46 protein-coding genes and 2 pseudogenes are annotated in these 57,671 nt (G+C 61.3%); 19 read left to right on the plus strand and 29 right to left on the minus strand.

Annotated elements, in window-relative coordinates:
• Together L867_RS0119660 and L867_RS25830 are read left to right on the plus strand one after the other, a co-directional pair.
• Nucleotides 1-633: electron transfer flavoprotein subunit beta/FixA family protein (locus L867_RS0119660; RefSeq protein WP_028737056.1), on the plus strand; the 633-nt coding region annotated here is incomplete at its 5' end.
• A 27-nt stretch (nt 634-660) separates the two neighbouring features.
• Nucleotides 661-1,587 (plus strand): annotated as a pseudogene (locus L867_RS25830) (electron transfer flavoprotein subunit alpha/FixB family protein); the annotation flags it as partial.
• Nucleotides 1,588-2,332: 745 nt separating this feature from the next.
• On the opposite strand, the gene L867_RS0119670 reads toward L867_RS25830, so the two are convergent.
• The 9 genes from L867_RS0119670 to L867_RS0119710 form a co-directional block, all read right to left on the minus strand.
• On the minus strand, nt 2,333-3,235 hold the full coding sequence (locus L867_RS0119670; RefSeq protein WP_028738449.1) for a LysR substrate-binding domain-containing protein: 903 nt from the start codon (nt 3,233-3,235) through the stop codon (nt 2,333-2,335).
• Nucleotides 3,236-3,298: 63 nt separating this feature from the next.
• Entirely contained in the window at nt 3,299-4,504 is a 1,206-nt protein-coding gene (locus L867_RS0119675) for an NAD(P)/FAD-dependent oxidoreductase (protein ID WP_028738450.1), read from the minus strand.
• The gene (locus L867_RS0119680; RefSeq protein WP_028738451.1) at nt 4,501-5,319 is read right to left on the minus strand and encodes an NAD-dependent epimerase/dehydratase family protein; all 819 of its coding nucleotides are present in this window, start codon (nt 5,317-5,319) and stop codon (nt 4,501-4,503) included. Before L867_RS0119680 ends, L867_RS0119675 begins: the two co-directional genes overlap by 4 nt.
• 11 nt (nt 5,320-5,330) lie before the next feature.
• The gene (locus tag L867_RS0119685; protein ID WP_028738452.1) at nt 5,331-6,536 is read right to left on the minus strand and encodes a pyridoxal phosphate-dependent aminotransferase; all 1,206 of its coding nucleotides are present in this window, start codon (nt 6,534-6,536) and stop codon (nt 5,331-5,333) included.
• Entirely contained in the window at nt 6,533-8,152 is a 1,620-nt protein-coding gene (locus L867_RS0119690; RefSeq protein WP_028738453.1) for a hydantoinase B/oxoprolinase family protein, read from the minus strand. Before L867_RS0119690 ends, L867_RS0119685 begins: the two co-directional genes overlap by 4 nt.
• A 2-nt stretch (nt 8,153-8,154) precedes the next feature.
• Nucleotides 8,155-10,233, minus strand: a complete 2,079-nt coding sequence (locus L867_RS0119695; protein ID WP_028738454.1) for a hydantoinase/oxoprolinase family protein — start codon at nt 10,231-10,233, stop codon at nt 8,155-8,157.
• Nucleotides 10,230-11,906 carry a thiamine pyrophosphate-dependent enzyme gene (locus L867_RS0119700; protein WP_028738455.1) on the minus strand — a complete coding sequence of 559 codons (1,677 nt, stop codon included), beginning with the start codon at nt 11,904-11,906 and terminating at the stop codon, nt 10,230-10,232. Before L867_RS0119700 ends, L867_RS0119695 begins: the two co-directional genes overlap by 4 nt.
• Nucleotides 11,896-12,507 (minus strand): SDR family oxidoreductase, encoded by a 612-nt coding sequence (locus L867_RS26585; RefSeq protein ID WP_084638653.1) that lies wholly within the window; start codon nt 12,505-12,507, stop codon nt 11,896-11,898. Before L867_RS26585 ends, L867_RS0119700 begins: the two co-directional genes overlap by 11 nt.
• Nucleotides 12,508-12,833: 326 nt before the next feature.
• Complete coding sequence (locus tag L867_RS0119710) at nt 12,834-14,708, minus strand: sigma-54-dependent Fis family transcriptional regulator (protein ID WP_028738456.1); 1,875 nt, start codon at nt 14,706-14,708, stop codon at nt 12,834-12,836.
• A gap of 290 nt (nt 14,709-14,998) precedes the next feature.
• Here L867_RS0119710 and L867_RS0119715 point away from each other — a divergent pair, with 290 nt between their 5' ends.
• The 6 genes from L867_RS0119715 (at nt 14,999) to L867_RS0119740 (ending at nt 21,644) form a co-directional block, all read left to right on the plus strand.
• On the plus strand, nt 14,999-16,042 hold the full coding sequence (locus tag L867_RS0119715; RefSeq protein ID WP_028738457.1) for an NAD(P)-dependent alcohol dehydrogenase: 1,044 nt from the start codon (nt 14,999-15,001) through the stop codon (nt 16,040-16,042).
• Nucleotides 16,043-16,092: 50 nt separating this feature from the next.
• Nucleotides 16,093-17,622, plus strand: a complete 1,530-nt coding sequence (locus tag L867_RS0119720) for an extracellular solute-binding protein (protein ID WP_028738458.1) — start codon at nt 16,093-16,095, stop codon at nt 17,620-17,622.
• A gap of 119 nt (nt 17,623-17,741) precedes the next feature.
• Nucleotides 17,742-18,617: a carbohydrate ABC transporter permease gene (locus tag L867_RS0119725; RefSeq protein ID WP_028738459.1), complete on the plus strand. Its 876-nt coding sequence runs from the start codon at nt 17,742-17,744 to the stop codon at nt 18,615-18,617.
• 3 nt (nt 18,618-18,620) lie between these two features.
• Nucleotides 18,621-19,466: a carbohydrate ABC transporter permease gene (locus L867_RS0119730; protein WP_028738460.1), complete on the plus strand. Its 846-nt coding sequence runs from the start codon at nt 18,621-18,623 to the stop codon at nt 19,464-19,466.
• A gap of 8 nt (nt 19,467-19,474) precedes the next feature.
• A complete protein-coding gene (locus L867_RS0119735; protein ID WP_028738461.1) occupies nt 19,475-20,563 on the plus strand; it encodes an ABC transporter ATP-binding protein in 1,089 nt (362 codons plus the stop codon).
• 4 nt (nt 20,564-20,567) lie between these two features.
• Complete coding sequence (locus tag L867_RS0119740; protein ID WP_028738462.1) at nt 20,568-21,644, plus strand: ABC transporter ATP-binding protein; 1,077 nt, start codon at nt 20,568-20,570, stop codon at nt 21,642-21,644.
• Between the two features lie 413 nt (nt 21,645-22,057).
• Here L867_RS0119740 and L867_RS0119745 read toward each other — a convergent pair whose 3' ends face one another.
• Entirely contained in the window at nt 22,058-22,930 is an 873-nt protein-coding gene (locus L867_RS0119745; RefSeq protein WP_028738463.1) for an AraC family transcriptional regulator, read from the minus strand.
• Nucleotides 22,931-23,583: 653 nt separating this feature from the next.
• Between L867_RS0119745 and L867_RS0119755 the strand changes: the two genes are divergently transcribed.
• The 3 genes from L867_RS0119755 to L867_RS28225 all read left to right on the plus strand — a co-directional run bounded on the left by L867_RS0119755 (nt 23,584) and on the right by L867_RS28225 (nt 25,015).
• Complete coding sequence (locus tag L867_RS0119755) at nt 23,584-23,931, plus strand: YybH family protein (protein ID WP_051439117.1); 348 nt, start codon at nt 23,584-23,586, stop codon at nt 23,929-23,931.
• A 273-nt stretch (nt 23,932-24,204) separates the two neighbouring features.
• Nucleotides 24,205-24,825, plus strand: coding sequence for a carbon-nitrogen hydrolase family protein (locus L867_RS25845; RefSeq protein WP_210163655.1), 621 nt, complete (start codon nt 24,205-24,207; stop codon nt 24,823-24,825).
• On the plus strand, nt 24,725-25,015 hold the full coding sequence (locus tag L867_RS28225; RefSeq protein WP_408605997.1) for a hypothetical protein: 291 nt from the start codon (nt 24,725-24,727) through the stop codon (nt 25,013-25,015). Before L867_RS25845 ends, L867_RS28225 begins: the two co-directional genes overlap by 101 nt.
• A gap of 31 nt (nt 25,016-25,046) precedes the next feature.
• Here the strand turns inward: L867_RS28225 and L867_RS0119770 are convergent, their stop codons facing one another.
• The 4 genes from L867_RS0119770 to L867_RS0119785 form a co-directional block, all read right to left on the minus strand.
• The gene (locus L867_RS0119770) at nt 25,047-25,502 is read right to left on the minus strand and encodes an RrF2 family transcriptional regulator (RefSeq protein WP_028738466.1); all 456 of its coding nucleotides are present in this window, start codon (nt 25,500-25,502) and stop codon (nt 25,047-25,049) included.
• A gap of 465 nt (nt 25,503-25,967) precedes the next feature.
• Entirely contained in the window at nt 25,968-26,450 is a 483-nt protein-coding gene (locus L867_RS0119775) for a nuclear transport factor 2 family protein (protein ID WP_028738467.1), read from the minus strand.
• Nucleotides 26,451-26,626: 176 nt separating this feature from the next.
• Complete coding sequence (locus L867_RS0119780; RefSeq protein ID WP_028738468.1) at nt 26,627-27,460, minus strand: oxidoreductase; 834 nt, start codon at nt 27,458-27,460, stop codon at nt 26,627-26,629.
• Nucleotides 27,461-27,502: 42 nt separating this feature from the next.
• The gene (locus L867_RS0119785) at nt 27,503-28,498 is read right to left on the minus strand and encodes a zinc-dependent alcohol dehydrogenase family protein (RefSeq protein WP_028738469.1); all 996 of its coding nucleotides are present in this window, start codon (nt 28,496-28,498) and stop codon (nt 27,503-27,505) included.
• A gap of 113 nt (nt 28,499-28,611) precedes the next feature.
• Here L867_RS0119785 and L867_RS25850 point away from each other — a divergent pair.
• Nucleotides 28,612-29,045: pseudogene (locus L867_RS25850) on the plus strand (LysR family transcriptional regulator); the annotation flags it as partial.
• Between the two features lie 89 nt (nt 29,046-29,134).
• Here L867_RS25850 and L867_RS0119795 read toward each other — a convergent pair.
• From L867_RS0119795 to L867_RS0119820, 6 genes are all read right to left on the minus strand, one after another.
• Nucleotides 29,135-30,025 carry a LysR family transcriptional regulator gene (locus tag L867_RS0119795; protein ID WP_028738470.1) on the minus strand — a complete coding sequence of 297 codons (891 nt, stop codon included), beginning with the start codon at nt 30,023-30,025 and terminating at the stop codon, nt 29,135-29,137.
• Between the two features lie 140 nt (nt 30,026-30,165).
• Nucleotides 30,166-30,474, minus strand: a complete 309-nt coding sequence (locus L867_RS0119800; RefSeq protein ID WP_232363978.1) for a hypothetical protein — start codon at nt 30,472-30,474, stop codon at nt 30,166-30,168.
• 29 nt (nt 30,475-30,503) lie between these two features.
• A complete protein-coding gene (locus L867_RS0119805; protein ID WP_028738472.1) occupies nt 30,504-30,968 on the minus strand; it encodes a nuclear transport factor 2 family protein in 465 nt (154 codons plus the stop codon).
• A 69-nt stretch (nt 30,969-31,037) separates the two neighbouring features.
• Complete coding sequence (locus L867_RS0119810) at nt 31,038-31,586, minus strand: carboxymuconolactone decarboxylase family protein (RefSeq protein WP_028738473.1); 549 nt, start codon at nt 31,584-31,586, stop codon at nt 31,038-31,040.
• Nucleotides 31,587-31,714: 128 nt separating this feature from the next.
• Nucleotides 31,715-33,781, minus strand: a complete 2,067-nt coding sequence (locus tag L867_RS0119815) for an FAD-binding oxidoreductase (RefSeq protein WP_028738474.1) — start codon at nt 33,779-33,781, stop codon at nt 31,715-31,717.
• Between the two features lie 60 nt (nt 33,782-33,841).
• Nucleotides 33,842-34,456, minus strand: coding sequence for a glutathione S-transferase family protein (locus L867_RS0119820; RefSeq protein ID WP_028738475.1), 615 nt, complete (start codon nt 34,454-34,456; stop codon nt 33,842-33,844).
• A gap of 294 nt (nt 34,457-34,750) precedes the next feature.
• Here L867_RS0119820 and L867_RS0119825 point away from each other — a divergent pair, with 294 nt between their 5' ends.
• The gene (locus L867_RS0119825; protein ID WP_028738476.1) at nt 34,751-35,494 is read left to right on the plus strand and encodes an SDR family NAD(P)-dependent oxidoreductase; all 744 of its coding nucleotides are present in this window, start codon (nt 34,751-34,753) and stop codon (nt 35,492-35,494) included.
• 396 nt (nt 35,495-35,890) lie between these two features.
• Here L867_RS0119825 and tehA read toward each other — a convergent pair whose 3' ends face one another.
• Entirely contained in the window at nt 35,891-36,922 is a 1,032-nt protein-coding gene (gene tehA, locus L867_RS0119835; RefSeq protein WP_028738477.1) for a dicarboxylate transporter/tellurite-resistance protein TehA, read from the minus strand.
• A 364-nt stretch (nt 36,923-37,286) separates the two neighbouring features.
• Here tehA and L867_RS0119840 point away from each other — a divergent pair, with 364 nt between their 5' ends.
• Nucleotides 37,287-38,246, plus strand: a complete 960-nt coding sequence (locus tag L867_RS0119840; RefSeq protein ID WP_028738478.1) for an MBL fold metallo-hydrolase — start codon at nt 37,287-37,289, stop codon at nt 38,244-38,246.
• A 172-nt stretch (nt 38,247-38,418) separates the two neighbouring features.
• A complete protein-coding gene (locus tag L867_RS25860) occupies nt 38,419-41,319 on the plus strand; it encodes an ATP-binding protein (protein WP_169734106.1) in 2,901 nt (966 codons plus the stop codon).
• Here the strand turns inward: L867_RS25860 and L867_RS27135 are convergent.
• From L867_RS27135 to L867_RS25865, 3 genes are all read right to left on the minus strand, one after another.
• Nucleotides 41,267-41,989, minus strand: coding sequence for an alpha/beta fold hydrolase (locus tag L867_RS27135; RefSeq protein WP_084638655.1), 723 nt, complete (start codon nt 41,987-41,989; stop codon nt 41,267-41,269). The two genes, L867_RS25860 and L867_RS27135, sit on opposite strands and share 53 nt — an antisense overlap.
• A gap of 173 nt (nt 41,990-42,162) precedes the next feature.
• The gene (locus tag L867_RS0119855; RefSeq protein WP_028738480.1) at nt 42,163-42,633 is read right to left on the minus strand and encodes a nuclear transport factor 2 family protein; all 471 of its coding nucleotides are present in this window, start codon (nt 42,631-42,633) and stop codon (nt 42,163-42,165) included.
• 68 nt (nt 42,634-42,701) lie between these two features.
• Nucleotides 42,702-44,135, minus strand: coding sequence for an aldehyde dehydrogenase family protein (locus L867_RS25865; protein ID WP_051439119.1), 1,434 nt, complete (start codon nt 44,133-44,135; stop codon nt 42,702-42,704).
• Nucleotides 44,136-44,706: 571 nt separating this feature from the next.
• Between L867_RS25865 and L867_RS0119870 the strand changes: the two genes are divergently transcribed.
• Entirely contained in the window at nt 44,707-45,537 is an 831-nt protein-coding gene (locus tag L867_RS0119870) for an alpha/beta fold hydrolase (protein WP_028738481.1), read from the plus strand.
• 471 nt (nt 45,538-46,008) lie between these two features.
• On the opposite strand, the gene L867_RS27140 is transcribed toward L867_RS0119870, so the two are convergent.
• The 4 genes from L867_RS27140 to L867_RS0119890 all read right to left on the minus strand — a co-directional run bounded on the left by L867_RS27140 (nt 46,009) and on the right by L867_RS0119890 (nt 52,463).
• The gene (locus tag L867_RS27140) at nt 46,009-46,665 is read right to left on the minus strand and encodes a helix-turn-helix domain-containing protein (protein ID WP_169734107.1); all 657 of its coding nucleotides are present in this window, start codon (nt 46,663-46,665) and stop codon (nt 46,009-46,011) included.
• A gap of 586 nt (nt 46,666-47,251) precedes the next feature.
• The gene (locus tag L867_RS0119880; protein WP_028738482.1) at nt 47,252-48,577 is read right to left on the minus strand and encodes an MFS transporter; all 1,326 of its coding nucleotides are present in this window, start codon (nt 48,575-48,577) and stop codon (nt 47,252-47,254) included.
• A gap of 158 nt (nt 48,578-48,735) precedes the next feature.
• A complete protein-coding gene (locus L867_RS25875) occupies nt 48,736-51,576 on the minus strand; it encodes an ATP-binding protein (protein WP_037174023.1) in 2,841 nt (946 codons plus the stop codon).
• A gap of 161 nt (nt 51,577-51,737) precedes the next feature.
• Nucleotides 51,738-52,463, minus strand: a complete 726-nt coding sequence (locus tag L867_RS0119890) for an SDR family NAD(P)-dependent oxidoreductase (protein ID WP_232363979.1) — start codon at nt 52,461-52,463, stop codon at nt 51,738-51,740.
• Nucleotides 52,464-52,706: 243 nt separating this feature from the next.
• Between L867_RS0119890 and L867_RS26595 the strand changes: the two genes are divergently transcribed.
• The 3 genes from L867_RS26595 to L867_RS0119905 all read left to right on the plus strand — a co-directional run bounded on the left by L867_RS26595 (nt 52,707) and on the right by L867_RS0119905 (nt 56,419).
• Nucleotides 52,707-53,417, plus strand: coding sequence for a helix-turn-helix domain-containing protein (locus tag L867_RS26595; protein WP_051439123.1), 711 nt, complete (start codon nt 52,707-52,709; stop codon nt 53,415-53,417).
• Nucleotides 53,418-53,811: 394 nt separating this feature from the next.
• A complete protein-coding gene (locus tag L867_RS0119900; RefSeq protein WP_028738484.1) occupies nt 53,812-54,261 on the plus strand; it encodes a (2Fe-2S)-binding protein in 450 nt (149 codons plus the stop codon).
• Nucleotides 54,262-54,271: 10 nt separating this feature from the next.
• Nucleotides 54,272-56,419 (plus strand): xanthine dehydrogenase family protein molybdopterin-binding subunit, encoded by a 2,148-nt coding sequence (locus L867_RS0119905; protein WP_028738485.1) that lies wholly within the window; start codon nt 54,272-54,274, stop codon nt 56,417-56,419.
• 358 nt (nt 56,420-56,777) lie between these two features.
• Here the strand turns inward: L867_RS0119905 and L867_RS0119910 are convergent, their stop codons facing one another.
• Entirely contained in the window at nt 56,778-57,023 is a 246-nt protein-coding gene (locus L867_RS0119910) for a hypothetical protein (protein ID WP_028738486.1), read from the minus strand.
• Nucleotides 57,024-57,671 lie beyond the last annotated feature (648 nt).

Below are 57,671 nucleotides of genomic sequence, written 5' to 3' on the forward strand. Positions count from 1 at the left end.
GAAATCGCCGTCGAAGAGGCGCTTCGCCTCAAGGAAGCCGGCAAGGCATCGGAAGTCGTGGTCGTCTCGATCGGCCCGGCCAAGGCCGAAGAAACGCTCCGCACCGCACTCGCCATGGGCGCCGACCGTGCCGTTTTGGTCGAGACCGATGACGCCGTCGAGCCGCTCGCCGTCGCCAAGCTGCTGAAGGGCGTCATCGACGCCGAACAGCCCGGTCTGGTGATCACCGGCAAGCAGGCGATCGACGACGATTCGAACCAGACCGGCCAGATGCTGTCCGCGCTGCTCGGCTGGGCACAGGGCACCTTCGCCTCGAAGGTCGAGATCGGCGACGGCAAGGCATCCGTCACCCGCGAAGTCGACGGTGGCCTGCAAACCATCGAGGTCAATCTGCCGGCGGTCATCACCACCGACCTGCGCCTCAACGAGCCGCGCTACGCTTCGCTGCCGAACATCATGAAGGCGAAGAAGAAGCCGCTCGACAAGAAGACGCCCGCCGACTTCGGCGTCGACACCACGGCGCGCCTGAAGGTGCTGAAGACCGAAGAACCGAGCGGCCGCAAGGCAGGCATCAAGGTCAAGTCGGTCGCCGAGCTGGTCGACAAGCTGAAGAACGAAGCCGGCGTGCTGTAATCGGACCGGGATAGGAGACATAGAAACATGGCCATTCTTCTTCTGGCAGAACACGACAACGCAACCCTGTCCGACCAGACCGCCAAGGCGCTGACGGCGGCCGCAAAGATCGGCGGCGATGTTCATGTGCTGGTCGCCGGTGCCGGTGCCAAGGCTGCGGCCGATGCCGCCGCCAAGCTCTCGGGCGTATCCAAGGTGCTGCTCGCCGACGATGCGAGCCTTGCCAACAACCTCGCAGAACCGCTCGCCGCCCTGATCGTCTCGTTGGCCGGCGCTTACGATACCATCATCGCGCCCGCCACCTCCTCGGCCAAGAACGTCATGCCGCGCGTCGCCGCCCTGCTCGACGTCATGCAGGTGTCGGAAATCGTCGAGGTCGTCTCGGCCGATACCTTCAAGCGTCCGATCTATGCCGGCAACGCCATCCAGACCGTGCAGTCAAGCGACGCCACGAAGGTGATCACCGTACGGACCGCCTCGTTCGCGGCTGCCGGCGAAGGCGGCTCGGCTGCCGTCGAGACCGTTGGCGCTGCTGCCAATCCGGGCGTCTCGTCCTTCGTCAACGACGCGCTGTCGAGCTCCGACCGTCCGGAACTGACCTCGGCCAAGATCATCATCTCGGGCGGCCGTGCGCTCGGCTCCGCCGAGAAGTTCAAGGAAGTCATCCTGCCGGTGGCCGACAAGCTCGGTGCCGCCGTCGGCGCATCGCGCGCTGCAGTCGACGCCGGCTACGCGCCGAACGACTGGCAGGTCGGCCAGACCGGCAAGGTGGTTGCGCCGCAGCTCTACATCGCCTGCGGCATCTCCGGCGCCATTCAGCACCTCGCCGGCATGAAGGATTCGAAGGTCATCGTCGCGATCAACAAGGACGAAGAGGCACCGATCTTCCAGGTCGCCGACTACGGCCTGGTCGCCGACCTCTTCGAAGCCCTGCCGGAACTGGTTCGCGTTCTTTCACGTACCCTCGGTAACGTTTGCCCAACATCGCAATCCATAATTGCTTCAGCGAATAGGACATGACATGTCGTGAAACAGCTGATTCACGATTGCGCTGCCCGCTCTTGGCGAAAAGAACTGGCGGCGATTGCAGAACTTGTCAAAACCCGTGCAAAGGAAGCCATCGTCCGGTTTTCAACCGCTATCGGGAAATGTCTACGAGTAGGCGGCTAAGACCGCGCTGATGCTAAAGCAAGCGGGTATTCGGTGTCACGTTAATGCAGATACTTTTGGTGTTTGCTCGGGAGCCGCTGATCGAGGAAACACAGACATGAAAATGCCTTGGCAAATCAGTATCGATCACGCCAAACATCTGGAGACGGAGCATAGTTCACCCGCTCAACCAGCCGTTGGAACGGGTCCGAAATCCGATGTCAGAAGATCTTCCTCGAAGTGGGGCATCCTTTGCTGGCTTCACCGCCTATTTCTGAGAACTTGATCCAGCAACGCAAGGCCGGCTGGGTTTCCAAAAGCGTGAGCGACTAGTCTGATGTTGGACGCGACACCGTGCTCCTTGCAGCAGGCACCTCGTGATAAGATATAGGGGATGCCGTCCCACACGAGGCGGATGATCTCGTTCATCATCTCCTGCAACCCGAGAATGTAGATGCAGTTCGAGGGCAATTCGCTCAGACATCGCGTTTGTGATCAACTATGGACCGTGCTTTTGATCCGAGTCCCGGAGATGCCCCAATCCACCGCTTCACCATTGCTCGGCGGCAATCCAGTCACAAAACGCTGAGATAATCTTCACCCTCTTATGGGCTTTGGGAACAACAAGATAGAATCCGGGAACATCTTTCTTGTCCATCGTACCGAGGAGATCGACACCCAGCGGCGCGACGAGCGTGCCCGCCTTGATATCGGCTAGCGCATCGAGCTTCGATACGAGCCCGACGCCGATGCCGGAAATCGCACCCCTGCGCATCGTCGCGGCATCCTGGAATTCGATCTCGCCGGCCATTTCCAGCGAAGGCAGGCCGAGATGCGCCAGAACCTTGCGCCAGAGATCGCGCGCCATGACGGGATGGAGAAGGGTCATGCGACCGAGGTCGGTGGGCGAAAAGATCTGCTTGGCCAGCTCCGGCGAACAGCAGATGATTTTGGGGTCGTGCATCAGCAGCTTGACGTCATATTCCTTCCAGTTGCCGAACCCCCACTGGATGGAGACATCCACCTCATCGGCCGCGAAGTCCCGGACATTCACCATCGTCGTCAGGCGAATGTCGGCACCGGGCATGAGCTGTCGAAAGCGCTCGAGCCGCTCCATCAGATAACGCGTGGCGAAATACGGGCTGACATTGATGTTGATGCGGTTCCGGTAGGTCGAGTTGGTAACCCGGCGGATACCTTCGGTAAATTCATCGAACCCCGCCTGGATGAAATGCGAGAGGATGATGGCATGTTCCGTCGGCTCGATGACACGCGCTTTGCGCTCGAACAACGGGACGTGCAACGTATCCTCCAGCAGCTTGATCTGCTGGCTGATCGCCTGTGGCGTGACGAGGAGTTCGTCCGCCGCGCTGCGGAACGATCCCTGACGCATGACGGCCCAGAATGCGCGCAGCGCATTGAGAGGGGGAAGCCGCGTATGTTGTCCAGCCAAGTCACCCTCCGGCAGGCGATGGAAATTGCAGACCGGCCCTGCCCGTGGGTGGGCCGACTGCGGTTATATCACAGCTTTTTCGAGGAAAGGGCGATTCTCCAGAACCCGCTCGTAGCCGACTTCCGTCAAGTCCAATGTGCGATATTCGCCGTAGATGATCAGCTCGGATACGCCCCGTCCCGTTGCGGGTCCCTGCTGCAGGCCATGCCCGGAAAAGCCGTTGGCGAAAATGAAATTGCGCACTGTCGGATGGCGGCCGACAATCAGATTGTGGTCGAGGACATTGAAGTCGTAGTGACCCGCCCACTGGTTTACCACCTTGATCGCCTCGAACTGGGGCGAGCGTTCGGCAAGCGCCGGCCAGATGATCTCTTCGAACTCTTCGTAACGCGGTTCGAAATCGTCCCAATCGGCGGCCGGATCCTCGACGGGCGGGCAACCCGTCAGAAAGAACCGTCCTTCCGGTCTGCAGAACACGCCGGATGGATCGATCATCAGCGGAAGCCGGCCCTGATTCACCCTGGCGGTGCCCTCGGGCGTGTCGGCACAGTCGAAGACGAACAGGGTCCGTTTGCGGGGCTCCACCGGAATATCGAGACCGGCCATTCGGGCGGTGAGCGCAGCGCGAGGCCCGGATGCGTTGACAATCGTGCCGGCCTTGACGACGGCGCCGGACTTCAACGTCACCGACGTTACAATGTCCGCATCGCGGCCGATCGCCACGGCTTCATCCGTGACGTACTCGACGCCAAGCGAGCGGGCCTTGTTCTTGAAACCGTACATCAGGCCGGTATTGTTGAACCAGCCTTCACCTGAGCGACCATAGGAAGCCAGTTCAATATCCGCCACGTTAAGATGCGGGAAGGCGTTCGCCAGTTCGTCGCGGTTCCAGAGGACGACATCCGCCCCGCAAGAAATCTGCGCCTCGTGGTTTTCCTTCAGGATCTGGACCTGTTCAGGCGTATTGGCGAGGAAAAGATAGCCCCCCGAATGAAAGGCGAGATCCGGCTTGTCGTCGCCAACCTGCATCATGTCGCCGAAATTGCGAATGACCTCGGAGCCATACTGGCTGATCTTCACATTGATCGGGTTGGAGAACTGCGTGCGGATCGACGATGACGACAGCGATGTCGCCGCCTTCAGGTAAGTCGGGTCGCGTTCGATGACGAGCACCGAGCCATCGAAGTCCGGATTGGCTGCGAGATAATAGGCGACCGCGGAACCGATGACCGCGCCGCCGACGATAACGACGTCATACTGGTCTTTCATTTCGATGCCTCGTCATTGGGATGGCCGATATCGACGAACCAGCCGCCGAGGAAAACGCTGGACGGCGCCTTGGGATCGGCAGCCGGCTTTTCCGCCTCGACCTTGGCACGGAAACCTTCTGTGTTGTCCTGCGGCAGATAGCCGAGATTGCCGGCTCTGGAATTGTCGACCGGCTTCACAGCATTGTCGGAGAGCCCGAAGCTGATGGTGTGGCCGACATGCGGCGCCGTCAGGCTGGCGGTGACGAGGCGAACGCAATCGTCAAAGGACAGCCAGGACCATAGCATGCGGCGATCGGCCGGTTCGGGGAAGGAGGAAAAGATGCGCAGGCAAACGCTTTCCAGCCCGAACTTGTCCCAATAAAAGCGACTCAATGCCTCCACGAAGCATTTGGACACGCCATAGAGGCTGTCGGGTCGCACCGGCGCATTGGTATCGATATGGGCGTCCAGCGTGTGATAACCGATCGCATGCACCGAGGACGCATAGACAACGCGCTTGACGCCATGTTTCCGGGCGGCCTCGTAGATATGGTAGCTGCCGCGGATATTGGCATCGAGGACCTCTTCCCAAGGGCGTTCCAGCGGCACGCCGCCGAAATGCACGATGGCATCCACGCCCTCGACCGCCTTCATCACGGCGGCTTCGTCGGCGAGATCGAAGATCATCGCCTCCTCGTTCGGCTGACGATTCTTAATCTCACCGATATCGGCAAGCCGCAGCAGGTCGGCCAGCGGCGCAAGACCACGACGCAGTTCCGTGCCAAGACGACCGGCTGCGCCGGTGATCAGAATGGTGTTGTAGGGTTTTGACATTCTTCTTCCAATCAGAATTCAAGTTTGGAAACGGCCGTGCCGATCCGTTTCACCGCCTCGGCCAGAACCTCATCGGAGGTCGCGGTGGATATGCGGAAGAACGGCGACAGGCCGTAAGCCGTGCCCGGAACCGCCGCCACATGCCCTTCGTCGAGAAGGTATTTCGCAACCGCGACATCGTCCTGCAGCGTCTCGCCGGCCTGCGTCTTCGCGCCGATCAGTGCGGCGCAACCGATATAGGCGTAAAAGGCACCCTCTGGAGGATCGAGGCTCAGCGCACTGATCTTCGCAATGCCCTCGACCACGAGATCACGACGGCGCTCGAACGCCGCGCAAAATTCCGCGACACAATCCTGCGGCCCTTCCAGCGCCGCCTTGGCCGCGATCTGCGCCGGGGCGGAGACGGAGGTGCAAGACTGACTCTGGATCGTCGCCATCGCCTTGATCAGGCCTTTCGGGCCGGCGGAGTAACCAACGCGCCAGCCGGTCATGGCATAGGCTTTGGACATCCCGTTGACGATCAGCGAACGATCGCGCAGTTCCGGGCAGGCCGCACCGAAGGAGACGAACGCACGTCCATTGAAGATGATGTGCTCGTAGATCTCGTCCGACAGGATCATCACTTTCGGATACCTCGCGAGCACCGCACCGAGCGCTTTCAATTGCGCCTCGGTGTAGACCGCGCCTGAGGGATTGCCGGGCATATTGAGAAACAGCCAGCGGGTCTTTTCCGTCAGCACGGCTCCCAGCACCTCCGGCGTCAGGCGAAAGCCGCTTTCAGCCGGGCAAGCCGGCGTCACCGGCACGCCGCCGAAAAGCTTCACCATTTCGGGATAGGAGACGAAATAAGGCGCAGGCAGGATTGCCTCGTCGCCCTCCTCCAGTGTTGCCATCAGCGCGTTGAAGATGATCTGCTTGGCGCCATTGGCCACCGCGATCTCGTCAATGACGTAGTCCAGGCCGTTCTCGCGTTTGAGCTTGGAAACGATCGCCTTGCGCAAGTCCACCGTGCCGAGCGACGCAGTATAGAGCATACGCTCCTTGCGCGCGGCCTCGAAGGCAGCCTCGGTGATATGGGCGGGCGCCGGGAAATCGGGCTCGCCAAGACCGAGGTCGATCACATCCACGCCGGTTGCAGCCAAGTCCTTTGCCGCTTGCGAGACGGCCATGGAGGCTGACGGTTTGACGGCGGAAAGCCGACTGGCGATGTGGCTCATGGCTTCTTCTCCGTCACATATCCCTTGGACAGGTCTTCGGCCCTGGCTTCGTCCGAGCGCTCCGCTGGGTTCCCGAAGCCGCCGCCGCCCGGCAGTTCCAGCACCAGTCGGCGGCCCGCCGGCACATGCTGCCAGCCCTTCGGCCGCAGTTTCGTTCCGTCATCCAGTTTCGCCGAACCGGCTGCGCCGTCTTCGCCGCCGTCACGGCCGCGCGGCGGAGTCGCGGTGCGGTCGAACATCGCGGAAAAATCGAACTCATGGCCTTCGGCGGGCGCAATCTCGATGATCTGGCCGAGGCCGCCGCGATATTTCCCGGCACCACCGGAATCGGGCCGCAGTTCCTTGCGCCAGACGACGATCGGACCGGTATGCTCGGTGGCCTCGATCGGCATGGTATGGACACCCGAAGGGAAGGCCGTCGAAGACAGGCCGTCGATACCGGGGCGCGCGCCCATGCCGCCGGAATTGAACATCAGCACCTCGGCGCGCCGACCCGAAGTGCCGGCAATCGGGCGTGCGGAAATATGGATGTTCCAGAGGGCGGCAGCGCCTTCTGCAAGGATCTCGCCGGGCAACGCCTTGGCAAGCGCCCCAAGCACCAGATCCGGCACCATATGGCCGATCACATGGCGCACCGAGACCGGCGCCGGCCGTTCGGCATTGAGGATGTTGACCGGCGAGGAGACTTTGAAGACGGCGAGAGAGGCCGCATTGTTTGGAATATCCGGCGCCACAACGCATTTCAGGGCGTAACAGGCATAGGCCTTTGTGTAGATCAACGGGACATTGATGCCCCAGCGGCTCATTGCATCCGTGCCGGCAAAATCGACATTGACACCGGTGTCGGTGATCGAAACCTCGGCCGCCAGCCTGATCGGCACATCGTAGCCGTCTGTCAGCATCTCGTTCGTCCATGCGCCCTTCGGCAAACCGGCGATGCGTTCCATCGTGGCCGCATGGGTGCGCGAGAGGATGAACTCGCCGAGTGTATCCAGATTGCGGTAGCCGACCTCGTTCAGCATCTCGATCAGACGCTTGTGACCCACATCGTTGCAGGCAGCGAGCGAATAGAAGTCACCAATCACCTGGTTTGGCTCGCGCACATTGAGGCGCAGGATCTTTAGCAAATCCTTGTTCACCACGCCGCGCTCGGCGAACTTCATGATCGGGATCTGGATGCCTTCCTCATAGACGGACTTGCCATCCGCCCCGAAGCCGCGTCCACCGACGTCGACCACATGCGCCGTGCAGGCGAAGAAGCCGATCAGTTCTTCGCCATTGAAGGACGGCGAGACCATGGTGATATCGTGCAGATGGCCGGTGCCCTTCCACGGATCGTTGGTGACATAGGTATCACCCGGATACATCTCCTCGCGCGGTATCTCATTGATGAAATGCAGCACCGCCTCGGCCATGGTGTTGACGTGGCCGGGCGTCCCGGTAACGGCCTGCGCCAGCATCTCGCCCTTGGCACTGTAGACGCCGGCCGAAAGGTCGCCGGCCTCGCGAACGGAGGTGGAAAACGCGGTGCGCAGCAACGTCAGCGCCTGTTCTTCGACGACCGAGATCAGGCGGTTCCACATGACCTGCATGCGAATTTCATTGATATCGCTCATGATCAGAGACCCTTGCGCACGAGAAGAATGGTGCCGTCGATCTGGATGACGGCATCGAATGGCGACGTGACGATGGTGGAGGTTTCCCGCTCGACGATGACGGCAGGTCCCGTCACGCGCGCACCCGGCGACAGCGTATCGCGCGGCACGATCGCGGTTTCCAGCGTCTTGCCGGAGGCGGGGTCGAAGACCGCCCGCGTGACAGGCACGGGTACCGCGCTACCATCCGTTTGAAGGGTGAAGCGCTCACCCTCGGGACGAACGTCCTGGGCCTTGACCGACCAGGTGACGAACTCGATTTCCGGGCCCTCGACCGCGCGGCCGAAGAACTGGGCGTAACGCTCCTTGAAAGTGGCTTCAATCATGGCGGTGTCCGCCGCGGTGAAAGCGCGGTCCGGCAATGTTACCGGGATTTCCCACCCTTGACCGGCATAGCGCATAAAAGCTGTGATCTCGCGGATGATCGCGCCGTCCGTACCGACCCGGACGAAACCTTCGGCAGTCTTCTTCAGACCGTCGAGCATGGCGTTGACCGCATCGGCATCGAAGCTGGAGAGGCGCATGATCTTGGAGGCAAGCGCCTCATAGCCGAACGGGGCCTTCAGGAAGCCGATGGCCGAACCAACGCCCGCCCCTTGCGGAATAAGGCATTGATCGAGGTTCAGCTTCTCGCACAGCCGTGCAGCATGCAGAGGTGCGGCGCCGCCGAATGCGATCATGATGTTGTCGGAGATGTTCTTTCCGTTTTCGACAGCGTGAACGCGGGCCGCATTGGCCATGTTCTCATCGACAACCTCGACGATGCCGAAGGCGGCCGCTTCGGTCGCAAGCTTCAGCCTGTCGCCGACATCCCGCGTAATTGCCGCGCTTGCATTCTGAACGGAAAGCTTGATCTTTCCGCCGGCAAAATTATCGGGATCGAGCTTGCCGAGCACGAGATCCGCATCGGTAATGGCCGGCCGCTCGCCGCCGCGCTGGTAGCAGGCAGGTCCCGGCTCGGAGGCTGCCGATTCCGGGCCGGCCTGAATACGGCCCATGGCATCGACCCAGGCGATCGATCCGCCGCCCGCGCCGATCTCGATCATCTCGATCACCGGAATGGAGATCGGCATGCCCGACCCCTTGCAGAACCGGTAGGTGCGGGCGACTTCAAACGTGCGCGCTGTCTGCGGCTGGTAATCCTCGATCAGGCAGATCTTCGCCGTGGTGCCGCCCATGTCGTAGGAGACGACGCGGTTGAGGCTGAAGCGGCGGGCGATATCAGCGGCGAAGATCGCCCCGCCCGCAGGACCGGATTCGACCAAACGAACCGGGAATTCCGATGCCGTCTCCACCGAGATCAGCCCACCGCCCGAATGGATCATGAAGACCGGGCATTGCGCGCCCATTTTCTTCAACCGCACTTGCAGGCGCGATAGATAGTCAGCCATTTGCGGGCGTACATAGGCATTGGCGCAGACCGTATTGAAACGTTCGAACTCGCGCATCTGCGGCGAGACTTCCGAGGAAATGGAGATCGGAATCGACAGTTTCTTCGACAGGATTTCGCGGGCGCGCTCCTCATGCGCCGGGTTCATGTAGGAGTGGATGAAACCGATGGCCACCGCCCCGAAGCCACGCTCCGCAATGACATCCGCCAAGGCTTCGAGTGCGGCTTCGTCAAGCGCCTGCAACTCCCTGCCCTGCGCATCAATGCGACCCTTGACCGGGAAACGGTCCTCGCGCGGGATCAGCGGCTTCGGCAAAACGAGGCTCAGATCATATTGCTCGAAACGGTTCTCCGTGCGCATTTCGATGACGTCGCGGAAGCCTTCCGTGGTAATGAGCGCTGTGCGGGCGCCTCGGCGCTCGATCAGCGCGTTGGTTGCAAGCGTCGTTCCATGGATAACGATGTCGATGTCGCCAGGCGCAATGCCCGCATCCTTGATGACGATATCGATGCCATCGAGGATTGCCTGTTCCGGCGCCGAATAATTGGTCAGAACCTTTGTCGAGAAGAGCTTTCCACTGATATCGAGCGCGATATCGGTAAAGGTCCCGCCGATATCGGCACCAAGGCGGATGTCTTGACCCTGCGTCATGCGGTTTCCTTTGCAGATAGAGCAACCTTGCGCATCTGGCTCAGTGTTTGGCGAGGCGTCAACGCCTCAGGTGAAATGTCGAGATCGAGAAGCGCGCCGGTTTTCGATGCTCTGGCGCGCTCGAACGCGGCCGCGAAATCGTTCGTCGATGCTACCCGCTCGGCATGGAAACCGTAGGCTTTCGCTAGCGTCACGAAATCCGGGTTGATCATCGTCGTGCCGGAAACCCGTTCCGGGTAATGCCGCTCCTGATGGGCGCGGATGGTGCCGTAGATGCCGTTGTTGAGCAGCAGGATGATCGGTTGCGCCCCATGCTGGAGGGCGGTCGCCAGTTCCTGACAATTCATCTGGAAATCGCCGTCCCCGGCAAAGCAGACGACGGTGCGCTCTGGATGTGCCACTTTCGCAGCAACGGCCGCCGGAACGCCGTAGCCCATCGCACCGGATTGTGGGGCGAGCAGGCGCGCTTTTGGTCCGAACTTGAAGAACTTGTTGGGCCATACGGTGAAGTTGCCGGCGCCGTTGGTCAGGATCACATCTTCCGGCAGGATGCCGTTCAAGAGAGCCGAAACCTTACCCATGTCGACCGGGGACGGCAGGTCGGGAAGGACAAAACCCTTTTCATAGGCCGTTCGCCCCTTGGCCCGCCATTCCGCCCAGGCACCCTTGACGGGTTCAAGGGCGCCAAGTGCCTCTGCAAAGGCGTTCGGACCGGCGTGAATTCCGAGTGCGGGCCGATAGACCTTGCCTATTTCCAGATCAGAACCGTGAACGTGAATGATCTGCTGGCGGGGCTGCGGCATGTCGAACAGCGTGTAACCGTCGGTCGAATTTTCCCCGAAGCGGTTGTTGACCGCCAGAACGACATCGGCCTCGCGCAGCAGTTCCTTGACCGAAGCGACCATGCCGACCCCCGCTTCACCGCAGAAGGTGGGAGAAGCGTTGTCGTACTGATCCTGATAACGAAACACGGACACGACCGGAATGTCGGACGCCTCGGCAAAACGCTGAATGGCCGCCGTCGAACCGTCCGTCCAGTTGCAGCCACCGTAGAGAATAACGGGACGCTTTGCTCCTACCAGCATTCCACGCAGGCGTTGCATGGCCGACGCCGACGGCGCGGGCTCAGCGATCTCGACCGGAGCGGACAGCGGCGCTGCGTTCGTCATAGACGTCAGCATGTCCTCGGGAAGAGCGATAACGATAGGGCCCGGACGGCCGGAAAGCGCCAACGTCCAGGCACGCGAGAGAATTTCCGGGATGCGCTCGACCTGATCGATCTCGCCCGCCCACTTGGCCATCGTACCGAACACGGCCTTGTAGTCCACTTCCTGGAAGGCTTCCCGCCCCTTCATGTCGGTTCCGACCTGGCCGACGAAAAGAATCATCGGTGCAGAATCCTGCATGGCTGTGTGTACGCCGATGGAGGCGTTGGTCGCACCAGGACCCCGGGTAACGAAACAGATGCCTGGCTGACCGGTCAGCTTGCCGTAGGCCGCCGCCATGAACGCGGCACCGCCTTCGTTGCGGCATAGAACATAGTCGAGGCGTCCTCCGGTGTCGTACAGCGCATCGAGCACCGCGAGATAGCTTTCGCCCGGCACGCCGAAGCTCTTCGTCGCTCCCAGCGCCAAGAGGCAATCGACGAGCAGCTGCCCTCCATTACGTTCCATATCCATGTTCCTGTCGTTCGATGGTATGAGATTGAAAACCGGATGCCGATAGCAGCGAGAGGACCTGCAAACCCAGATGCCGGAAAGGCGGCTTTCCCGAAGAGAGACGGTGGACGAAAACCCCGCTGCTCCGGACCTCGTCAGCAAGAGCGCGCGCAAAGCCGTCGATCGCACCTGCGGCGGCCCGCTCGATCGCACTTTTCGCGTCCGCATCGTCAAGGGAGAGCATCACGAAGGCCCCGCGGCCCCGTTCGATCATCGAAGGCAGGATGGCACGGGTGACATGCAGCGTAGCCGACAGGTTCACTTCGAGAGCCATATCGATATCGGCTTCGGCCAGTCCCAGAAATCTGGTCTCCTCGGGCCAGCGGAGCGCTGCATGGATAAGGACATCTGGTTCCAGCCCTTCCGCAACGGCGCGCACATATTCGCGATCCGTCAAATCCATCGCCAGAGGCACGATTCCGTGTTCGCCGCGCATCTCATCGAGCGCAATGCGATCACGACCAAGCGCGTGCACTTCCCAGCCTTCTTTTGCAAGCATCGTGGCGATCGCGCGTCCGGGAGCTCGCGTCGCCCCCGTGATAAGTGCTTTCGTCATTGCACGATCCCCATGAGGCACGTGGGAGCATGCACGCGGAAGCCATCGGCTTAAACGAAGAAATTGACACGCTTAGACAAGTTCTTCTTGTCCCGGCTGGCTATCCGAAGCGCCTCTCCGAAAGCCAGCCTCGGTCGAGGGCCCGTGTGGCGGCTATCGAGAATGCGAGCGCAAAGGAATGTGAACTTGCTCTTGATAGGATTCGAACCATAAACCCGTCCCTCAAGTTTACTAAGCGATTGAAACTGCGATCATTTGGTGCACGCAGGTAGTTGGCGCGGAATAAGCATAATTATGGAACCGTGCCGCGCTGATTTCCCCTGCCCTTATGGGTTTCTGGCGTATTTGTAGACGGTGTTGCGTGAGACGCCGAGCGTCCGTGCCGTTAGGCTGATGTTGTTTCCGTTGCTGCGCAGCATCTCGGTGACTTCCCGACCGATCTTGGTGCGCAGGGAATGGGTCTGGCGGCCGACGCCTGCTCCTGGGTGGCCGAGCAAATCGAGAACATCGGAAGATGCAATCCTGTTTCCGTCTGCGGCCATCACCAGTTGCAGCAGGGCGGAGCGCAGTTCACGCATGTTTCCGCGCCAGTCGAATGCCGCCATCAGCGTCGCAGCGGCGGGATCGATCTGCGTGCCGGGCGAAATCTCCGCCAGCATGCTGTCGAGCACAGTGCCGAAATCGGTTCGGTCGCGCAGCGCCGGCAGTTCCAGACGAATGACGCCAAGGCGATAGAACAGATCCTCACGAAAGCGCTTGGTGGCGATCGCCTCCTCAAGGTCGACATTGGTGGCAGCGACGATCTGCGTATCGACCTTGCGCACCTGATGGCCGCCGACCGGGCGGACTTCGGAACTGTCGAGGAAGCGCAACAGCGCGACCTGGCTTGATAGCGGCATGTCGCCGATCTCGTCGAGGAAAAGTGTGCCACGATCGGCGGCGACGGCCAGCCCCTCGGCGCCCGTGCGCTGGGCTCCGGTGAAGGCGCCGCCGACATAGCCGAAGAGTTCGGCCTCCAGCAGATGCTCGGGCAGCGCGCCGCAGTTGACGGCGATGAAGCTCCCCTGCCGCCCGCTTGCCCTGTGGATATGGCGTGCTAGCATTTCCTTGCCGGTACCGCTTTCGCCACAGATCAGGAAAGGTGGCTTGAAGCGGACGGCGCGGGCTATCTTGTCCAGTTGCTGGCGCACGACGGCGTCGTTGGCGACGAAGTCGGGCTTCGTCGAGGGCAGCAGACCACCGCTGGCCGTGTTGGCGCTGACTGTTTTTCCGGCCTGGGGCAAGCGCCTCTCGAAACTGTGACGATTGCGCCAGTGGACGGCGTAACGGCTGCCGAAACCATCGCGCAGCGTCGGCTGCCGGCTGTTCGACATCTCCGCCAGAGCCAGATCGAACGGAGTGTCGAAGATGGCGTTGAATTCCGTGCCGGGGCGCAGCGGGATACCGCGCAGGATCTCCCGTGCACGTTTGTTGACCGCCACCAGCCGTCCATTGGCATCGAACGAGACAAGCCCCCCGCTGACCGAATTCAGCAGTTCCCAGCGGGAATGAAACAGCACGACGATGTGCTTTTCCTGCTGGGCGAGAAACAGCGAGTTTTCGATATGAGTGGCGGCCATACGCATCAGCGCCAGGGTATGGCTGTGGCGTGCGCTGCAGTCGGACGAGGCGTCGAGCACGCCGGCAAGTTCACCGTCGGAATGCAGTATCGGCGCGGCAAAGCAGCTGACATCGGAATAGGCGGCAAAGAAGTGTTCCTCGCCATGAACGATCAGCGGCTGGCGACCGGCCGCGCAGGTTCCCAGAGCATTGGTGCCGCGCAGGCTTTCCTTCCACACAGCGCCCGGCACGATCCCGCGACCCGGCCTGCTGGACTGGAAGTCGCCATCGGCGATGGTATCGAGCACCGTTCCTTCGGCATTGCCGAAGGCGATCAGGAAATTGCTCCCGGCGATCTGCTGATAGAGCGAATGCATTTCGGCCACGGCGAAGCGATGGGTCAGTTCATCGCGCTCGCGCAACTGCTTGAGTTCCCGCGTGCCGATCTGGATCGGCGGCGGCGTCACCCGAGGATCGAGCCCGGATTCGATGCAGCGCTGCCAACTCTCGGCGATCTGCGGATTGACGAGATTGCCGTCGACCTGTCCACCCTGCATCAACGTGATCCTGAGCCTCTTCAGGCGCTCAGTCCGTGAAAGCATCTGTCTGTTCCCCCCGGACAGCGCCTCTCCTCAGGCTTTTCAAGGGTTTTGTCCCTTCTTGTCCGGGTCTTAGTGGACCAATTTTCGCTGCCGCTGGCAAGTGTTCATGATTTGAACACGTGAAGCCCTGCCGATGTTGTGGGCCTGAACATCATGCGCTGCCGCGAGCGCACCGCACCAAAACCTCATCTCTTTGATTTCACTTATCTCTTCCAGGTGAACAGGCAGTTGGCACGGCAACTGCAATGAGAAAGGCGGAATGACAATGCGCCGAGTGAGGAGGCTTTGGAATGAAGGCAGCAGTTCTGCACGAATATGACGAGAAGCTCGAGAAGAGCGAATTCGTAGTTTACGAGGATGTGCCCGATCCCCGTATCGAGGGGCCAAACGATGTGATCGTGCGGATCGGCGGGGCGGGCGTCTGCCGCACTGACCTGCACGTCATCGAAGGCCTGTGGCGCAACAATTCCGATGTCCATCTGCCCTATATCATGGGGCACGAAAACGCCGGATGGGTTGAGGAAGTCGGTCCGGGCGTCACGCATTTCAAGCCGGGCGACGCGGTGATCTGCCATCCGCTGGTCACGTCGGGCCATTGCCTCGCCTGCCGGCGCGGCAATGACATGCATGCCGAGGAAAGCTCCTTTCCCGGAATCAATACCAATGGCGGCTATGCCGAATATCTGCGGACCGGCGCACGCTCGCTGATCAAGCTGCCGAAGACGCTCGCACCGAAGGATGTGGCGCCCTACACCGATGCCGGCCTTACCGCCTACCGTGCCTGCAAGAAGGCCGCCCAGCACCTTCTGCCCGGACAATATGCCGTGGTGATCGGCGTCGGCGGCCTCGGTCATATCGGCGTCCAGGTGCTGAAATCGCTCTGTGCGGCGAAGGTCATCGCCGTCGACCGCTCGAAGGAAGCGCTTGAGCTTGCCGCCAAGTGCGGCGCCGACGAACTGGTGCTCGCCAATGGCGAACAGGTCGACAAGGTGCTCGCATTGACCGGCGGATGGGGCGCCGAGGCCGTCATCGATTTCGTCGGCGAAGGCAGTGCGATCCTGGAGGGGCTCGCCATGACCCGCAACGACGGCGCCTACTACATCGTCGGCTATGGAGGAAAGCTCGAGATCCCGACCATCGACATGATCACGTCGGAAAAACGGATCGTCGGCAATCTCGTCGGCACCTATCCCGAACTGGTCGAACTCATGGCGCTTGCCGATCAGGGCAAGGTCCACCTGGCAACGGCGGAATACCGGCTGGCCGATGCCAACCGCGCCCTGCTCGACCTTCACCACGGCAAGATTCACGGCCGCGCAGTGCTTATTCCTTGAGGAGGAGCCGGCTTTCGCCGGCAAGGATTTTAAACCTGGGAGAGAGAAACATGACATTGAAAACATTGCTTCTGACCGCCAGCACGCTTGCGCTGGCGGCCGCCGCCGCACCCGCCATGGCAGCCGACTACAGCCGCTTCGGCATTCCGACCGACCTGCCGGGAACCTGCTCCTACGAGGCGATCGACGCCAAGGACTATTCCGGCCGCACGCTCAACATCATCACCCATGCCGTTCCGGTGATCGGCGAGCCGACGGCGCTTCATGCCAAACAGTTCGAGGAACTGACCGGCGCCAAGGTGAGCGTCGTGCACGTGCCGTTCGGCGACCTGTTCCAGCGCATCCTGATCCCATTCCAGACGGGACAGAATGCCTATGACGTGCTGTTCTACGGCTCGCTGTGGATCGGCGACCTCAACCCCTTCCTCGCCCCCGTTCCCGATGCCTATCGCGAGTCGACCGGCATGAAGGATGTTACCCGCAACTACATCGACGTCGCCAAGTGGGGCGACCAGATGGTGCAGTACCCGATCGACGGCGACCGGCATTATCTGAAATACCGCGCCGACATGTTCGAGAACGCGGAGATGCAGGCGAAGTTCAAGGAAGCGACCGGCCGCGACCTGACCGTGCCCGCCACCTGGGAAGAGTATAACGAAGTCGCCAAGGTCTTTTCCGGCTGGGACTGGGACGGCGACGGCAATCCCAATTTCGGCTCGGCGGAAGTCGCCAAGCGCGACGACCTGATGTTCTCGGCCTTCATCAGCCGCGCGGCTCCCTATGCCAAGAACCCGAACGTCAAGGGCGGCTTCTTCTTCGACCTCGAAACCATGGAGCCGCTGATCAATTCGCCCGGCTTCGTGCACGGCCTTGAGCTGTTCGTCGCGGCCTCGAAGGACTGGGCGCCGGGCGGCGCCAATTTCGGCCTCGGTGACGAAATCTTCGCCTTCGGCGGCGGCCAGTCGCTGATGAGCTATTCCTGGGACGATGCCTTCGTCCAGGCGCAGCAGGCCGACAGCCCGATCCGCAACAAGGTGGCTGCGGCGCCTCTGCCGGGCGCCCGCGAGGTCTGGAACCGCAAGACCAAGCAGTGGGACAAGTTCGAGGAGCCGAACCGCGCGCCCTACATCACCTGGGGCTGGACCTCGGCGGTGTCGGCCAAATCGAAGAACCAGGACATGGCCTTCGACTATCTGTGCTTCTTCTCCAACGAAGCCAACACCCTGTCCGACCTGCAGGTCGGCCGTTTCGGCGTCAATCCCTACCGCACCAGCCATTTCGATCCAGCGCTATGGACCGACAAGCTCGGCTGGGATGCCGATCTTGCCAAGAGCTACGTCGAAACGCTGTCGGGCATGGACACCAGCCAGAACCGTGTCTTCGACCTTCGCGTTCCGGGCGTCAACCAGTTCATGACCTCCATGGCAACGGGAGTCGCCTCGGCGATCGCCGGCCAGGCGACACCGCAGGCAGCGCTGGACCAGGTGGCCAAGGAGTGGAAGGACATCGTCGACCGGATCGGCGTCGACAAGGTGCGCGAGGCCTATGGCCGCGTCGTCGCTCTGGAAGACAACCAGTAACTCCAGGACCGTCGAAAGGGGGCGCATCGTAAGCGGTGCGCCCCTTACCGTGGAGAAGGCTTTCGTCCCGTGTCCTTCGACCGGGGCGGATGTGGCCATGAACTGAAGGAACGAACCGCGTGTATGGGCTGTCGCGCTACAAACTCTTCTTCCTGCTGCCGGGACTCCTCACCCTGCTGGCGATCATCCTGTTTCCGCTGATCTTCACCATCCGCGTGAGTTTTTCGGGATGGGATGCCGCAAGCCCCGGCCTGACCTTCATCGGCGGCGGCAACTACGGACGCATCTTCAGCGATGCCCGCTTCTGGGAATCCCTCGTCCGGCTCGGCTTCATCGCCACGGCCTGCGTGCTGCTCGAATATGTCATCGCCTTCGCGCTCGCTCTGCTCGTCTGGCATCAGGTGCGGCTGAGGCGGCTGACGCGCGTCCTGTTTCTCATTCCGATGATGACGACACCAGTGGTCATGGCGGTGATCTGGCGCACGATCTTCCACGAATCCCTCGGGCCGGCCAATGACCTGATGCAGCTTCTCGGCATTGGAAATATCGCCTGGCTGACAAGCGCCGGCTGGGCGACGGTGGTCGTCATACTCGTCGACGTCTGGCAGTGGACGCCGTTCATGTTCCTGCTGCTGATGGCCGGCCTGCTGTCCCTGCCGAAGGAGCCGTTCCTGGCTGCCGCGATCGATGGCGCCGGACCGATCCGGACCTTCTTCAACGTGACCTTTCCCGCCATGGCACCGATCTCGGCGGGCGCGGTCATCATCCGTCTGATCGAAGCCTCGAAAATCATGGAAACGATCTACGTCGTCACGTCCGGCGGGCCTGGCACGGCCACCGAAACCTCAAGCTACTACATCTTCATCCGGGGTCTGCGCGACTTCCAGATCGGCTACGCGGCGGCGCTGTCGATCACCTATCTGGTGATCATGATCGTGCTCTTGACGATCATCGCCAAGCTTCTCGCCAGATACCTCGTCAAATCGGGAACCTGATCCATGCCGCGCCTCTTTCGCATCATCAAGACGGCGGCGATCCTCGGATGGAGCGCCTTCGTCATCGCGCCCTTCCTGTGGGCGCTGACAACCTCGTTCAAGACCGCCAACGGGGTCACCTCCGGGCCGACCTATCTGCCCTATATCGACTACGAGCCATCGCTCGCCGCCTGGAAGGGTCTGTTCGGATCGGGCGCCGGCAGCATCGACATCGTCGAGCCGTTCGCCGCAAGCATGATCGTCACGCTGTCGGCCAGCGCCATCAGCCTGATCCTGGGAACACTCGCCGCCTATGGATTGTCGCGCTTTGTCTACAAGGCGGGGCCGATCGGCAACAACGACCTCACCTTCTTCTTCGTCTCGCAACGAATCATGCCGCCGGTGGTGCTGGCCATCCCGTTCTTCCTGATGCTCGGTTTCTTTAACCTGCTCGACACGATCCTCGGTCTGGTCATCGTCTACATCGCCCTGCTCCTGCCGATCGCCGTCTGGGTGATGGTCGACTTCTTCAACAATATTCCGCGCGAACTCGACGAGACGGCGATGATCGACGGCTGCACGCCGATCGAGACCTTCTGGCGGGTGATCCTGCCGAATTCGCTGCCCGGCCTCGTGGTCGCCGGTATCTTCTGCATCGTCTTCGGCTGGAACGACTTCTTCTTCGCCTTCACGCTGACCTTCACCGAGACGCAGTTGCTGCCCGTGGCGATCGTCTCGCTGAATTCCTCGGTGACGCCCTGGTGGAGCCTTTCCGCCTCGGCACTGGTCTCGGTGGCGCCCCTGATCGTGGTCGCCTTCCTGGTGGAGCGCTACCTTGAAAAAGGCAGCCTCGCCGGCGCCCGCAAATAGGAGGCATGATGACCTACGCAATCCGCAATCTGACCGTGGCCGACGGCAACGCCATCCATCTCGACGGACTGGACGTCGAACTGCCGGCATCCGGCGTCGTCACCGTCATCGGCCGCACGCTCTCCGGCAAGACGACCTTTCTCAAGGTACTGGCCGGGCTGCAGGCAGTACGCTCCGGCAATCTCGTGCGCGACGGGGTCGATCTCCTGAAGATCCCCGCGTGGAAGCGCCGGGTCGGCATGGTCTACCAGCAGTTCGTCAATTATCCGCACCTGAACGTGCGCGACAATATCGTCTTTCCGCTGAGGCGGGCCGGATGCACGCCGTCCGAAATCGAGGCGAAACTCACCTATGTGAGCGATCTGCTCGGCCTGCGCCCCTATCTCGACCGGCGCCCGGCGGAGCTTTCCGGCGGCCAGCAGCAGCGCGTGGCGCTTGCCCGGGCGCTGGTGAAGGACACCGATTTCCTGCTGCTCGACGAGCCGCTGGTCAATCTGGACTACAAGCTGCGCGAACAATTGCGCGACGAGTTCCGACGCATCTTCCGCGACAGCAGGGACCGCCTGGTCGTCTATGCGACGACCGAACCGGCCGAGGCGATGATCCTGCAGGGGCATGTCATCATCCTGCACGAAGGCAAGGTGATCCAGACGGGCGACTATCGTGACGTCTTCCACTATCCCGCCAACACGATCGCGGCGCAGGTTTTCAACGATCCCCCGATGAACCTGCTCGAAGGCGAAATCGCGGGCGGCCGGATGATCCTCGGGCCATCGTTCGAAACGCCGCTGCCGGAGCATTTTTCCACGCTTGCGCCGGGTCGCTACACCTTCGGCCTCAGGGCGACGGACCTGGCACTCCACGGAGACTTTTCTGCGACCGTGGCGCTCGCCGAGGTCAACGGCTCGCTGACCGTGCTGCATCTCGATCTCGACGGGCGCAATCTCGTACTCGAGGAGGAGGGCGTGCATCTCTTTCAGCCAGGCGACAGGATCGGTTTCACCCCGGACAGCGCGCGCTTCTACGCCTTCGATGCGGTGACGGGCACGCTGATTGCCGCCCCGCCGCGCAGAAGCGTCTCCGGCCAGAAGGATTGATTGCATGGCGAAGATCGAACTCAGGGGCCTTGGGCATTCCTACAATACCGTCGACGGCAAGCCGAACTATGCCCTCCATCCGCTCGACCTGACCTGGGAGGACGGTGGTACCTATGCCCTGCTAGGCCCTTCGGGCTGCGGCAAAAGCACGATGCTGAACATCATTTCCGGCCTGCTGATGCCGAGCGAAGGCAGGGTGCTGATCAACGGGATCGACGTGACCTCGGTCGGCGCAGTGAAGCGCAACATCGCCCAGGTCTTTCAGTTTCCGGTGGTCTATCCGTCGAAGACGGTGTTCGAGAACCTTGCCTTTCCGCTGCGTTGCCGCAACACGCCGAAAGGCGAGATCGACCGGCGGGTCAACGAGGTGGCAAGTCTGCTCAATCTCGACGGAGTGCTGCAGAAGCCGGCGCGAAAGCTCACGCCTGACCTCAAGCAACTGATCTCGCTCGGGCGCGGACTGGTGCGCGACGACGTGGCAGTCATCCTCATGGACGAACCCCTGACAGTGATCGATCCGCAGCTGAAGTTCAGTCTTAGACGCAAGCTGCGCGACATCAGCGCCCGGCACGGACACACGCTGGTCTATGTAACGCACGACCAGAACGAGGCGATGACGCTGGCCGAACAGGTCGTGGTCATGGACCATGGCCGCGTCGTACAGATGGGGAGCCCCCAGGCGCTGTTCGAGGAACCGGTGCATCGCCACGTCGGCTATTTCATCGGCTCGCCGGCGATGAATTTTCTTGAGGGCAGGGTCGACGGGGGTAAGGTGTCGGTGCTCGGACGCGAGGTCGGTGCGCTCCGCTCTGCCGAAGGCCGTTCGCTGGGCGAGGTCGTGGTCGGCATTCGTCCGGAATTCGTCACGCTTACCGACACCCCGCAAGCGGGCACATTGCCTGCGACCGTCATGGATATTCAGGACATGGGCTGCTTCGCCATCGTCAGCGCCGACCTCGGGAACAGCACGATCGTGAAGCTACGCACTCCCCATCACGTTCCGCCCGTCGGTGCCGCAACGAATCTTGCATTCACGCCCGAGAAGGTTCGCTTCTATAAAGACAATTGGCTCGTGAGCTAGCCCACTCACCCGATGCATGGCATGTTGATATGGAAATGCCGTTTCGCTTCCAAGGCTCTTTGCCGCAGGGAACAGCACGACGAGGTCACGCTGGCTCCTGGCACACCGCGTTTGGCTCGAGATAGAAATCAGAACGAGAGCCGGTTCAATCCAGTTGCGGAGCCACGAGCAAGGCGTCCATGGCCCAGCCGTGCTCGATGATGTCAGCGAGATGGCCCGAAAGAGTGTGGGCACGAGGCAGGAAAAGCGAAGGCCCGAAACGCAAAAACCGCCCCCGTTAGACGGAAGCGGTCACCGATTTATGCCTGAACTGGTTGCGGGGGCCCGATGTCACAGAGACTTGTGAAATTCGCCGCTTTGATAGGAAGCGAAGTGACGAACCCGGTTAGCGAAGCGTTTATCGGGCCCGAACCTCATCTACGCAGCCTTGCGGCATCTTTCGACGGCGGCAGTCCGAACTGTCGGGCATATTCCCGGCTGAATTGGTTCGGACTCTCATAGCCGACATAGAAAGCAACGGACGTTGCGTTCCCCTCCCCGGCAATCAGCAAGGATCGCGCATGGAGAAGGCGAACATGCTTCTGGTACTGGAGCGGGCTCAGCGCCGTCACAGCCTTGAAGTGGCGATGAAAAGCCGAGACGCTCAGCGCCGCCATTTCCGCCAGCGCCGCGACACGAAGCGGCTTGGCGAAATTCTCGCGTATCCATTGTATGGCAATGCCAACCCGCGAAAGCGCGGTATCAGGGGTCGCAATATCCCGCAGCATCCAGCCGAGCGGACCCTGCAGGACGCGAAAGAGGATTTCCCGCTCATAGGCCGGCGCAAGGGCAGCGATCTCGTTCGGGCGCCCCATCAGCCGGAGCATGCGAACCCAGGCATCCAGTAGGTCCGTCGTGACCGGCGCCACGGAAAAGCCGGTGCTGTAAAGTTCACCTCCGGCAGGTTTGGGCAGATCGACCAAAAGGTTCGCAACAATTGCCGGTGCCAGTGTCAGGCTAATCGCCAGGTAAGGCTCTTGGTTCGCTGAAGGATACACTGATCCAATGGCGGGCAGATCGACCGACATCACGAAATAGGTCGCGGGATCATAATGGAAGGTCCGATCACCGATGGTCATGGTCTTGGAGCCGGTTAGGATAATATTGACCATCGGGTCATAGACGGCGGCAAGCCTGTGCTCCGGGATCTCGCCCTGTACCATCGCGACGCGCGGAATGCCTGTCTCGGTACGGCGGTTCTCCGCCTTGCAGGCTAGTTGCCTGAGTTCTTGAAGCTGTGCGATCATGAAATTTGTTGTTTCACAGTAATGCTGCGCAATCAACAAGAAGGCAGGAATAGGCAAGCTCCAGAGAGGATCGTGCAAGCGGTCACAAGCGGTCTGCCGCTATCTGTTGTCTATCCAGATTGAAAGAGAAGCAAATGAGCATCCTCACTATCACCGGCGGAAGCGCCACCAGCCGGATCGCGACCGCCGGCGAGGCGCCCTACGCTTGCTTCAAGGGCGGGCTGGAAGTGCTGTCGCGCTAAATGCGCCAAGGAGTTTGAAGAGCGCCGCACCGCGCCAAATCCGTTGCGCCGGGCGCTATCCGCGCCGAACTCGGCGGCGATCTGAACGAGGAATTCGAGGCACTGCTGGCCGGGCAGACCAAGCTTGGTCGCGTCGGCGACGCCTGATGATGTTGGCTGCATGATCGCCAGCCTGCTGTCGAACGACAACCGCTGGATCAACGCGCGAAACATCGAAGTCGCCAGCGGCTATTTTAGCCGACATAGGCGTCTCATGCTTGATCACATTTTCCTCACGATCAGCGGCATTGCTCGTTCGATCGTTTTCCATGAAGGCCCCTCATCCTCGGCACAGGGCGCTTCAAACACAACAGGAGGATGGTCCTTTGGGTCATCCGGACTTCAGAAGCTTGCAGGACGGGAGTCGATGCCATGGCGAAACAACGAGATACCTTGCGCAGAACCGCCGATGCGCTAGTTGCCGCGACCAATGCCTTCGATGTCGAAGCCGTGCTGGCCCTGTTCACACCCGATGCGTTGATCGACGATCCTTCGACCGGCCACAGTTTTGTCGGCCATACGGGTATCCGCGACTACATCGAGCGATATTTCGTCGGTTATCACACCGTTACCCGCGCCCTTTCACTTGATGTTCTCAGCGACAACCATGCCCGCGTGCGGGTCGATTTCACCGGCGACTTCGGCCATGAGATTGGCGTGCTGGAACTCTCGCTCAATGCCAAGGGCCTGATCGTCCGCATGAACGCCGATCTCGAGTAAGTCAGGCAGAGGAGTCATACCAGCACGAAGAACGCATGCTCCATCGCGCGACCGCCGACAATGGCCGTGTGGGCGCCCAACACGGGGGGCGCCTGCCGGAACACCATCCGCGCCTGCCTTGTTTCAAGGCTCGGCACTCCTTGGAGATTGTCCTCCCCCAGTGCACGGCTTTGAAGCAGGGACCAGACGACTTCAAGACGCGGAAGGTTTGAACGGACTTGCAAATTCATGCGTAGAGACAGAATGATAGCTGATGTTCAGAGGAGAGCGAAGATGATCAAGGTCTGCGCTGTGGAATGGCCTGACGGGCTCACAATCGAAAGCGCAGCCTGGAAAGACATCGCAAATCGTCTGCGGACGCTGCGTCCCGATATCCTGATCACCAATGAGATGCCATTTGGCGCCTGGCTTCCAAGAACCCTGCCATTCGACCTCGGACGCGCAAGAGAATGGGCGCAACTCCATCAGGACGGCCTCGATGCACTCGGCGCTCTTGCGACGGCGGTGATTTCCTCGCGGCCCGTCCTTTACGGCGAGACATTGGCCAATGAAGCATTCGTGATCGAAGACGGGCGATACAGCGTCCTGCATCATAAGCACATTTTTCCAGCCGAAGAGGGATGGCAGGAGGACGGCTGGTTCTCGCCCTGTATTCCGGGCTTCGAGACAAAAGAAATCGCAGGCCTGAAGGTCGGCGCTCTTCTATGCACGGAACTCATGTTTCCGGAGCGGGCGCGCGCTGGGAAAGCAAGGCGCCCATCTCATCGCGGTACCGCGGGCTTCCGGCCACGACATGACCCATTGGCAGACGGCCGGAGCCATGGCGGCAATTGTCAGCGGCGCTTACGTCGTCAGTTCGAACCGCGTGGGCGCGGTCGATGGCGCACCTCCTGATTTCGGAGGTGGTGGTTTCGCCTTCGATCCCGCCGCTCGAGCAATAGCGACGACGACGCACGAAGCCACGATGGTCGTGATAGAGGTCGATACTTTGCAGGCTGAGGCGGCCAAGCATGCCTATCCGGTCTATGTCAGTGAAAGGCATTTGCGCCCAGGTCGGGCAAACCTGGAATCGGATGAGAAGTGAAGATCGCGGCAGGCCTCAGATGCAGCGCCGGTCAAGCCTTGGCCTTGTTGGCAGACAAGTCGTGCAACGCTTTCAATTCTTCGAAGCATTCGCCAAGCGTCCTCTGATTCAGGACGTGGATGACGGCATCTTCCGTTTCATCCGCGAGCCTGTCGAAGAAAACCGAGATGTTCGAGCTCACGAGGCAGCGCTGGGGGATGCCGCGACGAGCGGAGAACAGCCTCTTGTTGAGCGACGAGACTTTGTAAATCTCGCCAAGCGTTATCTCGTCGGCCGGGCGTGCCAATTCCACGCCACCAGACTTGCCCTTTGCAGATTTGACCATGCCCTGCTTCGCAAGGGGAACGAGCATCGTGCGAACCAGCGCCGGATTGGCTCCCAGGCTGTTCGCCAACTCAGCCGATGTGAGACGCGGCCGGCCTTCTTCCTTCGCAAGCGCAAGGCTGAGAAGAATCTGGAGGTTTGTGGCGAACCTGACGTCGATCATGGGCAGATGCTATCGTCCCCGCGGTCATGGCGCAAGAGATATGCAATAATCATTATTTCCGAATGCAAATTGTCGCTCGATGGTCGGACGCGACGCTGGCCGGGTGAGGCCCTTCGTCATCAAGAGCAGCGGCGCGATGCCCCTTAAGGGCCGGCATATCCTTTTGCCGCCGATGCAACACCGGGAATCAATGCCTCGATCTCGGCCCAGTCCCGTCCATGCGGATGGGCCGCCCGGGAACGTTCCTCCCAAGCGGGATAGGCCAAAAAGATAGCCGCATCCAGATTATCGCCGGGGATCCCACCCGCCCGGGCAAAAGGCCTGGGATCCCTTATCGTTGGAGCTGTTGCCAGTTGCGCAGCCAAGGCGCCCAGGAATTGTCGGGGCGATCACAGCCCTGATCGCTTCCAACGCTCCGTGACGACAGCGAGCCCAGGCTGGCAAGACGGATAGCATCGCCCCCGGTCACGCACCTGGAAAAGCCATAGGCAGGTCGTGCACGATGACCTGACGGGCGATGCGCCAGGCGCCGTCCACTCTGCGCAATATCGGGCGATAGTAGCCCGACTCGATGGGCGTAATCGAACCTTGGGCTCCACTGGCGCCATCGGGCCATCCTCCAGCCGGGCGCTCCTGTCCGACCGTATTGAAGACGATGAACTGCGCATCGATGGTCGCGTCGTCACCATTGATGGTGACGATGTGGTCGCTCGTCGTATGGTGGCTCCAGCCTCGCTCGGGGTGGGGCGCCATCAGACTGCGAACTGCGTCACCGATATTTTCCGCACCGGAAAGTTCACCCAGCTTCGTGAGCACCCCGCGGTTGCTGTAGAAGATTTCCACCGTTGCATCCGGCAGGTAAAGGTCCGCCATTGCCCGCGGATCGCGGTTATCGGCCGCGCGGACGTAACGCGCGAGCACTTCGATTATGTCTGATCTGTCTGTCATGCTCGTTCGCTCCGCTTATAATGAAATAGACACTATTACATTAATCCGTATCCGCAATAATAAAGATTGCATTATTTGACTGCGCCGCAACGCCGCGTCCGGCATCTCCATTCACAATGTCGCCATTCCATCAAGCGCCAGCAAACGACGCGCCCGACAATCCAACCGCCTAGACTTCATAGCACCTGAAAATCAGTTGAAACGGAGAGCCCGCGCCAGGCTTGGATAATCGCGGCGTCGGAGCGGTGCTTGGCTTCGATCGCCGCCACGGTATCGCTTCCAAGCGGAAGGCGAACCGGCGGGTCGACTGCGTCGGCGAAATCTACCAATATCTGCGCCAGCCTGTCTGGATCGCCCGGCTGGGAATGATTCATCCTCGCAGCCGCCGCGCGGACCGCGCCGGCAGTCTGCGCATAGTCCTCGATGAGGGTCTGGCCCACGCGGAGGGAAGCGACATCAAGAAAATCGGTCCGGAAATAGCCCGGCTCGATGGCGGTGACATGGATGCCGAGCGGGGCGAGCTCAGCACGAAGCGACTCCGACAGCGCCTCCACCGCGAATTTGGTTGCGGAATAGATGCCAAAGCCGGGCCCGGCGCGGTAACCGCCGATCGAAGAGAAATTGAAGATCCGTCCCGACCGCTGGCCCCGCATCACTGGCAGGATGGCGCGGGTGACGGAGAGCAAGCCGAATACGTTGGTACGAAACAGCGCCTCCACCTCTGCCGCCGTGGCCTCCTCCACGGCGGCGACCAGCCCGTATCCGGCATTGTTTACGAGCACATCGATGCGGCCGAACCGGTCATAGGCGCTCGCCGCGGCGGTGTTGGCCTGCGCTGCATCGTTTACGTCGAGTGCAACGGCGAGCAGATTGTCGTGAGGCCCCAATCGCTCGGCGATCGCCTCGGGATCACGGGCCGTAGCGACAACGGCGTCGCCCCTTGCAAGCGCCTTTTCGGCAATCCGTGCGCCGAACCCACGCGACGCGCCGGTGATGAACCAGGTCTTCATGCTGTTGCTCCTTTGGAGGATGGGGCGCGCCCGGGCGCGGGTTCAGGCCTCGACGATGGAAACAACGATCTTGCCTGCAGCGGTCCGGTCGGTGATCGCGGCATAGGCCTCAGCCACCGTGTCGAACGAGAAGACCTGCGGATCAAGGTGCGGAACGAGCTTGCCGGCCTCGACCAGTGCAGCAGCGGCCTTGAGGATCTCGCCATGATGGGCACGTCCAATGCCATTGAGAAGCGGCGCCAGGGTGAAGACGCCCGAATAGGTTCCGGCCTTGAACGAAAGCGGCGCCAGGGCGTGCGTGCCCCAGCCAAGGCAACTCACCACATGGCCGAAGCGCTTGACCGCCTGGAACGACGCATCCAGAACGGCGCTGCCGCCGGTATCATAGACCAGATCGAAACCTGCGCCGTCGGTCAGGCGACCGACATAGCCTTCGATCGACTCGCTGGCATAATCGACGGGTGTTGCACCCATTGAGCGGATAAAGTCAGCCTTTGCCGCGCTATCGGTCGCAAATACCGTTGCGCCGAAAGCAACACCGATCTGGACCGCCACATGGCCGACGCCACCGGCACCGCCCTGCACGAGGAGCGTCTGGCCCGGCTGGACTTTGGCGCGATCGACGAGGCCCTCCCAGGCCGTGATAGTCACGAGCGGCAATGCAGCCGCCTCGCGCATCGTGAGGTTCGCCGGCTTGATCGCCAGCAGGCTCGCGTCGACCGAGGCAAACTCAGCCAGCGTGCCCTGAATGCCGCCGACACCGCCGGTCATCCCATAGACTTCATCACCGGGATGAAAAGTCGTGACGTCGGCGGCTACCGCCTCCACCACACCGGCCAGGTCGAGGCCCAGAACGGCCGGCAACGGATGGCGGGCATGGGCTGCCGCGCCCGCTCTGATCTTGGTGTCCAGCGGATTGACGCCGCTGGCATGAATGCGAACGAGAACCTCGCCGGAATTGACTGTCGGGCGAGCAATTTCGGTAAGGCGGAAGGGGCCGTCGTTTGTCTCGACGAGTGCGGCCTTCATGCTCTGCATAGGATTGGTCACGGCATATCTCCTTGTTGATTGCTCAGATATGAGCCCAACTTGCAGGCATGGTGATGATAAGTATTGCACGATACTCCTGCAAAAATGCATGGATAACTGTGATGCGCGCTCTTGAATGGAACGATTTGCCCATCTTCCTTGCGATCGCTCGCGAAGGCACGCTCGGAGCGGCGGCTCGTCGTCTGAAGCAAAGCCAGCCCACCATGGGCCGGCGGCTCCGGACGCTCGAAGAAGCCGTCGGCGTTACTCTGTTCCAGCGGACCAGCGACGGTTTCGTCCTGACCGACGAAGGGGAGGCAATGCTTGCGCACGCGACCCGAATAGAAGAAGAGGCGCTTTCGATGCAGCGCCAATTGGGCGGTAGCGCCGGCGGTCTCGAAGGTCTGTTGCGCGTGTCATGTTCCGACTGGTTCGGCGCAACCATGCTCAGCCCGGTATTGCGGAGTTTGCCCAACTCCACCCGAAGGTCACAGTGGAACTGCTGACCGACCCGCGTCTCTACAGTCTCGCACGCCGTGAAGCCGATCTCGTCATTGGAAGACTAGCGAGATATTCGCCCTCGCCAACGACAAAAACTGCACGAATCTTGGCTCCATATGCTTCGTTCGAACCGGACGTCGGCATTTAGTTCAGCAGCCGGTTTTCTTTCAGACGCGCCGCGGCCATGTCGACGAAGGCCCTGACCTTCGCGGGCGCGTGCCGCCCCTCCGGATGGAGGATATGGATGGGCAATGGCGGCTCCTCATAATCGCGGAGCACGACTTTCAACTCGCCTGCGAGAAGTGCCGGGCCGATCTGATAATGCAGAACTCTGGTCAATCCCCAACCTTGACGGGCGGTCGCTATCGCCGCTTCATTCGTGTCGCACTGAAGGGCGGGAGTGATCGTTACCCTTTGTTCATCCGCGAAGCGCCATTCCGGCGATGCCCAGGCGCTCGTCGAAGCAGCGATACGGTGATCCTTGAGGTCGAGAGGGGTCGTCGGAACGCCATACTGCTCGAAATAGCTGGGCGACCCGCATATGACACGCCGGACAGTACCGACTTTGATGGCGGCAAAGCCTGAATTCGGAAGATGGCCTATGCGAATCGCCACATCCACTCCTTCTTCAACGATATTCACGGGGCGATCAATAAACAGCGTCCTGGCACGCATCGCCTGATGGGCGTTCAAGAATTCAGTGACGATTGGTAGCACATACATCTGCCCGAACATCGCAGACGCGGTAATTGCCAATGTGCCGGTTGGGGTGGCGTAGGAGCCGCCTGCTGCGGCTTCTGCTTCCGCGATGTCCACCAGTATGCGGCGGCAATCTTCGAAATACCGAGTTCCCGCCTCGGTCAGCTTGACTGATCGGGTCGTGCGAACGAACAGCCGGGCGCCGACAAGATCCTCAAGCGCTGCAACGGTGCGCGTCACAACTGGCGCGCTCATATGCATGTGCCGCGCCGTCTCTGCAAAACTCTCCGTCTCAGCAACCTTGACGAAAATCCGCATTGCCTGCCATCGATCCAATCGAGCCTCCAAATCGCAAGTGTCACTCGAACTCTGGCATTATGAACAAACCCGTATCAACCTCTGAAGGAACCTCACAAGGCTGCTTCAAGAATGCTCGCAATGACATGACCCGGAGGCCAACGGATAAATTAGATGGATCATGGAAGAGATCTATTCTTGTACAATGCGGCTATCTCTTCTATTTCCGCGCAGACATGCACGCTGAGACCTGCCCTAACGGCCCGCTCGCGTTGTTCGTCGTTTGGCGCGAGTGCCAAAGCTAATGCCCTTGATACCTGGAAGTCAAAGCTTGAGCCGCTTCGTGCCATGTCGACTTCCGCGCCGCTCATTCCGAGCGCCTTGGCATCTTCTTCCTGTTGGCGGGTCAAGAGAGCATCACCGCCAGCGGCGGTGAGCGCGAGTGCAATCGACAATCGTGCCCGCGCGTCGAGCTTGAAACCTGTCATGGCGGTACTTCCCGGAAAATGAGCTCGGCCTAGAAGCCGAGCTCGCTAAGGCCCGGATGATCGTCCGGCCGGCGTCCGAGCGGCCAGCGGAACTTGCGGTCCGCTTCCGTGATCGGGTGTTCATTGATGCTTGCGTGGCGCGCGCGCATCAGCCCATCTTCGGCGAATTCCCAGTTCTCGTTGCCATAGGCACGAAACCACTGACCGCTGTCGTCGCGGTATTCGTAGGCATAGCGAACGGCGATACGATTGCCCTGGAAGGCCCAGATCTCTTTGATCAGCCGGTATTCAAGCTCGCGGTTCCATTTGCGCGTGAGGAAGGCTTCAGCCTCGGCACGACCGCTCAGAAACTCGGCGCGATTACGCCAGCGCGTGTCGGCGGTGTAGGCGAGTGCCACCTTGGCGGGGTCTCGGCTGTTCCAGCCATCTTCGGCCAGGCGGACCTTCTCGATGGCGGTCTGTTCATCAAACGGGGGAAGCGGCGGACGGGACATGGGATAAATCCTTGTCGACGGAAAAGGGATGGGAGGGTGGCCGCGGGCAGGCGACCACCCGTCAGTTCGTCATGCGGCAAGGCGATCGATGCGGGGGAAATCGATCTCAGTGCCAAGGGCTTCGTTGACGTAGTTGGTGAAGGTGTTCAGCGCGACATGTGCGATGATCTCGAGCACTTCTGCATCGCTGTAACCGGCGTCCCGTACCTTCTCGACTTCACCGGGCGCAACCGAGCCGCGAGCATCAACAAGGGCGCGGGCGAATTCAACGGCGGCGGCGGCCTTTGGATCATTCGACGTGCCGCGGCGGTTCGATGCGATCTCACTGTCGTCGAGCTTGGCGAACTTCGCGCCCGTGTAGGTGTGCGCCGAAAGGCAGTAGTCGCAGCCATTGGCTTCGGCCATGGTCAGCGCGATCCGCTCGCGGGTGGCCGGAGCCAGCTTGCCCTTACCGAGAGCGCCTTGCAATGCAGTCAGACCGTTCAAAGCGGCCGGGCTGTTCGACACCAGGCGGAAGAAGTTCGGCACGGAGCCGATCTGCTTCTGAATGGCTTCAAGGATGGGGCGGGACGCTTCCGGTGCATCGTTGATTGTAGCGGGTGTAGGAATGCGCGACATGTCTATCTCCCTGAGGTGATTGCGAAAGGCCGTTCCTTTCGTCATGATTAAGATGCTCCGGTATTGCTTGATGATGAACGTCGAAAAAGCGGAAGATACTCTTGCGTCAGAAGCATTGATGACAAGCGTTAGAGTTCGAGCTGGATCCAGTTTTCCTCGTCGCTCTCCTGTTCGGCAGGGACCGCCAAGCACAGCAGCACTTCGCCGTCGGCGATCGCCGCCGTTGGCTCCTTGATGTAGGTCACCGCACCCTTGGTGAGCTTTGTGCGGCATGTTCCGCAACTGCCTTCCCGGCAGCTGAACTCTGGCTCCAGGCCCCGCGCTTCTGCGAGTTCCAACAGCGTGCCGGACTTGGGTGTCCAGCGCGCTTCCTTCAACGACCCCATGAAAGCGACCGGCACCGGCTTTGTGGATGATGGTCGGCGGGCCGGCGCAGCCAGTCCCGCATCGAGCCTCCTCCTCAAGGAGGAGGGACCGAAGGCTTCCGCGTGAATCCGCCCATCTGCGATATTATAACCTCGCAACCCGTCATATAATGACTGAGTAAATTGCGGAGGCCCGCACAGATAGAAATCATAGTCGTTGAATGGCAGGCGGCGAGAAAGCAGCGCCATATCGACGTGCCCGATGGCGTCGTAGTCAGCGCCTTCTTCCGCTCCGTTCGCGTCGCTCAGGACCCGGATGAGACTGACGGCGCCCTGCGCCGCATCAACAAGCTCGGCAATTTCCCTGTCGAACGGCCGCTCCTGCTTGGAACGTGCCGCATGGAAAAGAATGATCGGCCGGATGTGCTGCTTGCGGAGCCCCTCGTAAACAATATGGCGCAGCATCGCGAGCATAGGCGTAATCCCCACTCCACCCGCAAGCAGCACCGCCGGCCGGATGGCGCGGGCGTCGATCGTGAAGTCGCCGGCTGGCGCCCGCGCTTCGATGGTGTCGCCGACGCGAAGGGTGTCGTGGAGATATTGCGACACCGAGCCGCCGCGCTTGACGCTGATGCGGTAGACCCCGTCCGAGGGAGCGGCTGACAAAGTGTAGGTTCGGATGACAGGCTTGTCTGAGCCTGGGAAGGTCACGCGGATCGGCAGATGCTGTCCAGCAACGTGCGGCAGCAACCCTGCCCCGTCGCTCGGCTGCAAATGAAAAGAGCGGATCGAAGTGCTTTCCTCAACGATGTTTGTGACGGTCAGCGCACGCCAACGGGTCGCGAGATCCGCGGCACGTAGCCGGTTGGCTGCTTGCGTCCAGTCGCCGGTCATCAACGAGTTCGCGGACCAGCCGTCCTCTCGAAAAGTCCAGCGCAGCGCCAACGCATTGAGGCGGCGCACGAGCCGGCGGGCCTTGAACGTCCACAGCCGTTCGGCGCCCTGGAAGGCTGCGATCTCCGGCGAGTTCAGAATGACCTGAGCGTCACCCGTCATTTGCAGCATGTCGCCACTGGCGTAGTCGATGAAGAGAAGCCCGGCCTTGCCATTCATCAGGATATTTCCGAGCGTAGAAAAGAAGAGGTTTCCATCGAAGTCCGGGATCGTAAGCGTCCCGTCGTCGGCAACGCGAACGAAGCCGGCCTTGCCGCCGCGATGGGACACGTCGACCTGGCGTCGGTCGTCGCGATCGACATAGGACGCTACAAAAAAAGTGTCTGCCGCCTCGATCATGGAGCGTGCGGCGTGATCCAGTGCAGACAGTTCCTCGACGGTACCGGCAAATGGCTCGCCTGGATCACGAACGAAGTCGAAGTCACGCAGTTGAATGTAACGCGGGCAGTTTCCGAAGCTTTGGTCGACATCAACCTGGATCCCGTCGGGGGCGGTCGAAACGATCCCGTTCATGCGATTGCGGCGCCGGGTGTGCATCTCTATGCCGAGAAGGCCAATTGGCCGACCGTACGCCATACCTTCACTTGCTGGGTCGCTGGCATCCCTTCTCGTCGCGATGCGAAGGACGGTCGGCGACGGAGAGGACATAAAACCGGACCGGCCTTCGAGGAAAGTGGCCCACGCGTCGCCGCGGGTATCGACACTGCCGAGAACAACAAATGGCAACTGCGCATAGAAGTCGCGATGTTGATTCGGCATGAAATCCCGAACAACGCGCTGGCCGACAGCCGCCATGTGTTCAACTACGCCGACCTTTTCCTGAATAAACGTCTCACCCTCGTGCCAGATTGTCAGTTTCTTCAAGATCTCGCTCATTTCCCGACTCCCAAGAACAGTTGGATCGGGCGCACGCAGCCGCGCGCCCGAATTCGGGCCTCAAGCGGCCGCAAGGCCAATCGACGTTTGGTCGAACGGGACGAAACCTGGCAGCGCTTCGACCCGGCGAAGAAATGCGTTGACGGCAGGATAGTCGGAAAGGTCGACGTTTCCTTCCGGCGCCCGAGCCACGTAGCTGTAGATCGCAACATCCGCTACGGTCGGCCGATCACCGGCAAGCCAGTCACGAGCGGCGAGTTGGCTTTCGAGCTTGCTGAGAAGAGCGTGGGCGCGACCGATAACCTCTTCAGGATTATACTTGGCACCGAAGATCGTGATCAGACGTGCGGCCGCGGGACCATAGGCGACCTCGCCGGCAGCAACCGACAGCCAGCGCTGAACAGCAGCGGAGCCTTGGGGGTCTTCGGGGAGCCAATCCACGCGGCCGGCTTTCTTTGCGAGGTAGATCAGGATGGCGTTGGAGTCAGAGACAACGACGCCATCGTCGTCTAGCACCGGCACCTGCCCGAATGGGTTTAGCTGCAGAAAATCAGGCTTCTTGTGTGCGCCTGCCATCAAATCAACCTCGACCAGTTCGTGGGGCAAGCCAAGCAGCGAAACGAACAAGCGGGCTCGGTGTGAGTGACCCGAGAGAGGGTGGTGATAAAGTTTCATCGCGCGCTCCTGCGAAATTCTGGATGGGTTCATTCCCGATCCGCAGTGCGAAGATGCTACAGGTAGTTGATGTCGAGAATGGCCGCGTTTCGCAGTTCATAGTTACAGATGACGCAACAATCGTCGTTGCACGCGAAGGGTCAGTTGACCTGCATGCAACAGTCTAACCCTCACGGACAAACCAACCGCACCTGGCAAGCGGGACACAGAAACAGGCAAAAATCTAACAGCTTCGTGCAAGCACCAAGCCGCGACTGGCGCTATCTCGTGGGCACCCAATCGAAGGAGTGACCAATGAAGATCGCCATCATCACAGGCGGAAGCCGGGGCCTTGGAGCCAGCGCCGCCATTCAGTGCGCCAGGCAAGGCATGGGCGTCATCCTGACCTACAACAACAACCGGCAGCGCGCCGATGAGGTCATCCAGACCATCGAAGCCACTGGCGGGAAGGCGCTGGCGCTCCGGCTCGATGTGACTGACAGCGCAAGCTTCCCGGCCTTCCGCGACAAGGTGCGGGAAGCCCTCCAGTCCGTCTGGGATCGCCCGGATTTCGACTTTCTGGTGAACAACGCCGGCTACGGTCTCTACAACATGATCGAGACCGTCACCGAGGAGCAATTCGACGGATTGTTCCAAGTTCATCTGAAGGGGCCGTTCTTCCTGACCCAGACGCTGCTGCCCTTGATGGCGGATGGGGGCCATATCCTCAACATGACCAGCGCGACCAGCCGCGTCGCCACGGCGGGCGTGGCGCCCTATGCCGCGTTCAAGGGCGGGCTCGAGGTGCTGACCCGCTACATGGCGAAAGAATTCAGCGCCCGCAAGATCCGCGCCAATGCCATCTCGCCCGGTCCGATCCGCACCGAACTCGGCGGCGGCCTGAATGAGGAGTTCGAGGCGCTGCTGGCATCGCAGATCGCGCTCGGACGGGTCGGCGAGCCCGATGACGTCGGGCTTGCGGTCGCCAGCCTGCTGTCCGACTACAATCGCTGGATCAATGCCCAGACGATCGAGATCTCGGGCGGCTACATCATCTGAGTGGCGCGAGGACAGCACTTGATCCGGCAATCTTCACACCACGGCACAGGAGAAGACCAAATGAGAGAGGCCGTTGAGATTTCCACTTTCCGCCAGACAAAAGGGCTCACGCTCGAGAACTTCTCCTGGCGGCGAACGCCGACATCAATCCATGGCTCAAGCGGCGACCCGCCTTCATCTCCCGCCGTATCTGCCAGGAGGGCGATGGCTCGATCGTCGACATGCTGATCTGGGCAAGCGCTGGAGACGGCCGGCGCGCCGCGGCCGGCATCACGACCGAAATGGCGGGGTCTCCCGTGCACGATGCGATCGATCAGTCGACGGTCCGAGGAACGATCGCGGAGGTTCGATCGTCCATCTGAATGAATGGGCATTGCCTGTCCGATCGCTCACCCATCAGGATTTTGCGTTCGAGCCGGCAAGCGGTTGGGCCTGGCTGTGCGAGGGCCTGGGCAGAAACTCTCCGCGCAGCATGAGCCGGATCGAGCCAAGCGCAAGCATCGCGATGGCGAGATTTGTGCCTATGAAGGTTATGGGAGCAAGCGCGGCTATGGCTCCAGCCTCGCCTCTCGCCACCGCTCGTAACATGGCAGTCGAGATCGCAGTAGCGCCGAAGCTGAACGCCCAATAGGAGGCGACGAACCGCTGTTTCATGATCCAGGGCAGAAGCCGCAGCAACAGGAGGGCCTGAACGAGCCCATATCCCAACATGGCGCGAACGAACATGTCCGGAGGTCCGTTCGTTAGGCTCAGATAAGCCACGCTGCCGACAGTGGGTGGAGCAAGCTGGATCCCGAGCGACGGGCGCAGCGCCTCTATCATCTCTGGAGCGGTGAGCATCCGGTTGAAAAGCACGGATTCGATCGCAAGCCAGGAGAAAAAGCCGGCCCCGAAAGCCAGTTGGCCCCAATCCCCGTAGCCGAACGTGCCAGCGGCCGTTGCGGCCACGAACGATGCGGCCACGGAAGGGAGATAGAGAACCGGTGTCGTGGTGGTGGTTTCGCGATTGCCGCGCCAGAGCCGCCCGGTTCGCCACAGCAGAAACAGCAAGGAGAACGTGGCGCCGGCGAAAACAAGGATTGCTGCCAGAAAGTGACTGTAGGGAAGAAGCGAAAGCCCCGCCAACATGGTAGCGACGCCGGCAAGCCCGATGAAACAACATTGTACGGGGTGTCGTGCTTCCTCAAGAGCCTCTGCCGGGGCGACCAGCCACTTCGCAGCGTAAAGCCCGGTCACAACCAGCCACACGGCAACGGCGATGAGGCTGATCGTCTGTCCAATCTCGGGCGGCATATTCCATTCCGGCGGAGCAGACTGCCAGCTGCTGCCGAGTCCGGAGATCCCCAGGACAATGCCGAAGAACGAAGCAGGGGGTAACGGGACCGCCATGCCTGAAAGCAGCGGCGATCTTGATGTTACAATACGCATGGATGACCTCGACCTAAACCGCGCTCACGCAAGCGCTCCGCACTTCCGAAAGGAGATCTATGGCCGCTGAGTGCGGTTTTCTTGGAAGAATCAGTGATCTTCAACGATGTCCGCGGGCTTGAATACGTAAAACTGCACGCCGATTCCGCCCCCTTCTTACAATGCCCCGCCCCGATCGTCCCTTAAGTGTTCCCGCGTCGACAACCGAGCCCACGGGCCGCCGCCTGACCGCAGCGGATCCAGCGACACTCCCGGAGAAGTGGGAGATGTCCTGCATCCAGAGCAGTGTTTGCCAGGAGGGAAAGCCGCTGCCTTCAACACTGGCGCCAGACGTCGACCCTGTCCATCACGCTGAAAGGAACCAATTCGGATGACCCACGCTCTTTCCCGCAGGAACTTCTGTCTCTGCTGCATCGCAACGACGACGTTTTCAGCCACCGGCTGGCTGACGCCGCGCGAAGTCTTCGCCAAGGCGAACGGCATCGTCGACATGATCAAGGGGTCCGCCGCGACGGCGCCCATCACCATCCACAAGCTGCGTGGCAACGTGTCCATGCTGGAAGGTTCCGGCGGAAACATCGCGGTTCTGAACGGTCCTGACGGCAAGGTTCTGGTCGACGCCGGCATCGCTGTATCGCGCGTCCAGGTGAAGGCCGCGCTCGACAGTCTCGGTCCTCAGCCGATCTCGACACTGATCAATACCCACTGGCACTTCGACCATGCCGACGGCAACGAATGGATCCATAGCGAAGGTGCCCATATCCTCGCCCACAAGAACACCCGCACGCATCTTTCGTCGGCGCAGCGGGTGGAGGATTGGGACTATGATTTCGCCCCTTCCCCGTCCGGGGCAATCCCGACCGAGGTGATGGAAGACAGCCACTCGCTGAGACTCAACGGCGACACGCTGGCGCTTCAATATTACGGCCCGTCTCACACGGATGGCGATATCTCCGTGAAATTCGCCGAGGCGGACATTCTTCACACCGGCGATACCTATTGGAACGGCGTCTATCCGTTCATCGACTATTCAACCGGCGGCAGCATCGACGGGATGATCAAGGCAGCCGAGGCGAATATCGCGGCGAGCACGAACAAGACAATTATCGTCCCGGGTCACGGTCCGGTCTCCACCCGGGCACATCTGATCGAGAGTCTCGACATGCTATCGGCAATCCGAGACAAGGTCGCATCGCTGAAGAGCAAAGGACATTCGCTCGACGAGGTGGTCGCGGCGCGGCCGACCGCGGCTTTCGACGACAAATGGGGCAAGTTCGTCATCGATCCGGCATTCTTCACCCGCCTGACCTATGCCGGCGTCTGAACGCCCGTCTCCCGTCCGCAAGATGAGCAGTCCCGCCGAGCCCCGTTGGGGTCTCGGCGGGACGCCCAGTCCAGACGGTTTCGGCACGGCCTTGAAGGCGACCGAAGCTCTGCGCCTCTAACATGACGAATCGCGGCCTTGCCGCTTCCGACGATTGAAGAGAAGTCACTTGGTGAACGACGCCAACCAGATTGCCAGCTTCGGGTCGTTCCGGCTCCTGCCGGCACAGCGCCTGCTGCTGCGCGACGGTGCCCCGGTCGTAGTGGGCACCCGTGCATTCGATATTCTCGTGGCCCTCGTCCAAAACCACAGTCAGGTTCTGACGCATCGGGATTTGCTGGAGCGCGTTTGGACGGGTCTGACGGTGGAGGAATCAAACCTTCGCGTCCATCTCTCCAGCCTTCGCAAGATTCTCGGCGATGGCCAGGAGGGGGTGCGCTACATAGAGAACCTGGTCGGCCGCGGCTATTGCTTCGTTGCGCCCGTCCAATGGTCGAGAGACACGAAACCCTCCGGCGAGCTGCCCACTTCCCAGGAACGTGCCACGCTGGCCAAACGACGCACCCTACCCACCAAGGCGCCCAGGGTTTTCGGGCGGAAGGAAACGATCGACGAGCTTTGTGATCTGCTTTTGTCGCAGAAATTCGTCACCATCGTCGGCTCCGGTGGTATCGGCAAGACGACGGTCGCGGTTTCGATTGCCCACGAGCTTCTCGAGCATTTTCACGACACGACCCTATTCATCGATCTCGGCGAAATACGTGATCCCGGACTTGTTCTGCAGACGATCGCAAGTGCTGCAGGGGCGCCGGCCGCACCGTCCCAGCTCGGCGACAATCTCGCAGCCCACCTCTCCCGCCACAAGACCTTGCTTATCCTCGATAATTGCGAGCATCTCATCGATATCGTTGCGCACATCTGCGAGAATATCTTTCGGGACTGTACGGACCTTTATCTGCTTGCCACCAGCCGTGAAGCGCTCAGGGTTGGCCACGAACAGGTCTATTTTCTGGAACCGCTGGAGGTTCCTGGAAACCATGCAGGCCTCACCATCGCTGAAGCGATGGCATATCCATCCGTACAGCTATTCCTGGACAAGGCCTCGACCGGGGGATTTCGTGAGCCCTTGCAGCCTGAAGATGTCAGGTTAATCGCGAGGATGTGTCGGCGACTTGACGGCAATGCACTCGCCATCGAACTTGTAGCAAGTCGCGTCGGGACCTTCGGCCTGGAAGGCACCTACGACCTCTTCGAGGAGCATCAAAAGCTGCTCTGGAAGGGAAGGCGCAACGCACCGGCGCGTCACCAGACACTCGAGGCGATGCTAAACTGGAGCTATGATCTCTTGGCAGAACGGGATCGAGATGTACTGCAGTATCTCTCCGTCTTCGCCGGGCCTTTTACCCTCAAGGCGGCGCAGGCCGTGGCCGCGGATCCCGACAGTGACCGGCTGGCAGTTGCAAATTCCCTGACCAGCCTAGTCGATAAATCGCTCGTCTGGGTATCGACACAGACGTCGCCGGTTCTTTTCAAGCTCCTCGACACCACTTCGATCTACGCCGGCCAGAAGCTCTGCGAAAGCGGCCGACTGGACGGACTCTGCCGGCGTCATGCACTCTACTGGCTCGAATGCCTCGAATCCGAGGCGATCGGAACCTCGATATTCAGCGGCCGCGACCTGACGAAGTACCTCTCCTATACGGCAGACGTGCGAGCGGCGCTGGAATGGTCCGGACGCCATCTCGGACAAGACGCTGCCTTGTTCGTAAAGCTTGCAGCTGCATCGGCCCCGCTGTTCCTGGCGCAGGGTCTGCTCGGAGAATGTGAGACCTGGTGCAAGGCGGCGCTTGCGGAGATTGCTGATGCGGAGCTTGGGCCTGCTGTGGAACTGGCGTTGCAGGAAGCTCTGGCGATCGCCTCAATGTTTACCCGGGGAAACCACGCTGTCGTCCGGCAGTCCATCCACCGGGGGCTTGAACTTGCAGGCTCGCTGAACATGATCGACCACCAGCTCCATCTATTGGCAGGCGAGAACATTTTCCTGACGCGGACGGGAGACTATCAGTCCGCGCTTGAAGGCGCGCAGCAATGCGCAGTCACCAGCACCGCGAAAGGAACCGCATCGGCTCTGGCCATGGCTGACTGGATGATTGGCTGTGTCCACCACCTCATGGGGGATCAGCGCAAGGCGCAGCTCTTGACCGAGCGCGGCATGGAACGGGCACCGGCGGCGTCCCCCACCGATGTTGACTTCTTCGGGTATGACCACCGCGTCAGGGCGATGATCGTCCTGTGCCGCACCTTATGGCTCCGGGGCTATCCGAAGAGCGCAACGGCGATGTCCGAACGCGCGATCGCGGAGGCCGATCGGCGTCGGCATTCAGTGACGATCTGTATCGCTCTCATCTACACCGCGACTGAGGCCCTCTGGAGCCAGAACCATGCGGCGGCCGCAAGACGTATCGACCGCCTGATCATCCATGCGGAAAATCATGCCCTCGCGCCATACCAGATGGTAGGCATAGGCTTGTCCGGTCAGCTGAAAATCGCAACCGGCGAGATAGACGAAGGTATCGCGGAGCTTAGCCGCGCGCTGGCCTCCCTGCAGTCCGAGGAGCACCATATCCTCACGCCGGCATTTCTGGGCGCGATGGCCAGGGGCCTTTGTCTGCGCGGCGATTTGGCCGCCGCGAACACTGCAGTCCACTCTGCCCTGCAGATGGCCGAGGCGACGGGCGGCCATTGCGACCTGCCGGAACTGCTGCTTGTGGCAGGGGACGTGGTGCGACGCGGCAGCGGTGGCGAAGCCGAGGAAGCCGCGGCATTCTATGCCCGCGCTTTGGAGGTCGCCCGGACACAGGCCGCGCTCCACCAGGAATTGCGCGCCGCAATCGAGCTCGTCGGGCTGAAGCGAATGCCCGGCCGGGAGCTCGCCGAAATCTGCTCGCGTTTCCCTGAGAAAGGCAGCGTCTTCGTCACTGTCGCTCACGATATGCTGCGCAGCCATTCGCCCCCCGCGGCTATTCCCGCCCCGCTTCGATTAATTTCTGGGCCGTCAGTTCAGGATTCGTGAGAAGCACCTCGTGACTACCTGGCATTCCAACCAACCGGAAGACGCCCAAGCGGCTCGAAAGCCTGGGATGACGCGCCCATTCGCCCTGCGGAATATCATTATCCTCCGAGGGGTTGATATAGCTGAATGCTGGGGGCACCCGCTCCCAGCCGGTCATGTCCGCCTTGTCCACCAACGTGCGATACGGCTGCGGCCTGAGTTTTTCATAGATTTCCCACGCATGCTCGATCGTCCCGTCACTGAAGAAGTGTTCTCGCCACATGTGGAACGGGATAACGACAGACCCGTCTCCGGCCTGCTCGGCAAGGGCGCCGAGCGCGGAGCGCAAATGCGGAGGCAATTCATCGGCGAGCGAGTTTCCATGTCGGGGGACATAGGCGGCGAAATAGACCAGGCGTCGGAGCCGCTCCGGCAGGTCGATCGCGATGCGCGAAATGAGATAGCCGCCCCAGCTATGCCCGACGAGAACACAATTGGTCAGGTCATGCTCCCGGATATAGGCGGCGATGGGAGCTACGGATCCCCGCAAATCAACATCCATGTCATCGCCGGCGCGCAGCCCCCCGGCAGTAGGCGTATGGACTTCATGCCCGGCCGCCTCGAGATAACCCCGAACAGGCTCCCATAGCTCGCCGAAGTGCCAGGCGCCGTGGACAAGTACAAATCTCATTGGATACCTCTTTTGCGGGTCAGACCGTCGAAGATCTCCGGGATGTGATAGAGGGGACACGGAGCGACAGGTGTTATGGCGGCGGTAGAGTCGTTACGGCACCACGCAGTTGGCAGGAGCGACCGCACTTGGATGATCCTAGGCAGTCGACTCCGAACCGTTTTGGTTCTGGCTTAGAGGCCAAGCTCGCTGAGCGACGGATGGTCGTCGGGGCGATGACCGAGTTGCCAATGAAACAGCCTGTCGGCTTCATTGATCGGCCGGTCGTTGATGCAGGCGAAGCGATCGGTCATCAATCCATTCGGATCGAATTGCCAGTTCTCGTTGCCGTAGGACCGGAACCAGCTGCCGGAGTCGTCGCGCCACTCATAGGCAAAGCGCACGGCTATCCGGTTGCCGCTCCAGGCCCAAAGCTCCTTGATCAGCCGATACTCCAACTCCTTTGCCCACTTCCGGGTGAGGAAGGACACGACCTCGCTTCGACCTGTGAGGAATTCCGCCCGATTCCGCCAGCGGCTGTCGATACTGTAGGCCAACGCGACACGCTCGGGATTCCGGCTGTTCCAGCCATCCTCCGCGGCCCGCACTTTCTGAGCCGCGCTTGCTTCGTCAAACGGCGGCAGGGGTGGGCGCTGTTCTGTCATGATACTTTCCTCGCCTTCTTTTTGTTGCGGGGATTAAAGGATCGGGGCGCTCTGACGATGAACCGCCGCTAGAAGCTGATCGTTCGGGGGTTGAGAAAGTTCTGGAGCGGCGTTGTCCCAAGGACATTCGCCGAGCCGAATCTCATGGCATTGCGCGGGCGTTCGGATTCCTCGCTCCAAGCACCGTTGATGGCGACGGTGGGTGCATTGATCCGTTCGGCGACCGCGACCCCGAGATCCTCGTCCGAGGTCCACACGCAGCTCGACAGCCGATGCCGGTTGTCGTTCGCCAGTCGAATGGCATCATCTATATCAGCATAGGAGAGAACGGTGATTACCGGGCCAAGGATTTCCCTGCGCGTGATCGACATCTCGTTGGTGGCATGCGCAAAGATCGCCGGCGTCATATAGTTGCCACCGCCGTCATTCCGGGGGACATGTCGGCCGCCATAGGCGAGAGAAGCCCCCTCCCGCAGACCGAGCTCGATAAACTCTTGGAGCACCTGTCTGTGTGCCAGGGAGGGCGAAGGCCCGATAAAGCTCAAGGGATCAAGGGGATCGCCGATCCGCAACTCGCTGACCATCGCAACCAGCGCCTCCGTGAACTCAACGTGACGGTGCCGTGGAGTGAGCAGGCAGGTCTGGTTGCTTTTCCACATTCCGTTCGCCGACAGGCTTCCATATCTAAGCCCCTCTACCGTGGTTCCGAGATCCGCGTCCGGCAGCACGATACCGGTCGAGCGCCCCTGAATATCCAGGAAGACATTCTTGAGCGGTCCGGCCGAAATCGATGCGATCCGCATGGCTGCTGCGCCCGAGCCAGCAAATACAACGGTGTCGACGTCACGATGGGCAGCAAGATATTCCGTTATGGCGGGGTCCGCGACCAGTATGCTTAGCACGCCTTTCCACAGACCCGCCTCCTCCAGAAGATCGCCGAGCCTCTGACCATCAAGTGCCGTCTCGGGCGGAAGCACCAGAATGGCGACGCAACCTGCCAGCAAGGCCGGGAGCAACCATGAGAAGGCAACTTGCTGAGGAGCGTTCCAGGGTACGATGATCGCGACGACTCCGACTGGGTGCCAGCCGCGCAGGGTGCCCGATCCTGCCGTGCCGGCAACGGGTTCGTGCCGAGCAAGATCCGACGCTTCGGCCAGATGCGCTTCGCATTCGCGCAACAGCCCACCGGTCAGGAAGCGGTTGAAATGCACCGTTATGCCGTTCTGCTCGCTCACCAGGTCGGCTATCTCATGGGCAACGCCGGCATAAAGGCTGCGGAAACGCGAGACGATCGCACCACGCGCGACCTGGCCGGCATGGGACCACAGGCCAATATCGAACGCCCGTCGCGATATGGCGACCGCCAGATCGACATCGGCATGCGACGCCAGCGGCACGAGCCCAAGAGGTTCATTCCCATGCGCCGACCGAACCTCGCATAAGGTCTCGCTTCGCGGATGAACGCGCTCGCCGCCGATGAAATTATGCTTGTAGGTCAACATTTTCACCAGTCTCTTCAAGCTGAGGAACGAACAGGCCTCATTGCATTTCCGGATCAACACCAAGGTCGAACTGTCGAAATCCGGCCAAGCGGGCACGTCGTGTCGCCTGCGCAAGAGGCGCCGCGGACCACATGTCGGCCGCAATGCGGTCTTCATCACCGTAGGTTAGAAACGATTTCCAGGCGTGTAGATTGAAGTGAATCCGCGTGAATTCGGGTGAAGGGAAAGCCACCAGATAGGTTGCCCTCCGAAGCCCAAACGGCCGCCAGACTGCAGACGAGCGAGATTACCCGCAAGGTTTCCACGCTTCTCGCAGCGGCACCACGCCCGGGGACGCAAGAAAGTTGCAATAACGCCCGCCTCAGCCCCGCTACGTTCGCATCCGTCCGATGGCTCGACATCGCAACGAGTAAAATCTAACCGAACGGATTTGCGGATGACAGAACGAACCTTCCCCCACCTCTCACGCAGACAGACACTTGTCGCGGGAGCCTCCCTTTCGCTGGCGATGGCCGCACCGGTCTTTGCGGCCGAGAAACGCCCGACAAAATCAAACCCAGGAGCCCTGCCCATGACCGAGAACTCTATCCGTACGAATGACGGCGTCGAAATCTTCTACAAAGACTGGGGCTCGGGACAGCCCATCGTGTTTCATCACGGCTGGCCGCTGTCGTCCGACGACTGGGACGCGCAGATGCTCTTCTTCGTGCAGAAGGGATATCGGGTGATCGCGCACGACCGGCGCGGTCATGGCCGTTCGACCCAGGTGAGCGAAGGCCACGACATGGATCACTATGCGGCCGATGTCGCCGCGCTCACCGCGCATCTCGACCTGCGCAACGCCATCCATGTCGGCCATTCGACCGGCGGCGGCGAGGCCGTGGCCTATGTCGCCCGGCACGGCAAGGATCGCGTCGCCAAGCTGGTGATCGTCGCCGCCGTGCCGCCGATCATGCTGAGGACGCAAGCCAATCCGGGTGGCCAGCCGATCGAGGTGTTCGACGGGCTCCGCACGGCGCTCGCCGCCAACCGTGCGCAATTCTATCTCGACGTCGCATCTGGTCCGTTCTTCGGCTTCAACCGGCCGAACGCCATCGTCTCCCAGGGTTCGATCCAAAACTGGTGGCGCCAGGGCATGATCGGCGGCGCCAAGGCGCACTATGACGGCATCAAGGCGTTCTCCGAGACGGACTTCACCGAGGATCTCAAGAAAATTGAAGTCCCCACCCTGGTGATGCATGGCGATGACGACCAGATCGTGCCCATCGACAATTCCGCACGGCTGGCAGTCAAGTTACTCAAGAACGGTTCGCTGAAAGTCTACGACGGCTATCCACACGGCATGCTCACAACCCATGCCGATGTGCTGAACAAGGACATGCTGGCCTTCTTTAAGGCCTGACACATTTCGTGGCGCGGCCGATCCCACCCCGGTGATCGGCCGCGCCGCAACAAGACCAGCCGCGTGTGGAGGCGCGTACCGAGAAATCCGCACTGACAACGCGGCAAATTGTTCCATGATGCGAAGAGTTCTGGCGTAGGATCTCGGCCGATACGACCAGCCGAGATCCTACGCCATCCCGCGTTCCGCCACGTGTCCGTGCTCGCCCTGTCCGGAATGTCTGTTGGTCCCGGGACCGGCGCGCAACAAGCGAACCCCTATCGCCCCGCTTGACTCTCGTGCTCTATGTCGAGAGCCCGAGCAATCTTAGGCTCAACGTTGGCGACGCCATGACCGCAAGGCTGGCGATGGATGGAAGCCTTCTCCCCAGTGGGCAGCCTCGTCCGTACCCATTCCAATCCCGTGAAGAAGCCCAATTTTCGGGCGCGGCAAGCGGAGTCTCCGCACCCGGTTCAAGGTGCGGAAACCGCATCAGACCAGGCTGAGTTGGGGCGGCGACGCGCGCGGACTGCGGGCCTCCACCGTGCCTGTATCCGAGGCGCGACGGTATTGGCGCCGCCACTTGAAGGGCGTGGCGCCGATATGGCGCCGGAAGACATTGGACAGATGCGACTGATCCGACATGCCGCAGTCCAGCGCGATATGGCTCAAAGGCAGGTCTGTCTCCCGCAGCAGTTCGCAGGCCAACCGCATTCGCTCCCGCAAGATATAGGCGTAGGGGGTCATGTTGATGCTTTGCTTGAAGCTCCGGTGAAACTGGCTGGTGCTCAAACGGCACAGGGCTGCGAGATCCTCGACCCGAAGTTCATTTGCCAGATTGTGTCGGACATGAGCCTGGACCTTGGTGATCTGCCAGGTTGCCAGCCCCCCCACCGCGATTGGCCGTCCACCAGGCCGGCCAGCGCCAGCGCCAGGCGACGCTCCAACGACCTCCCATCCCTCATCGACCTCCTGTTCCTGAGCCGGCATCTGGCGCCCGTTCAGCAGTCGCTCGACGACGTTTCTCAGCTCTCGTGCGGAGAGGGTCGAAAGCCGCCCGTTGAGGCCAGGCGGGTGGCCAATCATGAGCACGCGGTCAGGTTCAAAGCTGCGGACAGGATCATTTTGCATATCGAGAATTCGCGACATCTCGCTCACCTTTTGGGTAGATGCGACAAGCAAGATCGCCTGATCGCAGTGAGATTGTGCGGCGAGCCCGTGCTGTGAACGAGTTAAGTGATGCGAGGCTTCGTGAAACAACGATGCCCCTGTTCTGCGCTGTTTAATGGTGTTTTTCCCAACCGGCCCGGCACGCATTGCTTCGCCGACATCGCTTGGCAGGCGCCGGTTGGGAGACGTGCCACAAGCACGGGAACCTTCGGCAGGAAGGAACGGGCTCGCGCGTTCTGAGGGTGTGTGCGCCGGCTTCCGGCCCGCCTTGGCAGATGCGGGGAAGAGCGGTCAGCTGCCTTCCACCGGAGGGGATGCGGAAGGCAGCTGACGCAATGGATCGCGGATTGGGCGGCATCCGCGGTCCTCGATGCGAACCGGCAGGGGGATCGCATCGCAGTTGGCGGAGGGGGAAACGCCAACCCGTTCTCTTGAACAAATACAGATTAGAAGATCCGCACTGCGCCTGATTGCAAGAAGCTACCATTTCGATGCCGCGAACTGCCAGCCGGCTTACACTGTGCCGGAAGATCGGCGACTTGGCTCGCAAGGGCGGTCGTGTGCCTCAGCGTTCGAACACCGTATCTTCTTGCCGGACGAGGGAACCTTCCTCGCGTCCGGCTCGGAAGCGCACCGCGGTTGGCCGGAGAGAAGCATACACTCCCAGCAAACACGCGCCGAGCGCAACCAACAGCAGATAGTGCATGTGGATAAAAGGCGCAGTGGGCAGAAGCGCCCCAATGAGCACGGGCGTCAGCCCGCCGAAAAATGCGAAGGTGATGTTGTAGGCTAGTGAAATGCCGGTGAACCGGACACTGCTGGGAAAGGCCCGGACCATGAAGCAAGGGACCAGCCCGACCATGCCCTTGAAAAACGAGGCAATACCATAAAGGAGATAGACATTCCCGCTTGCCGGGGTCACTTGGGAATAGAATAGAAAAGTGGTTGCAGCGAACGGCAGGCTTGCCAGCATGTAGTATTTGCCCAGCCCGATCCTGTCGGCAAGATAGCCTGCGGCAAGAGCGCCGGCAAAAACACAGGGCGTTCCGAAGGCAGACACGGCTAACGCGGTCTGGGGATCGAAGCCATAGTGCTTTTGCAGGATCAGCGGCGTCATGAGCGTCGTGACAATGACGACCGCCGAGAGAATCCAGGTCGAAACGACGGAGATGGAAATAGCCTCCCAGTGGCTGCGCAACACGATTGCGATGGGAAGCGACTTTGCAAGGGCACGCTCCTCCCTTGCCCTCAGGAAGACCGGCGTTTCGCTCAGCCAGCGCCGCAAGAACGCCCCCAAGAGCCCCAAGACACCCGCAACCACAAACGGGACGCGCCAGCCATAATCCAGCATTGCCTCGAGAGAGAAATAGCTGTTTGCCACCATGGTGACCACCGAGGCCATGAATACGCCGACAATCAGGGAGGAACTCATGAAACTGCAGGCGAGCCCCAGATGACGCGCGGGAACGTGTTCGGCGATGAACGTCCAAGCACCCGGCGCCTCGCCCCCGATTGCGGCGCCTTGGACGATGCGCAATAGAACCAGCAGAAGAGGTGCCATCCAGCCCGCTGTTGCATAGCTCGGGATCAATGCGATAGCGATGGTCGCAAACGCCATCAGCAGAATTGAAAACAGAAAGACCCGCTTGCGACCCGAGAGGTCGCCGAAGTGGGCCATGACCAGGCCGCCGACCGGGCGAAAGATATAGCCGGTCGCAAAAATACCAAGCGCCTGCACGTCGGCCAGCCACTCCGGCATGTCGGGCGGAAAGAAATTCTTGCTGATGACCGGGGCGAGAAAGAGGAAGATCACGAAGTCGAAAAACTCGAGCGCGCCTCCAATGCCGGACAGCGTTAGAAGACCCGGTAGCCCTGTCGTGCTCTTCTCCATTGCAGCCCCCATATGCTTATGGGAACGCTATCCCAATCGCGAAATACGGACAATGGCAATGAACCGCAAGTGTCTCGTGATACGTCCTCGCAATGGTTGCGGCATCCGTAACCGGGGTGGAATGCCGCCTTGGTCGGAGAACTGTGTTCAGCAACCCGTCACGATGCCTTCGCCTCTCCGGCTTCTGTCATCTCGGCCAGCAATTCTGCCGCCGTCACCATGTCAGCAGTGTGGAAGCCCTCGGTGAACTGCGCATAGAGATGCTCCAACCTCATTCTCGCGTTCTTCGCGCCTTCCTGGTTCCGATGGGTCCTCGCCAAGCCCGTTTCCGCGCGAAGGCGCCAAGCCGGGGCGCCCTGGCTGTCGGCGAGCGATATGGAATCGAGAAAGCTGGCGCGGGCGATCAAGTCATTGCCTTGCGCATGCTGCACCTCACCGCGAACCCGCAACAATTCCGGCGCCTCGAGGGCGCCGCCATTGGCGAAGACTCCCTTCAGCGTGTCATCGATCACCTGACATGCTTCGTCCGCCAGGCCGCAGTCGGAAAGCGCCTTCGCCAAGGTCGCCGCAAGCTGCGGAATATAGATTTCATAGCGATCCTGCCGCAGCACACCGATGGCGCTTCGCAACATCGCGACACCTTTGTCTAAATCCCCGGTCCTGATCAAAGATTGGCCCGCCATGCCTTGACCGACGGCCTGGTATGGCCGCAGCGAATGGCGCAGCGCATGAAAGCGTAGCCGCTCCGCAAGGTCTTCGACACCATCCCAGTCCCCGACCCACTCGAACACGGAGGCGCTCCATATCAATCCGATGCAATAGGTCACGGCGTCCGGCGCAGCGCCCTCGGTCCCGAGAGGTCTTGCTGCCGCGATGGCCTGGTCCGGATATCCCTGAAGCCACAGGCATCGCGAAAGCGCTATGTTGGGATTGCGGTGAAAGGCGAAATGGCCAGGCTTGATTCGGCGGAACTCTGCCATCGACAGCGCCGTTTCCAGATGGTGGCGGGCAGCCTTTTGGTTGCCGGCCAGATGAAACGCGACACCGAGAAGATTGTGCGCGGCTGCCTTTCCGGCGGGCTCCCCGATCCGGTCGGCCAGAGCCTCCGCCTGTTTGGAAAGCGGCTCCAGCTGATCATATCTTGCCATGCGGCGATATAGCATGTGGAGGCGACTCAGCAGCCGGAACTGGCTGCGATGGTCGTCGAGTCGTCGGGCGACATCCAGGGCGCGTATCAGGGCACTCATGGCCTTGTCGGAATTGCCCTCCGTGAAAGTCAGCGCATGACCGAGCGCCGCGTCGAGCTCCATCTCGACCTTGCTGGAACGGCTGCCGTCATCAAGGACCTGGAGCGCCTTTTCCGTCCAGCGCCGACATTCACTCAACAGCGAAAACTCGATGAAGACATTGCCCATTCCGGCCGCCAGCCTGTTCGCGACGGTCCTATCTCCCTGATCGGAAAAGGCCCAGCGCAATGCCGAATTCGCTTCCCGTGCCAGAAATTGCTTGGTCTGCTTCAACAGTTCGACCGGCTCAGTCAGCGGTGACGCGTTCGCCTGCTCAAGCGTGGTCAGCATGTGGACGGCGTGGCTCTTGGCCATCTGCTCCAATTCACCGGCCTCGACCAGCTTGGTAAAGGCATATTCCCTTGTGGTGTCGAGCAGCCGATACTCCGTGAAGTCACCACTGCGGGCAATGGTGATAAGCGATTTTGCCGCCAGCCCCTCGATGGCCTCAACCACGCGGTCCGGCCCCAGCATTCGGTCGGAGACCACGGCGGCGGCCGACGCGTGGACGAATGGTCCGACGAAGATCGCCAGCCGACGGAACACCACTTGCTCCGCCTCATAAATCAGCTCGTAGCTCCAGTCGATCATCGCCGCCAGGGTTTGGTGGCGAGGCGGGGCGGTGCGCCTTCCCTGCCAAAGCAATCGGAATCGTCCATCGACCAGCGCGGCGGTCTCCTGAAGACCATGCGTTGCAACCCGGCTGGCGACCAGCTCGATGGCGAGCGCCATGCCATCGAGCTTGCGGCAGATCTCCGCCATGATCCCGGCATCGGCATCGGAGAGTTCCGCATCATAGCCATGGGCCGCCGCGCGTTCGGCAAGGAGCCGAGTCGCGGAAAAGCTGAGCAGTTGCGATGCGGTCATCGCGGTCTCTTCGGGAGGGTGGTCCAAGGTGGGCAGGAGGATGACGTGCTCGCCCTCGACCCGCAGGCGCTCCCGGCTGGTCGCAAGGATGCTGGCGCCTGGAGCATCCAGATAAATCCGCTCCGCCAGGGGCGCGAGAGTCCCGATCACGTGTTCGCAGCTATCAAATACGATCAGTGCCCGACGCTCGCGCAGAAAGTCGACAATCTCGGCCGTCGGATCATTCGACTGCAGAATGATGCCGAGGGTCGAAGCCACGGCGCTGGCGACGAATGTCGAATCCTCGAGAAGCGCCAGGTCGAGGAAATATACAGAGCCCTCAAAGGCTTCGAGCATCTGATTGGCGACCGCAACGGCGACCGTGGTCTTGCCGATTCCGCCCGGACCGTGGATGGTTACAAATCGATGCGGGACAAGCTGGTCCGCAATTTTGCGGATATCCTCATCGCGCCCGACCATCCGGTCCAACCGGCGGGGAAGCAAGCCGGCGCTGCGCTCGGGAGACGGCTTCGAGCGTGCGCGCTGCGGCGCGATGACCTTGGTGGGGGCAACCAGACAATAGCCGCGCCCGGGCACGTTGGCGATGTAGCGCGCATTGCCTTCCCCGCATCCGAGCACCTTGCGCAAACCGCTGATGTGATAGCGCAGACTGCCTTCATCGACGGTCAGGTCCGGCCATGCGCGGGCCAGCAGGTCCTCCTTGCCAACGACCTGCCCGGCATTTTCCGCAAGCGCGACCAGCAGATCGAATGCCCGGCTGCCAAGCGGCATGGCGCGCCCGTCCTTTTCAAGACGGCGTTCCGCAACGAAGAGCAGAAAATGATCGAATGCGTAGGCCTGTCGCATTCCTCCGCCTCATCCTTCTGTTACCTGCCGATCCGACGACGTCGCTATCCGCGACGGGGAACTCGTATCAGACTTCTGACGGGGCTTTGTTCATTGTCAACTCTACCCACAATATTGAAATATCCTAATGTAGACGCCGAGGCGCCGGACGGGACCCAAGGTCACGCATTGTATCCGCCATCGACGTCCAGCACGCTGCCGGTGATGAAGGATGCTCCCGGCCCGGCTAGGAAGACAATCGCATTTGCCGCCTCGTCCGACCGGCCAAGCCGCTTGAGAACAGTGGAAGCCCGCTCCGCCGCAACGAGATTGTCGGGCGCCGCCAACTGATCGACCTCCATTGGCCCCAGTTGCACAACGTTCACCGTGACACCGCGGGGGCCAAGGTCGTGCGCGACACCTTTGCAATAAGCCACGATCGCCGCTTGGGTTGCGGCGAAATCGGCAAGGCCCGGGGTGCCGACCCGGTCGGCCACACTGGCCCCTATCGCTATGATCCGGCCGCCGTTGCCAATCAACCTTGCGGTGGCGCGGATCAGCGAAATTGTTCCCATGACATTGACGTAGAATTGCTCGTCGATGGCCTCCTCGTCCTGCGCGATGTCATCGACCTGCCATTGAAGCCGGAGCTGCGCATTGGCGATCACGATGTCCAGTTGACCGAACTCCGCCATGACCGAGCGCAGCAGATGCGTGGCTTCGGTGCAGTTCAGCCGCGCCGGCGACCGAAACATGGCAACCGTGCTGCCGGCAGCGCGCAGCTCTTCGACGAATGACGGTTCTGCCGTAGCGCCTGCAACCGTCAACGCGAGGGCGGCGCCCTTCCGTGCAAGTGTGCGTGCGGTGGCCGGCCCGACGCCGCGATCGACATTGGTCAACAATACCACCCTGCCTTTCAGGGGCCCTGCGCTGTTACGCTTAATATCCAAGTCACGCCTCCCCTGCGCGGCGTTGAGTCGCCTGCATCGGGTAAATGCTTCGTCCGGTGGTGGCGGACAATCTTGCAAGATCGTGACATGACAAGGACCGATTCAGGGCCATGCGTCCTAACAACTCCTAACACCAGTTAACTCGCTTCACGGCAGCCTGTGTCGCACTCTCATCCTCATGCAGAGAGCGAGGATATAGCGATGCCGACGACCATCACGCTGATTCCGTTTCACGGATCTTCCGCCGGGAAAATTGTTTGGCTTGACCCGGGGGCGGCGGAAGCTGAAGTCCGTCAACGAGCGAGACCTGCGGAAAAGCCCGAATTCGGACTATCCGGCTGGCAGGTAACCAAGGTAGCGCGCTTTATCGACGAGAACATCGAAAAGCGCATCCGGGTCTGCGATCTCGGCGGTCTGGTCCGGCTCAGCAGTAGCCGGTTCTCCAAATGTTTCAGGATTTCCGTCGGCCAGTCGCCATACAACTTCATCCTTTCGCGGCGCATCGACGCTGCAAAGCGGCTGCTTGCCACCACGGACGAGCCGCTCTGCCAGGTTGCGCTGGCCTGCGGCCTCTGCGACCAGTCACATCTGTCCAACGTGTTCAAGCGCCTGGTGGGCGTCACACCGCTGACCTGGCGCCGGCGCCAATTGCATATTGCGGTGATCGCGTCTCTCAATCCGGCACGTTCAGGAGTGGCCAGCACGGAATATGCGACGCCGCGGCGTACAGTCCATCCGGACGTCCCGCAACGGCATGCGGAAATGTCTCCCCTTGGAAAGGTCCTGGCACTTCGGCCACGAGGGTCCGCCAAAGCGGCGCCACAGGTCTCGCCGCCTGTCGGCCCCATGCAACCGCATCCGCGTTCCACCCAGTCGGCTCCTTGCCCCATACGCCGTGGAGCCGAGGGGTGAGGAGCGCCTCGACCCTCGTGATCCTGGCAGCCACTGTCGCCGCAATCTCGGGGTCCGTTCATACTGGAGGTGAGGCCGTCAGGGGCGACGCGCCGTCGGCCAAATGCAGCGTCCTCCAACCACAGGTATGGCAGAGCAGGACCAATCCGCGACGACAGGGCGTGGACGGGGGCCGTTCGAGCAAGCTCGCCGGATACGAATACCCGGCAGATCGGAAAGGTCCACGCATAAAGGCGGAACGGCCCGTTGACGGCAGTTTCAAATGGTCACGCGCCATCATCATGGGTCACAGCCACGATGCCCGGGATGAAGACCGAACCAAAGCCTTAACCTGCCGGCGCGTGGCAACCCGATCACCCGCCCCCTTTCGCACCACAGCCTGGAGAAACCGAATATGACGAGACTGACCGTCAATGGCGTGACGCACGAGGTCGATGTGCCCGAGGACATGCCGCTCCTGTGGATCCTGAGGGACGTCCTTGCTCTGACCGGCACCAAATACGGATGCGGCATCGCGCAATGCGGCGCCTGCACCGTTCATCTCAACGGGATGGCCATTCGCGCCTGCCAGACCACGCTCGACATGATCGGCGAGGACGAGATCATCACGATCGAGGGCGTGGCCGGTTCACCCAACGGCGCGAAGGTGCAGGCCGCATGGATCGAGAAGGACGTTCCCCAATGCGGCTATTGCCAGTCGGGACAGATCATGTCGGCCACCGCGCTTTTGAACGCATATCCGCAGCCCAGCGACGCCGATATCGATGCGGCGATGGCCGGTAACATCTGTCGCTGCGGGACCTATGTCCGCATCCGCGACGCCATTCACGCGGCCGCCAGGTGAGGAGACGATGATGATCAGGAACCTCTCTTCACGCCGCAATTTCCTCAAGGGCACGGCATTGGCAACGACCGGGCTCATGCTGGCCGTGCAGGTGCCAAAGACAGCAGGCGCATCCCGGGCCAAGGAGAGCGCGGGCGCCTTCGCGCCGAATGCCTTCGTCCGGATCGACGATCGCGGGATTACCCTGATCATGCCCCATACCGAATTTGGCCAGGGCATCCACACCTCCAGCGCCATGCTTGTGGCCGAGGAGCTCGATGTCGACCTCGACCAGATCAGGGTCGAACCGGCTCCGCCGGACATCGACCGATTCATGGACCCCATTCTCTACGACCAGGCGACCGGCGGCTCGACATCGACTAGGACGGACTGGATGCGCCTGCGCGAAGCCGGAGCCGTCGCAAGGCTCATGCTCGTCACGACCGCCGCGGCGCGGTGGAAGGTGGATGCTTCGGCCTGCCGCACCGAAAAGGGCATCATCCATCACGACCCGTCCGGCCGCTCAGTAAGCTATGGCGACATTGCCGCCGAGGCGGCGGAACTGCCGCTTCCGGTCGAGATTCCGCTGAAGCCCGCCGCGCAGTTCAAGATCATCGGTTCACCCGTAAGGCGCCTGGACACACCGGCAAAGGTCGATGGCTCCGCTCTCTACGGCATCGATGTCCTGGTTCCCGGTATGAAGGTCGCGACATTGGCGAGCGCCCCGGTGAAGGGCGGCAGGATCGCCTCCCTGGACCGGGCGGCGGCAAAGGCCGTCGAAGGCGTCATCGATATCGTGCAGGCCGGGGATTTCGCCGTGGCCGTGATCGCCGAGCATATGTGGGCGGCGATCAAGGGTATCGAGGCGCTCGCCATTCGATGGGACAGCGGAGCCAACGGGCGGGTCTCGGTCGAGACGATCGTCGAGGCAATGGAGCATGCCTCGAATGGCGCGGCGGTTGTTGTGCGAAAGGAAAAGGACGCGCAAGCCGCCATCGAGGCCGCGCCGATCAAGCTGTCGGCGGTCTACCAGTCGCCGTTCTTGTCGCATTCCGCGCTCGAACCCCTCAGCTGCATCCTGCATATCCGGGACGACAAGGCGGACGTCTGGGTGGGAACCCAGGCTCCCGTCCGCGCGCAGAAGGCGGTCGCCGACGTGACCGGCCTCGCGATCGAGAACGTCACCCTGCATAATCAACTCATGGGCGGCGCCTTCGGCCGCCGCCTCGAGGTCGATTTCATCGAGATCGCCGCCCTGCTGGTGAAAGACATCCGATATCCGGTGAAGATGGTATGGACCCGCGAGGAGGACATGACCCACGACTATTGCCGGCCTTATTACTATGACCGGGTCGCCGTCGGGCTCGACAGCGAGGGAAAACTGCTCGGACGCACCCACCGGGTGACCGGCTCTTCCATTTTTGCGCGCTGGGCACCCGCCGGCTTCATCAACGGGGTCGATCCCGATGCCGTCGACTGCGCGGAAAGGACGCCCTATGACGAGGACGTCGTGCATGTCGACTTCGCACGAAACGAGCCCGATGGCGTCAACACCAGCTGGTGGCGGGGCGTCGGCCCCACGCATAATCTCTTCGTCATCGAGAGCTTCATCGACGAAATGGCGCAGGCGACGGGCAAGGCCCCCCTGGACTTTCGCCGTGGCTTGCTGACCAGGAATCCGCGAGCCCTGGCCGTGCTGGAACTGGCGGCGGCCAAGGCCGGCTGGTCGACCCCGCTCCCGCTCGGCCAGGGCAGAGGTATCAGCCTGCAATTCGCCTTCGGCACCTATCTGGCGCATATCGTCGCCGTCGAGGTGACGGCGCGGGGCGATATCAGGCTGCTGCGGTCCGTCATCGCGGTCGACTGCGGCAGCACGGTCAACCCCGACACGGTGCGGGCACAGATGGAGGGCGGCGCGATCTTCGGCCTCAGCGCGGCGCTGCATAACGAGATCACCCTGACGGATGGCGCGGTCGACCAGAGCAATTTCGACAGCTACCGGATGCTGCGCATCGACGAGGCGCCGAAGATCGAGGTCCACCAGATCCGCAACAACGAACCGCCCGGCGGCATCGGCGAAACCGCGACGGCATCCGCCGCCGGAGCGCTGGCAAACGCGATCTTTTCCGCCACAGGAAAACGCATACGCACACTGCCCCTGGCAAAAGCCCTGACCTGAGCGTCACCCCCAAGACGTGGAGCGAGCCGGCCGGCCTCCAAGCCACTCATGCCGCGCTCGCCTCTCCCTCGCTCCGTTTCATTGAAATCGCGGCGCCGACGAAGTGCCCGGCGTCCGGACGCGCGCTAAGCGCGCGGCAGCCGGCCTGTTCGAACGCCAATACCCGCACAACAGGAAGGGCATCAGACCTGTCATCCGTGGCTCGCTGCGAGTCTCGGTCAGGGATCAGCCTGCGGATCCCTCAAAGCAGAAAACCTCGCTACGGGCATAGCCCGAAGCGAGGTTGGAAGGAAACCCCGATCGATCTTGACCCTGGTGCGCAGGCTTCGATGCCGTATCGCGCCGCGGTCGAGAACAGTCAGTGATTACCAAGCCTGGTGCGGTTAACCAGCTTCAGGCTGCCGTCAGACTGAACCAAGTAGATTTCACTGTATTCGTTACCGTCATGCATCAGCAGGTGGTGAACCGGCGAACCCACCGGCGCCTTGGAGAGGCCCGTGGTCGGGCCGGCGCCGTAGGTGATGCTGCCGGGAACCGGCTCGAGGGCAAATGCCGGCACGGCGAGAAGGTTGAGGAATGCGAGTACTCCGATAATGGCTTTCATGATCTTTCTCCTTGTCAACAGCAGCGGGAACCGTTCCCGATGCTTGAAGACAAGACTGGGCTATTTTGTAATTTGAGGATTGGAGCATGTTTGCATGATTTGTCTGATCCTCGCATATCCGCTCTGCGCAGCCGCGATCTGCCCCTAACCGGACAGCAGGGCCCGCGCCGGTCAGTACCCCGGCCTGCCGTGCGCTCCGCAAGGCGCCGGTGGGCTTTCATGAACGTCCTTGTTGCGCCATCGGACAATGGCGGACGCAGACCTTCAATACCGCTCTGCGATGCAATGGTCTGACTGCCCCGTGGATGGTCAATGCGCCCATGAACAGTTGCAGCTTCGAAGCTGGACCGAGACACAGCTCGTGGCATCACTGTCGTGATGCCACGTCGTCATTCTCGACAGTGTCCCCTTTCACCAAAGCGAACGGGCCGAACAACTGGTCGGGGGCCGGCGGCGCATGGCCGCTGTTCCTGCCTTCTTATTCGCCAGACCCGAACCCGATCGAGATGGCTTCTCGAAACTTAAGACACGTCCGCGAAAATCCGAGGCCCGGTGCTTCGAGACAATCACCCCTCCTTGGACAGCCTTCCGCCCAGTTTTAGCAGGATGGCCCTCCTGCCTCTGTTAGTCGCCGTGCAACCTGCGGCT

The sequence above is a fragment of the Paenirhizobium selenitireducens ATCC BAA-1503 genome, assembly GCF_000518785.1.
Lineage (GTDB): Bacteria > Pseudomonadota > Alphaproteobacteria > Rhizobiales > Rhizobiaceae > Allorhizobium > Allorhizobium selenitireducens.

Excerpts from the sequence above, each read along its gene's own strand:
- L867_RS0119675 (WP_028738450.1), bottom strand. The coding sequence starts at position 4,504 with ATGAAAGACCAGTATGACGTCGTTATCGTCGGCGGCGCGGTCATCGGT.
- L867_RS0119680 (WP_028738451.1), bottom strand. The coding sequence starts at position 5,319 with ATGTCAAAACCCTACAACACCATTCTGATCACCGGCGCAGCCGGTCGT.
- L867_RS0119685 (WP_028738452.1), bottom strand. The coding sequence starts at position 6,536 with ATGAGCCACATCGCCAGTCGGCTTTCCGCCGTCAAACCGTCAGCCTCC.
- L867_RS0119690 (WP_028738453.1), bottom strand. The coding sequence starts at position 8,152 with ATGAGCGATATCAATGAAATTCGCATGCAGGTCATGTGGAACCGCCTG.
- L867_RS0119695 (WP_028738454.1), bottom strand. The coding sequence starts at position 10,233 with ATGACGCAGGGTCAAGACATCCGCCTTGGTGCCGATATCGGCGGGACC.
- L867_RS0119700 (WP_028738455.1), bottom strand. The coding sequence starts at position 11,906 with ATGGAACGTAATGGAGGGCAGCTGCTCGTCGATTGCCTCTTGGCGCTG.
- L867_RS26585 (WP_084638653.1), bottom strand. The coding sequence starts at position 12,507 with ATGACGAAAGCACTTATCACGGGGGCGACGCGAGCTCCCGGACGCGCG.
- L867_RS0119710 (WP_028738456.1), bottom strand. The coding sequence starts at position 14,708 with ATGCTTTCACGGACTGAGCGCCTGAAGAGGCTCAGGATCACGTTGATG.
- L867_RS0119715 (WP_028738457.1), top strand. The coding sequence starts at position 14,999 with ATGAAGGCAGCAGTTCTGCACGAATATGACGAGAAGCTCGAGAAGAGC.
- L867_RS0119720 (WP_028738458.1), top strand. The coding sequence starts at position 16,093 with ATGACATTGAAAACATTGCTTCTGACCGCCAGCACGCTTGCGCTGGCG.
- L867_RS0119730 (WP_028738460.1), top strand. The coding sequence starts at position 18,621 with ATGCCGCGCCTCTTTCGCATCATCAAGACGGCGGCGATCCTCGGATGG.
- L867_RS0119735 (WP_028738461.1), top strand. The coding sequence starts at position 19,475 with ATGACCTACGCAATCCGCAATCTGACCGTGGCCGACGGCAACGCCATC.
- L867_RS0119740 (WP_028738462.1), top strand. The coding sequence starts at position 20,568 with ATGGCGAAGATCGAACTCAGGGGCCTTGGGCATTCCTACAATACCGTC.
- L867_RS0119745 (WP_028738463.1), bottom strand. The coding sequence starts at position 22,930 with ATGATCGCACAGCTTCAAGAACTCAGGCAACTAGCCTGCAAGGCGGAG.
- L867_RS0119755 (WP_051439117.1), top strand. The coding sequence starts at position 23,584 with ATGGCGAAACAACGAGATACCTTGCGCAGAACCGCCGATGCGCTAGTT.
- L867_RS25845 (WP_210163655.1), top strand. The coding sequence starts at position 24,205 with ATGATCAAGGTCTGCGCTGTGGAATGGCCTGACGGGCTCACAATCGAA.
- L867_RS28225 (WP_408605997.1), top strand. The coding sequence starts at position 24,725 with ATGACCCATTGGCAGACGGCCGGAGCCATGGCGGCAATTGTCAGCGGC.
- L867_RS0119770 (WP_028738466.1), bottom strand. The coding sequence starts at position 25,502 with ATGATCGACGTCAGGTTCGCCACAAACCTCCAGATTCTTCTCAGCCTT.
- L867_RS0119775 (WP_028738467.1), bottom strand. The coding sequence starts at position 26,450 with ATGACAGACAGATCAGACATAATCGAAGTGCTCGCGCGTTACGTCCGC.
- L867_RS0119780 (WP_028738468.1), bottom strand. The coding sequence starts at position 27,460 with ATGAAGACCTGGTTCATCACCGGCGCGTCGCGTGGGTTCGGCGCACGG.
- L867_RS0119785 (WP_028738469.1), bottom strand. The coding sequence starts at position 28,498 with ATGCAGAGCATGAAGGCCGCACTCGTCGAGACAAACGACGGCCCCTTC.
- L867_RS0119800 (WP_232363978.1), bottom strand. The coding sequence starts at position 30,474 with ATGACAGGTTTCAAGCTCGACGCGCGGGCACGATTGTCGATTGCACTC.
- L867_RS0119805 (WP_028738472.1), bottom strand. The coding sequence starts at position 30,968 with ATGTCCCGTCCGCCGCTTCCCCCGTTTGATGAACAGACCGCCATCGAG.
- L867_RS0119810 (WP_028738473.1), bottom strand. The coding sequence starts at position 31,586 with ATGTCGCGCATTCCTACACCCGCTACAATCAACGATGCACCGGAAGCG.
- L867_RS0119815 (WP_028738474.1), bottom strand. The coding sequence starts at position 33,781 with ATGAGCGAGATCTTGAAGAAACTGACAATCTGGCACGAGGGTGAGACG.
- L867_RS0119820 (WP_028738475.1), bottom strand. The coding sequence starts at position 34,456 with ATGAAACTTTATCACCACCCTCTCTCGGGTCACTCACACCGAGCCCGC.
- L867_RS0119825 (WP_028738476.1), top strand. The coding sequence starts at position 34,751 with ATGAAGATCGCCATCATCACAGGCGGAAGCCGGGGCCTTGGAGCCAGC.
- tehA (WP_028738477.1), bottom strand. The coding sequence starts at position 36,922 with ATGCGTATTGTAACATCAAGATCGCCGCTGCTTTCAGGCATGGCGGTC.
- L867_RS27135 (WP_084638655.1), bottom strand. The coding sequence starts at position 41,989 with ATGAGATTTGTACTTGTCCACGGCGCCTGGCACTTCGGCGAGCTATGG.
- L867_RS0119855 (WP_028738480.1), bottom strand. The coding sequence starts at position 42,633 with ATGACAGAACAGCGCCCACCCCTGCCGCCGTTTGACGAAGCAAGCGCG.
- L867_RS25865 (WP_051439119.1), bottom strand. The coding sequence starts at position 44,135 with ATGTTGACCTACAAGCATAATTTCATCGGCGGCGAGCGCGTTCATCCG.
- L867_RS0119870 (WP_028738481.1), top strand. The coding sequence starts at position 44,707 with ATGACCGAGAACTCTATCCGTACGAATGACGGCGTCGAAATCTTCTAC.
- L867_RS27140 (WP_169734107.1), bottom strand. The coding sequence starts at position 46,665 with ATGTCGCGAATTCTCGATATGCAAAATGATCCTGTCCGCAGCTTTGAA.
- L867_RS0119880 (WP_028738482.1), bottom strand. The coding sequence starts at position 48,577 with ATGGAGAAGAGCACGACAGGGCTACCGGGTCTTCTAACGCTGTCCGGC.
- L867_RS25875 (WP_037174023.1), bottom strand. The coding sequence starts at position 51,576 with ATGCGACAGGCCTACGCATTCGATCATTTTCTGCTCTTCGTTGCGGAA.
- L867_RS26595 (WP_051439123.1), top strand. The coding sequence starts at position 52,707 with ATGCCGACGACCATCACGCTGATTCCGTTTCACGGATCTTCCGCCGGG.
- L867_RS0119900 (WP_028738484.1), top strand. The coding sequence starts at position 53,812 with ATGACGAGACTGACCGTCAATGGCGTGACGCACGAGGTCGATGTGCCC.
- L867_RS0119905 (WP_028738485.1), top strand. The coding sequence starts at position 54,272 with ATGATCAGGAACCTCTCTTCACGCCGCAATTTCCTCAAGGGCACGGCA.
- L867_RS0119910 (WP_028738486.1), bottom strand. The coding sequence starts at position 57,023 with ATGAAAGCCATTATCGGAGTACTCGCATTCCTCAACCTTCTCGCCGTG.